The following is a 57301-nucleotide window of genomic DNA, read 5'->3' as shown; positions in this document are numbered from 1 at the left end:
GGTTGCCGGTGGCGTCGTAGGCGTAGCTGGTCGCGTACGGCGCGGCGCCGCCGATCAGGTCCGAGCGCGGGGCGCGCGCGGCGCAGTTGTCGGTGGCCGTCCACGCCGCGGTGAGCCGGCGCAGGTGGTCGTAGGTGAAGCACTGGGTGTCCACGGCCTGGCCGCCGGGAGAGTCGGCGATGCGGGTGACGTTGCCGACGGCGTCGTAGGTGTAGTTCATGTCCAGGTCGGACCTGGTGCCGTTGTCCCGGTCCAGTTGCGACCTGATCAGCCTGCGGGTGCCCTCCTCGTGGGTGAAAGTCAGCCACGCCTTGCGGGTGCCGGTGCTGAGCTCGTACTGGAGCGTCTCGCCGAGCTTGCTGTAGCGGGCGTCGGTGACGTACGTGGACAGACCTTCGACCGAGCTGGGCTGGCGCATCGCGTCGTAGCCGTAGGTCACGCTCTCCTCGGGCAGGCCGCCCGCCGCGGGGAACGTGATGGACTGCACCTGGTCGTCGGCGGTGTAGCGGGTGTTGAACAGGTACGTCCCGGCGAGCTTGCCCTCCCGCGCGGGGATCGTGACGCTCTGCCGCAGCGTGCGGTACTCCCGGTCGATGGCCTCGATCTTGGCGGAGTACGCCTGGCCGTCGATGTACCGGATCGTCTCGGCCAAGTGTCCCTTGGCCAGGACGTCGTGGCGCCACTCGGCCAGCAGGGTCCCGGTGGCCGAGCCCTCACGGGTCGAGGTCTTGCGGCCGAGCGCGTCGTAGGAGTGCACCAGGGTACGGCCACGCGCGTCGGTCGTGGAGACCTCCTCGTCGAGCTCGTTGAAGACGCGGGTGGTGACGCCCTTGTCCGGGTCCTCGGTCTTGTACTCGCGGCCCCGCAGGTCGTAGTGGTGCCGCCAGACGTTGCCCATGGAGTCGGTCACCGAGGTGACGCGGCCCTCCCGGTCGTAGACGTACTTGGTGGCCTCGTAGTCGCCGGCCGGGGTCGCGCCCTTGTACTGGCGCAGCTCCGTGATGCGGCCCTCGGAGTCCGACAGGACGGTGGTGGCGGTCCCGCCGGGTGGCGGGGTGACGTGCGCCCGGTCGGCCGTGCGCCGGGTGGAGGTCTTCCACTTCACCTCGCCCTTGACCCGGAAGCTCTGCTCGACCAGCTCGCCGGTCCCGTCGTAGCCGGAGACGACCTGGCCGGCGACGTCGTCGTCGGTGACGCCGAAGAGGTTCGTCCCGGCGTCGCCGGTGGCGTAGTAGCCCTCGTTGGACTTGGCCACCTGGCCGAGCGAGTTGTAGAAGGTGTCGGTGAGCACCCGGCCGCCGCCGGGGGCGGGCTCCTGGGTCTGCCGCTCGCGCATCAGCCCGTCGTAGAGCTCGTGGCTGACGAGATACTCCCCGTCGTCCCCGAGCGTCTTGGTGGTGACGATGTTCGGGCCGTCGGTGCGGAGCTGGTAGGCGTACTCGGTGCTGGGCGACTGGCCCGCCGCCTTGCTCCGGTCGTTCTGCCAGACCTTGACCAGCCGGCCGAGCGCGTCGTGCTCCAGGTCCGTACGGCGGCCGTTCTCGTCCACCTCCGCGACCGGCTCGCCCCACGCGGGCTCGACGTAGGTGACGTCGGCGTGGCCGAGCGGGTTGGTGGTGCGGATCTCGGTGGCCTGGGCGCCGGACGCCGGCACGTACGTGGTGGTGTTCGACCCGCCGCCCGCGTCGCTCTCCGCCGTCTCGCGACCATAGGCGTCGTAGGAGCGCGTGATGTCGAGGCCGTACTTGGGGGTGGACCCGTCGTAGGAGGTCAGGCGCTCCTCGCGGGTCACGTCGCCGTACGCCGGTGACTGCCCGAACGTACGGTTGTCGAAGTGGTAACGGACGTCCGACAGGACGTCGGCGGGCCGCCGGGGCTCGGCCGAGCACGGCTGGCCCACCTTCTCCACCCGGCTGGTGAAGTCGAGCATCCACAGGGCCGAGTCGCGGGCGTAGGTGTAGCGGGTGCAGGTGTCGTCACCCGCGTCGGCCAGGTCGCCCAGCTCGTTCACCTGGGTGAGGAAGCCGTACTGGTCGTAGGACCGCTCCTCGGCGGTGCGCCGCCAGGTGCCGTCCTCCTTCAGGTCCCGGGTGGTCATCTTCGCCGACTGCACGAGGTGCGCGGTCTTGGTCACGCCCTCGAAGGTGAACTCGCCTGTCTTGCGCGCCCAGTGCTCCTCGGCGGTGGCCGACAGGATCTTGCCGCCGTCCCCGTCGTGCACGACCGTCTCCAGGTCGGCCCCGGCCAGGTGGTCGAGGTCGTCGCGCGCGTTGCCCTCGGTGTCGGTGACCTTGACGGCCTTGCGGGTCCCGTCGGCCAGCCGGTCGCCGTTCATGCCCCGGTAGAACCGGTGCTCGGTCATCGTGCGCGGCGCGTCCCGGCCGTCACCCTGCCGCACCCGTACGCGGCCGTAGCCGCGCCAGTCCGACCAGGTGCGCTCCTTGGGCTTGACCAGGATGTGCTCGGCGTACCGCCAGGCGCCCCCGTCCAGATATTCGTAGTCCGTGACCACCCACGGGGAGCGCGCGGTCCTGTCGATCTCCACGGTCTGCGCGACCACGTACTTGTGGAACCAGTCCAGGACCTCCATCTCGTCCTGCGGCGCCCACCGCTGCGGGAAGCAGCGCTTGGTGTTGCGGTCGGCGGCCGGCAGGCTTCCCGGCAGGCACTCCACGGGCGCGTAGTTCACCCGGGTCTCCCCGCCGGACTCGCTGTAGACCGACTGGACCCGCCACTTGTACAGCGGGGCGCGTCCCTCGTCGGAGTCGACCCGGTTCTTCAGCTGGACGCCGGCGAAGGTCACCTCGGGCAGCGTGACGGTGCCGCCGACATGTCCGGAGTGCCGGATCGAGGCCAGCCACAGCGCCGGGCTCAGCCCGTCGCCGGTGGCCGGGAAGGTGTGGGTCAGCGTCCAGGAGTCCACGTCCTGGTACGCCGAGCCGGACCGGACCTGCGTGGTCACCTTCGCCAGCCGCTTGCGGGTCCAGAACGTGGGCGACAGCCGGTCCTTGCACGTCTCGCCCGCGTTGCAGTTGCGGTCGAAGGGCACGTCCGGCCAGTTGCCCGCGGTGTCCTTGGTGAGCTGGCCCGGCTCGCAGGTGACGGCGCCGCTCGGCACGCACCGCTCGGCCACGGTGAAGACGACCCGCGCGGCCGGCGCGACGGTGAACAGCTCGCCGGAGCGGTAGCCGTAGTCGATGCGGCTCAGCTGGCCGCCCCGGACGTACGGGGTCTCCAGCTCGGGCTTCTCGTTGCGGCCGTAGTGGTTGGTCTCGGTGGTGTACCAGTAGGTGGTGGCGTTGCCGTGCCGGTCCACGGTGTAGTCGAGGTTCCACCGCCACGCCTGCTGGCACCAGGCGTCGGCGGGCGTGGTCTTGTGGCACGGTTCGCCGGACTCGTTCCCGAACACCGGCACCGTCCAGGCCGACTTCGTCTCGGGCTTGTCCGAGGTCCAGCCCGGCAGCCGGTTCAGGCCGAAGTGGTACTGGGTGCCGTCGGTCGTGGTGAGCCGCCAGTGCTCGCCGTCGTTGTCACCGTTGGCGGCGCCGGTGAGCAGCTCGATCTTGGTGCCGTCGTCGCGGGTGGGCCGCCACGCCTTCGTCGCGGCGTCCTTGACCAGCTCCACGGCCGAGCCGTTGAGCATGAGCGTGGCGTTGTCGTGGTCCCAGCACAGGTCGCCGGTCTTGCGCCCGTCGGCCATGCAGGACTTGTAACGGCGTTCGATGTATCCGCCCGGCGTCAGGTCGAAGCCTTCGCCCGCCCACGACACCTGGTTGTTGGTGGCCGAGGTGCGCCCGTCCACGCTCTGGGCGGAGTAGTTCAGGCTGAGCACCGGCTCCTCGCCGCCGATGGACGGCGGCGCCCGCATCGGGTGGTTCCAGGTGAAGTCACCCGACTGGAGGCCGACGCTCCAGGTCGCCGACGGCGACAGGGACGTGGCCGAGTAGTCGCCGGAGGCGCCCGCGGCGGCGGCGGTCAGCGCGTACAGCGAGGCTCCGGACGCCGCCACGTCCACCTCGGCCGTCAGGGTGCCGGCCTTGTGGTCGTTGTCGCCGGGGACCGGCTCGGGCGCGGGACAGGTCGTCGCCGCGCTGCCGGTCGTCGCCGCACTGCCCGTCGTCGCCGCACTGCCGGTCAGCGCGCAGTCCGGCAGCTTGACGAGCCGCAGCCGGGAGGCGTAGTCACCGCCGAACGCGTGCCGGAAGCCCGAATAGTCCAGCTCGATCCGGGCCGGGCCGCCGCGGGTCGCGCCCTGCCCCCGGGACAGGCGCAGCGCCACGCCCTGCACGTCCGGGGTGCGTGACCGGTCGAGCACCTCGACCTTGACGCGCTCGGGCGCCGCCCTGGCCGTTCTGGCGTTCGTACTCGCCGGGGCGGCCAGCCCCACCGGCAGGGAGCCGACGGTGGTACGGGCCTGGTCGCCCGGTGCCAGCTCGGCCGTGCCGGGCTCCGGCCAGGACACCGCCGGCGCCGCCTTGAGCGCCCCCACGGCCGCGGCGTCCTTGCCCTTGGGCAGGACCGGGACCGGGCGGCCGGGGACCGGCTCCTCCTGCTGCACCTCCGGTCTTTCCCGGGGCGCGGCCTCGGCCGGCATGGCGTACACGAGCGGCACCAGGACCATGATGACCATGGCGGCGCAACTGCGGACGAACCAGCGAAGCTTGCGTGGGTACCAGTCGAAGATCAGAAATGTCGAACGTTCTTGCTCCGAAAACTCCTCGGATTCGTACATCCTCACCGTCCAGAAGGCAGAGTGCGGCCGAGATGGGCGGAGCCGGGTCGCGGCTCCGCCCGGTGAAGAAGGGCTATTCGGCGGCGAGCCTGGCGACGTCCGTGTCGCTCAGCGCACCCTGGTAGGTGCGTACGTCGTCGACGATCCCGGGCCAGTGCCCGGCGAACACCCCGTCGGTCATCGCGCGGCCGAGCTGGAGCGGCCCGGCGGAGTTCCAGGCGCTCGAGTGGTCGACCTCGGTGCTGGACACCAGCTGGCCGCCCACGTAGACGCGCAGCTTCCTGGCGAGCGCGTCGTACACGCCCGCGACGTGGGTCCATTCCATGGCGAACGGCGCCGCGTCCGAGCGGGTACGTGTCACCGGCGCGCCGTCGGCGTCGGCGTTCGCCATGCCGAAGGTCCAGCGTGGGCCCTCCGCCGCGTAGCCGAGGGTGAACCCGCTGGCCCGGGTGCCACTCTGGGACACCGCCGCCGCGTCGGCCGCCGGCAGCGAGTCGAGCTGGACCCACGCGGTGACGGTGAAACTGTCGTCGGTGCGTGCCGCCGGTCTCGCCGCCACGGCGTGGCCGGTGGTGCCGTCGAGCGCGAGACCGCCCTCCAGCCAGCCGCCGGTCCACGACGTGCCGGGGCCGAGGGTGAGCGGGCCGGTACGGGCGGCGGCGTCGGCGGCGGTCGTGCCGCTCTCCTCGTCCAGTGTCCAGTGGCCGGTGAGCGTGGCGGCGTGGTTGACCAGCTTCACCACCTCGTCAGAGGCCAGGGCCCGGTCGTGGACGCGAACCTCGTCCACCTCGCCGGGCCACGGGTCGGCCTCCCTGCTCTGATAGCGGCCCTGCCCGAACTGCACGGCCGTCGCCGGTCCCGCCCCGCCGTGGTAGGCGACGGGGCCGGCGGCGAGTCGTCCGTTGACGTACAGGTACATCGAGCGGGTCGCGGAGTCGTACACGCCCGTCAGGTGGGCCCACTGCCCCGCGACCGGGACGACCGCGGCGTTCTCCGCCCAGACGGTCTGCGGCGCGGCGCCCGGATGGTTCATCATGAACGCCCACGACTTCACGCTGCCCCGATACCCGAGCCAGAAGCCGCTGTTGACCTCCCCGTTCTGGCTGACGGCGGCCGCGTTGCCGGTGGGCAGCGACGACAGCCGCACCCAGGCCGAGACCGAGACGTTCTCCTCGGTGGGCGCGACGCCGCCGGTGGTCGCGGCGTACTGGCCGGCACCGGTGAAGCGCAGCGCCCTGCCCGCCCTGCCCTCGCTCCAGGCGGCCCCGCTGATCGCGGCCGGGCGGCTGCCCGCCGCGTCACCGGCCGTCGCACCGGAGCCCTCGTCGAGCCGCCAGTAGCCGGCCGGGCCGGTGCCGGCCCGCACGTTGAACACGTAGCTGCGGATCGGGCCCTGCTTGCCGGCGGCGTCCTTGCTGCGCACCGACAGCACGTTCGGGCCCTCCTCCAGCGGCGTGAGCCGGATCGTCGCCGAGCCGCCCGCCGCGCCGGCGCGCACCTCGGTGGCGGGGTTGGTGTTGAGCCCGTACAGGAACGAGGTCACGTCCGGCACGCCGTTCGCGCCGAAGGTGAAGGTTCCGGCACGGCCGAGGCCGTCGCCCCAGGCGTTCTCCGGGTACTGCGCGGAGGTGACGGCGGGCGGCTGGCCCGGTGCCGTCGTGTCCACGCCGATCTCGCACCAGGGGCTCCAGCCACTGGTCGCCCGGCCGTCCTCGCCGCGCACCCGCCACCGGATCACCGAATTGTCGGCGTAGACCCCGGCGGGCACGGCGACGTTGAAGGCGTTGCCCGAGGAGGCGGCCGGGGTGAGGAACTCGCCCTTCTTCGTCCCGGCGGCGTCGTACCACTCGAAGCGGCCCATCACCGAGTTGTCGCCGTCCTTGAGCTTGGCCCACAGCCTCGGGGTGGCGGTGCCGACCAGCGGCCGGGCGGTGCCGGACACGCAGGCGCCGCCCGGGTCCGACCAGGCGTCGGCGGCCACGGGGGCGGTCGGGATGGTGTTGTACTCGACGACGAGCGTGGGGTTGTTGCGGAACTTCTTCCACGCGTAGGTGTCGGTCTCGCTGGTGGCGCGCAGGCCGAGCGTGATGCTGGACCAGTTCTTGGACGCGGCCTGGACCGCCGCGGCGGTCGCGTCGAACTCCACGCCGCCCGCCGGGCACGAGGTGCTCCAGCCCTTGGCGACCGTCTGGGTGTTCAGCTTCGTGGTCCACGACGGCTGGTTGTTCCACGTCGTGGACTTGCTGATCCCGCCGGTCAGCCAGACCTCCACCGCCCTCTTGGTGCAGGACCAGGACCAGGTCTCGTACGTACGGAAGGTGGCCTTGATGATCTGCTTGCCGTGGATGGCGGTGCCGGTGTTCATCTGGAAGAACGACCGGTTGGTCTGGCCCGTCTCGTTCTCGTGCCCGACCCTGGCCACGTCGCTGGAGTTGAGGTAGTTGGTGGTCGGGTACTTCTTCCAGACCGACGTCCACGCGCCACGCGCCGCCGAGACCGCCGGGTCCAGGAAGACCGGATACCGGGTGGCCGGGTCGGCCAGCATGCCGCGGTCGGGCGTGAGGGTCAGCGTGCCGCCGGCCAGGTCCAGGCCCATCGCCTCGTGCCGGGAGCCGGGGTTCGGCCCCTCGCCGGGCTGGTTGGCCGCGGCCATCCGCCTGCCCTGCTGGTCGGCCGGGGAGTCCCACATCAGCGGGGTCGGCGCGGCGAACACCTCCGCGCCTGAGGCGTCCACGGCCCGCATGCCGCCGCCCTGGCCCTGGCGTACCGACAGGCCCTCGGCCTTCACCCCGAAGCGCAGCCGGTCGAGGGCGCCGCTCAGCGCGACCTGCCTGCTCTTGACGACCAGTACGTGGGAGAACCCGTCCACGTCGGCCGTCACCTGCAGATCGACGTCGGGGAGCACGTCGGCGTAGGTGGCGGTGGCGCCGTCCAGTACGGGCTCCGGCAGCGTGGCCGGCCAGGTCAGCGCCAGCGACTTGGCGCCCCTGGCGACCTCGGCCATCGGGGCGTCCCCTCCGCCGGAGAAGCGCAGGTCCACGGCGGTCGCCCCGGGGGCGACGGAACCGTCGGGCAGGCGGCGCAGGGTGGTGTCGACCGGGGTCCACCGGCCGTCCTTGCGTACTCGGATCGGGCGGGCGTGCTGCTCCATGACGAAGCCGCCCGCGGGTTCGGCGTAGACGGTGCGCGTCTCGGTACGCAGGGAACCCACCTCGACGCGGTCCCCACTCTGCCGGGCCGCCGCCAGGGCGCCCTGCTCGGTGGCGGTGTCCGGCGGTTCCTGCCGGTGCTCGGCGGTGGCAACGGGCGTACGCGCGGACGCCGGTTGAACCATCACGCCGGGCAGAAGAAAGGCAGCCGCCGTGGCGGCTGCCGTGAGATAGGTGACGGGCGAGTTACGGCGACATAAGCGGACGCCTCGGGGACGTCGCGCCGCAGTTGTGGTCCTGACCCGGGCCATCGTGCCTCCGGTGACGCTCCAGTAGCCGGGGGAATTGAGCGCCAGTCTGAACGGGCCCGCCGCGGTGATCAATCTTTTGCTCACACTAATGAGCAGAACCCTCTCCAACCACTCCGCATGTTACATTGTTACCATGGTAACAGTGGAACGCACGCAGACCGGCCTGCGGATCGAGAAGAACGTGCTCAAGGTGCTCAAGGGACTGGCCGAATACCTCGACGTCTCGCTCGGTGACCTGGTGGAGGGCATCGCGCTGCACGCCTTCGACGGCAAGGCCCCGTTCACCCCCGCGACCCTGGACAAGGTCGAGCAGCTCAAGGCCGTGTACGGCCTGACCCTGACGTCCGCCGACGCACACCGGCTGACCGAGCGATGAGCGGCGCGCAGTACACGCTCACCGGGCGACTGCCGGTCGCGCTGCCGCCCGAAGAGGCGCTCGGACTGTTCACCCCGCGCGGCGAGGAGCAGTGGGTGACAGGGTGGCAGCCTCGTTTCCCGATGGACACCGGCGACGACTCCGCCCCCGGCACGGTCTTCGAGACCGACTCGCACGGCGAGCTGACCATCTGGGTCGTGGTCGGGCGGGAGCCCGGCCGACGGATCTCGTACGCGAGGACGACGCCCGGCTCCCGGGCCGGGACCGTCACCGTCGAGGTGAGCGGTGACGGTCAGGGCGGCAGCACGGTGCTGGTGACCTACGAGCTGACCGCGCTCACCCCGGAGGGCGAAGGGCCGCTACGCGAGTTCGCCGGGCACTATCCTGGCTTCCTGCGGTCGTGGGAGACCGAGATCTCTCGCCATCTCGGATCCCGATCGCCGCACTCCTCCTGAACGTCAGCGCTTGAGCGGCCACACCAGCATCCGCTCCTCCGGCCCCGGCGCGATGACGTGGCGGTCGTCCGCCGCGAAGGCCCTCGAGTACACCTTCTCGGCGGGCTTGGTGAGCGGGGTGCGCGCCGTCAGGTCCCACAGGCGCGTGTGCCCGGTGTCGTCGAGTCGTACCGACACCAACGCGAGAGTCCGGCCCCGCACCGTGGCGATGGGACCGACCCAGGCGCTGTAGAGACCACCGGCCGCGCTGCCGGCGTCGATGGGCGGCACGAGGTCCGCCCCGGTGAGGGGGTCGAGGACGCGGATCATGGCGCTGTCCTCACGGGTGGCGAACAGGGCGGGCCGGCAGCCGAACAGGCCCACCCTGCCGACGTGGAAACCGCCGGTACGCCGTTCCCCGGGCAACGGCGCGACGGCGAGCGAGGAGACGCGCTGCTTGGTGGCGACGTCCCAGACCTGCACCTTGCCCGAGGGCCTGGTCGCGACCGCGACCGCCTGGCCGCCGACCGACGACAGGGACGTCTCCACGTTCGAGGACATCGGTCTGGGGCCGAGGTCCAGCGTGTCGATGAGCCGGCGGCCGGCGAGATCCGTGGTGTGGATGATGAGCCGGCCGCCCGACTGCGTGGCGGTCAGGATCAGCGGCCTGCCGTCCCGCCGCACCGCGACGAGCGACCCCAGCGGGGCCTCGTCTCCCGGTTGCCGGGGAACGGCGACGCGGGCGAGTTGGGTGAAGTCGCGCAGGTTCCAGACCGTCAACCGGTCCGGCCGGTCCGCCACCACCGCGACCGGGATGCCGTCGACCTCCGTCACCGTGACATATCCGGCGTACTCCCTGGCCGCCCCCGCCGCCGGGCCGCCGAACGGCGCGCCGACCGGGCGACCGGTGGCGGCGTCCCAGGCGCGCAGCGTGCCGTCGTCCTCGGCCGTCACCGCCAGGGATCTGCCGTTCACGTCGGCGAGGGCGGCGGTTTCGACGCCGTTGACCGGCCCCGACGGCGAGGGCGGGCCGATCTGCCGGTGGGTGCGCAGGTCCCACAACCGCACCGTGTTGTCCTCGCTGCCGCTGAGCAGGACCGGCGCCCCCTTCAGCCGCCCGGTGGCCAGCGCGGTCACCGTCCCGCCGTGGCCGGCCAGCGTCGCCAGCCTGCCGCCGTTGCCGGGATCCCAGAGGGTCACCGCGCTGGGGACCGCCCTGGTGAGCACGTGGCCGTCGTGGTTCTCCTCGCCGGCGGCCAGTACGGCCGGCTCGCCGGACAGGGCGGCTGAGGCGAACTCGTCAGGGTTGTCCGGCACGCCCCGGGATATCGTGACGGAGCGGGGTTTCTGGGAGTTGAGGTCCCACTGCAGGATCCCCTGGTAGGTCCGTACGAGCAGGACGGGGACGCCGCCTATGTCGGTGATCCGCATCCAGTCGGCGGAGGCGTACTCGTCGTTGATGAAGAACTCGCGGCCGATCCTGCGGCGGGTCGTCAGGTCCCAGATCCGGAAGGGCGCCTCCTCGCCTTCGTAGGCGACCAGGATCGGCCGGCCGTTCATCCGCCCGACGGCCATGGCCCGCACGCCCGTGGTGACAAGGGTGCCGATCAGGGCACGCGTACCGGGATTCCAGATGCGTACCGTCCTGCCGTCGCTGACGAACAGCGCCTGGACACCGCGGTAGTCGCCCAGCGCGTAGACCGAGTCCTTCGGGAAATGCAGCACGATCCTGCGCGCGGCGAGGTCCCACAGCCGCCCGCCGGAGTCTCCCGTGGTGAGCACGCCCGCGCGTTGGCCCAGGGGCACATAGGTGGCGGCGGTCCCGGGCAACGGCTTGGCGGCGGGCGCGAAGCCCGGCAGCGACCAGAACCGGACCGTGCCCTCCACTCCCGCGGAGATCGCGACCGGGCGGCCCTCCAGCAGGCCGAAGTCGACCGTCGTGACGTCGCTGTGCCCGCCGCTGTCCAGGGCGTACGAGGTGGACACCCGCAGGGGTGTGGGCGTGCTTTTCGTGGTCGAGCAACCGTCCGGGGCCGCCCACGCGGGCGTGGTCGTGGGCGGGGTCGTGGGCGGGGTAGTGGGCGCCACCGGTTTCGGCGCCGGGGTGGCGGAGCAACCGAGGAGCGGCGCGCACAGCAGCAGCACCGCCGCCCAGCGCCCGATCGATGCCATCCGCCGGCCACCTCCCTGTCCGATGACCGGGCGGGACGAACCCGGCCGACCGGAGTTCGAAACGTTCGAGCTTGAGCGCAACGATAACGCCCGCGTCGCCCATGCGCCGCCGATCGGCCACGCGCCCACGGCCTACCTGGTGTCACCGCTGATCACGGTGGGCATGATCAGCACCGACATCGCGGCCCGGGGTGCCGTCGGAGGGGGAGACAGATGAGCAAGAACGCTGGCCTGATCACCTTTGCCAGCGATTGGTCCGTCGGCGAGACGATCGACCGGCTCCAGGCGGCCGTCACCGCCGCGGGCCTCCAGGTCTTCGCGCGGATAGATCACGCAGGTGGAGCCGCCCAAGCCGGAATGCCGCTTCGGCCGACCGAGCTGCTGATCTTCGGCAACCCCCAGGGTGGCACCCCCTTGATGCAGGACCGGCAGACCAGCGGCATCGACCTCCCCCTGAAGGCTCTCGCCTGGCAGGACGAGGACGGCAACGTGTGGCTGACCTACAACGATGCCGCCTGGCTCGCCGACCGCCACCAACTGGGAGCAAAGAGCGAAACCGCCATCACGGCCATCGAAGCGGGCCTCGCGGCGGTGGTTCGCCAGGCGACAGGACCGGACGCCGGCGCATAGCTTGCCGCGATCACCGTGGCACTGCCCTGGTCGCGGACCCGCGGGGCTTCAGCGGCCGACGGCGGGCGTGAGGCCGACCAGCTTGGCCAGGAACCGATCGACCTGTTCCTCCAACGGCGGCCACGGCAGGTCGGGCTGGTTGACCCGCATCGACACGGCCCCGTGCACCGCCGCCCGCAGATCCAGTGAGACCACCGCGGCGTCGTCGGCCGGGGCCAGCCCGGCGTCGATGCACCGCTGCACCGCCGCGGTGGTGCGCTCCGCCAGCTCCTGCTTGAACGACATGGCCACCCGCTGGTTGAGCGTGCTCTCGTGGAGCACCTTGTACAGGCCGGGATGGCGTTGCACCCACCTGCCCAGCAGCAGGACGCGGGCACGCAGCTTCTCCGCAGGATCGGCGGCGCCGGTCTCGGCCTGATCGACGGCCTCCACGAGCTCGCGATGGAACCTCTCCAGGGCGGCCAGTACGAGCGCGTCCCTGTCGGCGAAGTGAATGTACACCGAGGTCGCCGCGACGCCGACCTCCCGGGCCACCGCTCGCATGGACAGGGCCTGGTCGTCGCCGTGTTCGTCCAGCAACCGCAGGGCGGCGCCGACGATGTCCTCGCGCAGCCGCTCGCCCTGGCCGCGCGGGTTGCGGTCCCGCCTGCCCCCGGGAGAGCCGGCCGAGGCGGAGGTGGTCTGGTCCATGGCGGCCCATTGTAGGCGAGCGATCGTTGCACTACAGTCGTAGCGCTACAGCCGTACACATATGGAGGATTTCCATGAAGACCCAGGTGAAGGCACTGGACCCGGTGTTCGCCGAGATGAGCGCCGCCACCGACCGCCTGCTCTGGGACGAGATTCCGGAGCTGACCACGCGCGAGAAGGTCCTGCTGTGCCTCACCGCCGACGTCTGCCAGCAGACGCTCGGTCTGCCCTTCCAGCAGCACGTGACCATGGCGGCCGACTGCGGTTTGTCGGCCGACGACCTGCGGGAGCTGCTCCGCTTCGTCGCCTACGACAGCGGCTACCCCGCCGCCCTGGCGGCGCTCGCCCGCCTGACCGACCTGGAACGGGAGCACGCCCTGCCCGCCCCCACCGGCCAGGGCCACGAGGTCGACGCGGGCGGCACGGGCAGCCCGATGCCCGAGCCGATGCGGCAGGCCGTGGCCGCCCTCGACGCGCCGTTCGGCACGTACATGGACCTGCAATCACGCATGCGCGCCGGCATGCGGCTGCTGTCGGTCCGTGAACGCGCGTTCATCACGATGACCGTAGACGTGCTCTTCCAGACCCTTCAGGAGAGCTTCCGCGCCCATCTGACGCGCGCCCTCGGTGCCGGCGCCACACCGGAGGAGGCCCGTGCCGTCGTACGGTTCTCCGCGCAGTTCGGGATGACGAAGGCCTGGCGCGCCATGCACGTGCTCGACGCCCTGCTCACCGAACTCGGCACACCACCGGCGTGATCGCTCGACACGGCCTGGTCCGCGTGCGAGCGCCATAGCGGACACGTGAGAGGAGGGTGAGGCGGGCCTCACCCTCCAGTCGGTCAGAAGGCGAACTGCTCCCACGATCCCGCGCTGCCCGTCCGCCGCGCCCGAAGCATTCCGGAATTGGAGCCGGTGTAGTCGAGCTCGGTGGTCACATATGCGTTGGCGGCGACGGACTTTATCTGGCAGGCCGAACTGCAGCCGATGTAGAACCGTTCCCAGGGTCCCACGCTGGTTGCCCGCGCCCGAAGCATGCCATAGCTGGAGCCGGTGTAGCCCACCTCGGCGGACACATATCGATCGGCGGCCACCGAATAAATATAGTCGAACTGGCTGTCCCAGCAGATCGTGAGCTGTTCCCACGCGCCGGGGGAAATCGCGCGAGCGCGGAGCATGTTCTTCGAGCTGCCGGCGTAGCCGATCTCGACGGAGACTATGCGGCCGGCGGCCATGGACGTGAGATATCCCGAGTAACAGCTGGCGGCCATGGTCGTTGCGCCGTCACCGGAGGCCTTGCGAGCGGCGTCGCGCTGTTTGACGTACTCATGGAGGTTGATTCTCCCGCTGGCATCCGACGTCGAAGGCGGGGTGGGCGCCGTGTCGGCGACGGCCGCCGGCCCGGCGGTCAGGACGGTGGCCCCCATCGCCAACGCCATGCCGTACTTCTTGAGGGAATCCCTCAGACTCATGCTTACTCTTTTCTGCGATGACCAGCTCCCGTCAGGCGGCGGGAATTGGCAATCAATTCGGGGACCGATTGTTCTGGCACCGGAGCAGAACGTCATAGTGAATGCGTGCCAGTGCCCTGACGATTCGCGCCAGCGCTGTCCTGGGCACTTGTCCGGCGTACTCCGCGCCCGGACCGCACCTCGCGGTCCCGCCCTTCCACCCCAACCCGCCTCAGTGCCGCTTGGTGTCTCGGAGGAGCGCCATGACCAGGAAGGCGATGCCGGCCATCAGGACGGCGCTCACCACCGCGGTCAGGTGGAATCCCTGGACGAAGGCCGCGCGAGCGCTCTGCAGCAGACCGTACGACCCCGGCAGGCTCTCCGACACGGTCACCGCCGCGGAGAGGCTGTCGCGGGCGGCTTCCGGCACGGCCTGCGAGGACATCTCGTGCCGGTAGACCGCGGTGATGACGCTGCCGAGTACGGCGATGCCGAGCGCCCCGCCGAGCTGCGGCGCCGTCGAGGAGATCGCGGCGGCGGCTCCGGACCGCTCGGGCGGCGCGGAGCCGACGACCAGGTCGGTCGCCAGCGCCATCATCGGTCCGAGTCCAGCGGAGACGACGACCGCACCGGACACGAGCACGGCGAGCCCATCGGATCCATCGGTTCTGGTGAGGACGAGGTAGCCGGCGGCCGACAGCACCAAGCCCGCGCCGATCACTCCGGCGGCGCCGACCTTGTGCACGATCCTCGGCGCCAGAGTGGATCCGACGATCACGCCGATGGCCGACGGGGCCGTCCACAGACCCGCCTCCAGCGGTGACAGGCCGTGCACCAGCTGGAGGTACTGCGCGAGGGCGTAGTTGGACCCCCACAGGACGAAGATGCCCAGCGCCAGCGTGGCGGCCGCCACGCTGAACGCCCGGTTGGCGAACAGCCGGAGGTCGACGAGGGGCACGGCGAGGCGGCGCTGCCGTTGCAGGAACACGACGGCCACCAGAACCCCGGCCAGCACCGCGGCGACCGGTGCCGCCCCGAGGCCGTGGGCCGCGATCTCCTTGAGCCCGTAGATCATCGGCAGCACGGCTCCCAGGGACAAACCCGCGCTGACGACGTCGAGCCGGCCGGCCCCGGCGTCGCGATGCTCGGGCAGCAGCAACGGCACCACCACCAGTAACAGCGCCATGACCGGCACGGCCACCAGGAATGCCGATCCCCACCAGAACCGCTCCAGCAGCCAGCCGCCGACCAGCGGCCCGATCGCGGTGCCTCCGGAGACGCCGGCGACGATGATCCCGATGGCCACCGCCCGCTGCCGGGGGTGGGTGAACATCGACGTGGTCAGGGACAGCGTGGCCGGCATCAGGGTCGAGCCGGCGACGCCCATGAGCGCCCGGGCGATGATCAGGGTGGTCGCCGTGGGCGCGTAGGCCGCCAGGATCGAGGCCACGCCGTACGCCGCCGACCCGATGAGCAGCAGCCTGCGACGCCCGATCCGATCGCCCCAGGCGCCCATGGTGATGAGCGACCCTGCCAGCAGGAAGGCGTAGACGTCCACGATCCACAGCAGCTGGGTGCTGCTCGCGGACAGGTCCGCCGCGATGGCGGGCAGGGCGAGGTTCGTGACGGTCAGTTCCAGAGAGGCGAGCACGGCCGGTAACACCAGGACGGCCAGGCCGATCCATTCCCGTCTGCCGGCGGTCACTTCAGAGAGCTCGGTCATGGATCCCAGCGTGAAACCTCGACCATAGCCGAGGTCAAGTCCTAGCATCCGATCATGACCATCGCCAAGGAACTCACGGTCGGCCAGCTCTCGTCCCGGTCAGGTGTCGCGGTGACGGCGCTGCACTTCTACGAGGAGAAGGGCCTGATCCACAGCCGCAGGACCCCTGGCAACCAGCGCCGTTACCCCCGCGACACCCTTCGCCGGGTCGCCTTCATCCGGGTGGCGGTGCGGGTCGGCATCCCGCTCCGTATAGTCGCCGAAGCCCTGGCGACCCTGCCTGAGGGGCGTACGCCGACTCGCGAGGACTGGGCCCGGCTGTCCGCGGGGTGGCGCGCCGAGCTCGACCTCCGCATCGAGCAGCTGGTACGGCTCCGCGATGACCTGTCCGACTGCATCGGCTGCGGCTGCCTGTCCATCGACCGCTGCGTCCTGCGCAACCCTGACGACCGCCTCGGCAAGGAGGGCACCGGCCCACGCCGCCTGCTGGTCACCGAGAACAAGCCGCCTGCGAACGCCTGATGATCCGCCGTGTGCACACGCTCGGTCGCGACCCCCGAGGCACCCGCCCAGCGACCTACTGGGTCTCCGGCTGATCGGCGACCCTGAGCGCCGAGTCCGTCACCACCCTGAGATACGGGATCACCAGGCAGACGCACACCACGGCGAAGACCCCGAAGGCGAACCGGTAGCCGACGGACTGGGCCAGGACGCCGGCGATCAGCGCAGCCACCGGCGTCAGGCCCCATCCGACCAGCCGGCTCGCCGCGTTGAAGCGGCCGAGCAAGTGGTCGGGGACCGACGACTGGATGATGACCCGGGAGTTGACCGTCCACATCGTTCCCCCCACGCCGGCCACGAACGCCGCTGCCGCGATGGGCACGGCGCTGCTCGAAGCGGCGGGCATGGCGGCGGGGACGGCCACCAGCAGGAACGAGCCGATGATGTCGGCGAACATGGACCAGCGCCGGCCGAGAAGCCGGTTGATCGGCCCGGTCAGTATCGCGCCGACCACGCCGCCGGCGCCCAGTGCGGTCATCAGCAGGCCGAACTGGCGCTCGCTGAGCCCGAGCGGGCCCGACACCGCGTACGCCGGGATGATCGCCAGCCACGCGCTCCAGCACCCGGCCATCACCGCGATGAGGAGCGCCATCGTACGCAGCAGCCTGGTACGCCACAGGAACCGCAGGCCGTCCTTGATCTCGACGCTGACCGACCGGCGTTCCTGTCCCGAGTTGACCGAGAAGTTGCCGACCAGCAGCAGGAGCAGCACCGCGCCGAGCACGTAGACGACGCCGGTCGCGCCGAGCGCGAAGGCGAAGCCGGCGGCGACCAGGAAGCCGCCGAGCGGGGCGCCGAGGAAGCCGTTGCAGAGGTATTCCATCGCGGTGACCCGAGCGGTGACCGTCTGCCAGCGGGAGCGCGGCACCGCGGACGGCACGATCGAGGCGGCCGAGGTCAGGGCGGTCACCTCGGCGACGCCGAGCCCGAAGGCGATCACGTAGATCAGGGGCAGGTTGACCACGTCGGTGAGCACGGCGCCTAACAGGACGGCCATCGCCGCGATCCGGGTGATCTCTGCGCAGATCATCAGGGTGCGGCGGTTGAGGCGGTCGACAAAGACGCCGATGTGCAGCGCGGTGGTCAGCCACGGCAGCGTGATCAGCACCGCCACGGCGGCGACCAGGGCCGGGGAGTCGGTCAACCGGACGGCGAGCAGCGGCAGGGCGATCTTGGTGACCGCGTCGGCGAGGTTCGTGAAGATCGTGAACGCTATCAGGATCCACTCGTTCCGCCGCGGCATCATCGCGCCGTTCCCGACCGCCCCAGACAGCGCCCCGGACAGGGCTGCGGGCGGCGCGGTGGGCGGCGCGGTGGGGGGCGGTGGGCGGCGCGGTGGGCGGCGCGGTGGGCGGCGCGGTGGGCGGCGCGGTGGGCGGCGCGGTGGGCGGCGCGGTGGTGGTCGTGCCCTGGTCAGGGCCGAGGTTCTCTTCCTCCGGCACCGCCCTGCCCGCGCCCGCTCTCGACGATGGTTGCGACATCGACCCTCCGGCACTAACCAGTACACAGCGCTAACCGGTTAGTAGGCTCCAGCAGTAAGCTTGCCCGTGTCAAGTCGGCCCAGGAGGTGGTGATGAGCAGCGGTACGCATCCCCTGCCGTCCGAGCTGGCCCCTGTCCTGTCCTTCGTCAATTCGGTGGACATCGAGCTCGGCACGGACGAGTGGGCCGCCGGTCCGCCGGCTCTCGGGGCATGGCTGGAGCTCAACGGACTGCTGGATGCCGGCGTACAGGTGACGTCGGCCGAGTTCGACCTGGCGCGCGATCTTCGCGCCGGCATCCGCGCGATGGCCCTCGCCAACAACGGCGTCCCGGCGGAGCCCGCCGTCCTCGACGACCTCCGGACGGCGCTCCGAGCCTTTCCGCTCACCCTCCGGCCCGACACCACCGGCGGGGGCGCGCTCGCCGGCACCGCCGAGGGTCCGGTCATGGCGGCGCTGGGGGTCGTCGTGGCGGGTTATGCCACGGGCCTGCTCACCAGCGCTTGGTCCCGCATACGGCAGTGCCCGGCCGGCGACTGCGCCTGGGTCTTCTGGGATTCCTCGGCCAAGGGCACGAGGCGCTGGTGCAAGATGCAGGTCTGCGGCAACCGCGCCAAGGTACGCGCCTTCGCCGAGCGCCGGCGCGCCACAGAATCCACAGGCGGTTAACCCTCACGCGCAGGTGTCTCCACCGATCGCACGTTCAGTCGGGGAGGGTGTCGGTCCATCGCGCCTCGATGGTCACCGGCTTGCTCACCCCGAAGGCCACCCCCCCGTCGGCGCTGACGAAGAAGTTGGTGTTCCGCACCCGAGAGGTCGCCGGATCGACGACCAACCGCAGGGGTGAGCGCTCTGGGGTCTCGGCGTGGGGGTCGGGGATGAGCAGCCCCTGCCCGCCGTCGACTGCGCCGAGACTCTCGACTCCGGGATAGGTGGCCAGCGCGCGGAAGGCCGCGGCTCGGACCGCAGGCGGGGCGGGAAGTTCCGAGACCAGGGAGACCAGGCCGTACAGGACCGAACGAGCACGTCCGGCGGCGTCCAGCGCACCGGCGGAAGTCCTGACGTCGTCGTGCCTCAGCCGGTCGCTGATCCAGTCCTGCAGCGCGGCAGGTTCGGCGGGCAGTTCGTGGAGTTGCTCGAAACCGACCTCCAGGCCGCCCAGCCGAAACGGGACGGGCGGACCGCCCAGCTCGACGACCTCGCCGGCCGTCTTCGTTCCCCTCATCCAGCGGCGACCGTCGCGAGCGGTCCAGCTTTCGCCTCCGGCACTGTCGCCCGAGCTGATTTTGACGAACCAGTAGGTGCCCGGGCCTTCCCGTTGGAGCTCCGCGGTGGCGGCGGCGGCAAGCAGAACCTGATCGGCCGTCAACTGAACCGACGCCGACGGCGGGCCGTTCGGAACGGCGGTGGGCGCGGCCGTACTGGAGATGACCACGGCTGCGGCGGCAGCGGCGGCGGCCAGGCTCATGCCGGCTGCGAGCCGGCCTGTTCGACGTGAGCGCCGGGGGCGGCTTATCCGCTGCTGGAGCCGGCGCAGGCTGCGCCCGGCGGCCTGGGGGGAAGGTTCAGGGGCGGCCAGCAGTGTGGCGAGGGTCTGCAGGTCATCCATGGATGTCCTCCTGTTCGACAACCTTCTGGAGTTTGAGGCGGGCGCGGCTGAGCCGTGAGCCCACGGTGCCCGGGGAAATGCCGAGGGCCTCGCCCACCTCCTCGTAGCTGAGCTGGGCGAGGGCGATGAGCAGCAGTACGTCGCGTTCGCCGGGTGACAGTTCGGCCATGGCCTTGGCCAGGTGCGGCTGCATGCGCTGGGCTGTCACGGAGGTGACGACGCGGTTCTCGGGTCCTTCGGCGTCCGGTTCGGGCGTGAGCCGGCTCAGCGCCGCGTAGTGCCTGGCCTCCTTGCGGCGGTGCCGGGCTATCAGGTTGGTGGCGATGCCGAACAACCAGGGCCGCAGACCGCCGCGTCCCGGGTCGAACCGCTCACGCTGGTCGAAGGCCGTCAGGAAGGTTTCGGCGGCTATGTCCTCGGCCGACTGCGCATCCAGTCGTCCGGCGGCGTAGCGGTAGATGTCCCGGAAGTAGCGATTGTGCACGACCGTGAACAGTTCCGGCTCCGATCGCAGGCGGGCGTCAAGATCGGCATCGGTCCCTTCCGCGCTCGCGTTGGCGGTCACGTCGGTGTCTCTGTCATCGGCGGAGGTCTTCCTGGTCGGGGAATCGGCCGTCGACCGTACTTCGCCGCAGCCGCCGATCGTCTTCCCGGCAGGTCAGCGGCCCAGGCCCTGCCTCGCCGGACCTCCTTCGGCGGGGCTGAATGTATATCCGCAGGTTGGGAAGCGTCCGGTTAGGTACGGACAGCAATCGGCCGATCACAGGAGTCCGGGGGTGAGACGGTGGAGTTGACCAGGAGGCAGTTCGCGCGCCTGACCGTGGGCACTGGGGTCGCCGTCACCGGCTTGGGCCGCGCCGCCCCACTCGACAGGGCGAGGACCCTGGCCAGGTGGGTGGACGCGGTGCCGCGCCTGCCGGTGCCGCAGCCGCGGCGGTCGGTGTATTCCGGGGCGGACTACTACGAGCTGACGATGCTGCAGTCCCCCTGGCGCTTCCACCGTGACCTGCCGGCGGGGCAGGCCTGGGGATTGTGGGCGGCTGCGGAGGACGGGCCGGTCGGCCTGGGCTATCTGGGGCCGACGCTGGTGGCCCGGCGGGACCGCCCGGTGGTGGTCCGCTACCGCAACCATCTTCCCGCCACACACCTGCTGCAGTCGGCGGTCGACGTCACCTTGTGGCGCAACGTCCCCGGAGACCCACCCGACCCGCCAGGCGGCCGGATGCCACAGAACTTCCCCACAGGCAGGAACGTGTGGGCCGTCCCCCACCTGCACGGCGCCTTCAACCCTCCGCAGTCGGACGGCTATCCCGAGGCGTGGTTCACGCCGGACGGCCTGCACGGCCCCGCCTACGCCAGCCTCCAGGGCGCCCGCCCCAACGAGGCCGTCTACGCCTACACCAGCCGCCAACCGGCCACCATGCTCTGGTATCACGACCACGCGATGGCCATCACCAGGCTGAACATCTACGCCGGGCTGGCCGGCCTCTACCTCATCCGCGACTCGTTCGAAGACGGCCTGCCGCTGCCGTCCGGCGACTTCGAGGTGCCGTTGATCCTTCAGGATCGCAACCTCACCTCCGGCGGCGCCCTGTCCTACCCCGACAAAGGGCCCACTCCCTACCACCCCAAGTGGAACCCGAACTTCTTCGGCGCCGTCCCCGTGGTCAACGGCAAGGCCTACCCCTACCTGGCCGTCGAACCACGACGCTACCGGCTGCGCCTCCTCAACGGCTCCAACCAGCGCTTCTTCCACCTGTGGTTCCAGGACGGCGGCACCCGGAGGCCGTTCTGGCTGATCGGCACCGACGGCGGCCTCCGCTCCGCGCCACTCCGGCTGACCAGCGTCCTGCTCGGCCCGGCGATGCGGGTGGATCTACTCCTCGATCTCACGGGCGCGCCGCAGGGCACGCGGATCACGATGATGAACGACGCCGCCACCCCCTTCCCACAGGGCGGCATGAACGTCCCCATGCCCGAGATCATGCAGCTCCAGGTACGCAAGGCTCTGTCCGGCCGCGACCTGAGCGTGTCGCCGGACCGCCTGTCCCTGCGGCCGATCGAACCGCTGCGACCCACCTCCGGCCTGCCCCGACGGCAGTTCGTCATCACCGCCAACCGCGACGCCCATCACAAGTCCACTCACCTGGCCATCAATCAACGGCTCTTCGACGACCCCGTCGAGGACTTCCCCAAAGTCGGCACCACTGAGATCTGGGAGTACATCAACACCTCCGGCGACGGCCATCCCATGCACGTGCACCTTGTCCAGTTCCAGCTCCTGAACCGGCAGCGCTTCGACGCGCCCGCCTACCTGAAGGCCTATCAGGCGTGGATAGCCCGGGGCCGCGTGCCCGCGACCAAACCCGCGCTCACCCGCTATCTCAACGGCCCGGTGACACCCCCGGCAGCGGAGGAGGAAGGCTGGAAGGACACCATCGTCACCCCTCCCGGCATGGTCACCCGGATCGTCCTGCGCTTCGACGTACCCCCGCCCATCGACGGCATCCCCGGCACGCGCACGTCATTCCCCGCCACCTACATCCAGCACTGCCACATGCTGGAACACGAGGACAACGAGATCATGCGCCCCTGGCAGATCATCTCGTAGCCCCGGTGACCTCGCCGGCCCGTCGGCGTCCTGGATGGCCTGGATCAGTGCGATGGTGGCGGGTGGATCGGGTGGATCGCCTTAGGTGACGGCGTAGAGCCGGCGGGTGAAGCCGGTGATCTCGGTGGTGTGGACGTCGGGTCGGCGGGGGGCTCGCAGCGCGAGTCCGGGCAGGGTGGTGACGCCTTCGCCGGCGGCGACGAGGGCTTGCATGAGGCCCGCTAGGAGGCGGCGGGTTGATGGTCGGTGAGGCGGTCGAGGGCGGCGGCGGTGGCCGCTTCGGAGGCGAGGTAGACGACCAGCCGCAGCTCGTCGGGGTCGGGCAGCTCCAGGCTCTCGTACGCCAGCCGCAGCTCCCCCGCCTCCGGGTGCGCCCACCGCTCGACGCCGGTGCGCGCGGGCAGTGCGGCCGAGCCCTCGAACCGGTCGCGGAAAAGGACGCCAGCGGTGATCATCAGCTCCTCGGCGAGCAGCGCCGCGTGCGGGTCGCCCAGCGCGGCCGCGGCCCGCAACGCGGCAGCCCGCTCGTCGGCGACCGTGTCCCAGTCCGGGTGGGCGTCGTGCGCCCGCGGGTCGGTGAAGACGTAACGGACCAGGTTGGGCGGCTCGGCCTCCAGCAGCCCGGTCGGGCCGGCGAGCCGCGCGAACCCGGCCGTCCACGCGAGCAGGTCGCCGGGCCGGTTGGCGACCACCGCCGGCGTGGGCTCCAGCCGGTCGAGCAGCGCCTGCACGGTCGGGCGCACCGCCCGCGCCCGCGTCGTGGCGGCCCCGTCGCACACACCGCCGCCGCTGGTCTTCGCCAGCCGGTGCAGGTGAATCCGCTCGTCGCGGGACAGACCCAACGTCTCCGCGAGCGCGGCGAGCACCTGGGCGGACGGGCTGCGGTCGCGCCCCTGCTCCAGCCGGGTGAGGTAGTCCACGCTGACGCCGGCGAGCGTGGCCAGCTCGGCCCGGCGCAGCCCGGGCGTGCGGCGCCGGGTCCCGTTCGGGAGCCCGACCGCGGCCGGCGGGACCGCCTCCCGGTGCGCGCGTAGAAACGCGCCCAGCTCTGTCGTCCCCATCAACCGCGATTGTACTCACCGAGCCTGGCCCTGCCAGGGCTAGGGAAACCGCAGCCTGGTCCCGACCCGCCCGGCTCCGGGACGCTTGCAGGCATGAGCCCTTCACCGCCGGCACCAACCTGGCGGCGAGCGGAAGCTCACACCTCGACCGAGACAGAACCCAAGGAGGAACCCATGATCCAGATCGCGATCATTCTGGGCAGTACCCGCCCCGGGCGCCGCGTGGAGGACGTGGCCCGGTGGGTCGCCGAGACCGCCGGCCGGCACTCCGCCGTCAAGGCCGGGGAGGCCGTCCTCGAACTCGTCGACATAGCCGACTACGACCTGCCGTTGCTGGATGAGCCCGCGCCCGCGATTTTCGGTTCCTACCAGAACGCACACACCAAGCGGTGGGCGGCCACGATCGACAGGTTCGACGCTTTCGTGTTCGTCACCCCGGAGTACAACAGCGCCATCCCCGGCGCGCTGAAAAACGCCATCGACTACCTGTACGCGGAATGGAACGACAAGGCGGCCGGAATCGTCAGCTACGGGGTCTTCGGCGGCACCCGCGCCGCCGAACAACTACGGCAGACCATGGGCGAGCTCAAAATCGCCGACGTACACGCCCACGTCGCGATCAACCCGTACCACGACTTCGACTTCACCGACTCCGAGGCCGGCGTCTGTGTCCCCGGCGAACGCCAAGAAACCGCACTGAACACCATGCTGGACGAGGTCCTCGCCTGGTCCCAGGCCCTGCGAGTGCTGCGGGAGCCCGCCGCGAGCGCCGGTTCCCGGCCCGGGCCGGCCTGATGCGCCCGCATCCCCTATGCGCCGACTGTCTCCACACGAGAAGAGACCGAGGATGAAGGTCAAGATATACAGCGATATCGCGTGCCCGTGGTGCCGTCTCGGCACGCACCAGTTTCACCGCGCCGTGGCCGCGGCCGGTGCGGAACCGGACCTCGAACTCGTCCACAGTCCGTACCAGCTCATTCCCGACGCGCCGGAAGAGCCCCGGCGGCTGATGGACGCGGTGGCCGAGATGTTCGGTCCTGAACAGGCTGAGGCGATGCTCACGGGGATGACCCGGCTCGGTGCCGAGGAAGGGATCGAGTACCGATTCGACCGTGCCATCGCGGTCAACACCTTCACCGCCCACCGGCTGCTGTGGCTCGCCCTGCGCGAGCACGGCGCCAAGGTGCAGGCCGCGCTGGCGACCGCCCTCTTCGACGCCTACTTCCGCGATGGCGTGAACGTCGCCGACCACACGCGACTCGCCGAGTTGGCCGAGCGGGCCGGCTTGGACGGCGGCCGAGTGCGGGACTTTCTCGCCTCCGGGGAGGGGGGCGCCGAAGTACGTGAGCAAGTGGCCGCCGCACGGCGGGAGGGCGTCACCACCGTACCGAGATTCGTCTTCGAGAACGGCGCGCTGATCGTCGGCGCGACCAGCACCGAGGCCCTCGTCGACGCACTCCGGCAAGCTGGCGGCCGATAAGGCACCCCGAGACCGCGCCCCGATCAGCGCGGTGACATCGAGCTCGGCCGGGCGAAGTGGCATAAAGTTATCAATAGGCATCAAACGATAGACAAATCACATAATTATTTCAGAGTATCCAATAGGCCCATAACGGAGAGCCAGAACCATTAGGCACGGCCGCCATGGACAGTCACTAATAACCTTGATAAGCTGCTTTCCCCGCAGCAGCACTGGCGTGGGATGAGATCAAGCCAAGGTAGGTCGCGACCATGCGCGAAGTGCTCATCTTGATCACTAACCGACCGGCGACTCCACCTTCTACCCCAGTCGCCGAATCGTGAAAAAACAGCGGGCACGGGCGGCGCTCGCAGCGACTGGAGCACTTGCCGCAGTCATCTTGGGCGTCACGACGAATGCCGTCTCAGAAAAACTTCCGTCAGAATTGACCGAAAATTCCCCGCTGGTTTGGGTGCTCTTCGCGGCTGCGGCCACGGCATGCCTGGGCATCGCCATATGGCAGTTCGGAGCACCGCTGGACGATGGTCCCACCGGTTACAAGGCGAGCGCCCGCCGTATCCATCGCCAGTTGATGATCCAGCGCCAGCGCATCATCTGGATCGATGGTGCTCTGGCGCACTCACTCGAGACGATATCCAAGATCGAGCTCGGGATCGAGAACAAGCCGGATGCGGTCCAAAGGCCCTGGACATTCGTCCTGCGCGAAGGGGGAAGCTTTCCGCAGAAGATCGACGTGCAGAAGTCGATCAGTGAAATCTTCGACCAGACGGGCGGCTCACTGCTCATCCTGGGCCACCCAGGCTCCGGAAAGACGACACTTCTCCTCGAACTCACCAAGGAGCTCCTCGATCGCGCCGAATCCGACAGCGAGCTGCCGATTCCCGTCGTCTTCAACCTGTCGACCTGGGGGCGTTCGCAGAAGGCTTTCGAGCAGTGGCTTGAGGACGAACTCCTGCGGCGTTACACCGTGCCGCGCAAGGTCGCTCGCGAATGGCTGAGCAACGACCTGATCTTACCGCTGCTGGACGGCCTGGACGAGGTCAGAATCGACAGGCGCGCCCAGTGCGTGAGCGTCATAAACCGGTTCACGGACAGTCGGGGGCTCTCCCAGATCGCCGTCTGCTCGCGCCTCGTCGACTACGACGAAATCGGTTCACGACTCAAGCTGAACTCCGCAGTCGCGATCCTCCCCATTCCGCCCGACCGCATCGGGGCCTACCTCGAATCCGCCGGGGATCAGCTGGAGGCACTGCGCGGAGCCGTCGAAGAAGATCACCAGCTTCGTGAACTCCTCACAACCCCGCTCATGCTGGTGGTCGCCACGCTCGCCTATCAGCACGGCTCTACCGCGGCGCTGCGGACGCGAATGGCCGGCGGCGACAGGCGCACCCATCTCATCGAGAGCTATATCCAACGTGCGCTGGACCGCCCATCCTCCTACGGCGAGTACGCATCGAAAGACGTCCTGCGCTGGCTCGGGGTCCTGGCCCATCAAATGCTCAAACACGATCAGACCGTGTACCACGTTGAGTGGATGCAACCGACATGGCTGACCGGTAAACCGCTCAGGGCGCTGGCCAATTGGACCTTTCCGGTCCTCCTCGCCTCCGCCGTCTTTCTGATCACCGGTTACACGATCGACTACGTCAACGAACTCGGCGCGCAGCTGTTCAAGAAGTCCAATGAGGTGGCCATCGGGGGAATTTCCTCCGGCTGGCTGACGGGACTGGCGATCGGACTCCTGGTCCTGATTTTCGGGCTCGATCACCAGATCAGACCGGCCGAGACCATCGCGTGGTCGACACAGGCCCTCAGAGCCAACGCACGACGTCAACTGCGCTCCGGCCTGATCACGGGAACCATCATCGCTTCCGCGGTCGGCGCCATCATGCAGGTGTGGGGGCTCCCGACCCTCATATTCTTCTTCGTGATGTTCGAACTGATCTGCGTGACCTTCTATCTTTTCGTGGGCGGTGTGTCACCGGCCCTGCGGGATCTGCATACCATTCCCAACGAGGGAATCAGACGTTCGCTCAGAAACGCGCTCCTGGTCGGGCTGCCCGGCGGAGTGCTGGTCGGCATCGTCACCGGATATGCGTTCGGTTCGGTCATGACGCTTCAGTTCGGTCTGATCGACGGTGCCGTCGCGGGCGGGTCGGTATTCCTGCTGACGGCCCTGCACGCGGGCGGGCGGGCGTGGTTTCATCACATGGCCCTGCGCCTGGCGCTGAGGCTGAGCGACCAGATCCCGCTTCGGTGGGTTCGCTTCCTGCAATACGCGACCGGAAACTACCTGCTGCAGCGCATCGGAGGCGGCTACATCTTCGTGCATCGGGTTTTCCTTGAGTACTTCGCACAGATGCATTCCTCGGCGGACACAGGAACGCCGGCGCCTGAAGGGCGCGAGAAAGCCATCGATGGGTCAGGCCAATAGTCAAGGGCGGGATACCAATGGCTGGGGACCAAATTTCCAGGCGATTACCCGAAACAAGCACACTGCAACAGATCTGCGACCGGATGGCCTCGGACGGCTACTGCCTGGTGCCGGGATCGGGGACGCGCGTACTGCTGGGCGCGGCATATGAGCCGTCGTTGGCCGACTGGAACAAGTTCACTTCCAGTTGGTTTTCCATGCCGATAGACGAGCACATGGCCGACCATGGCCGCTATCGGCGCCGCCGGCACGCCACGTTGAGCATGAGCCCCGGGAGCGTGACACCGAAACGGGAGGCGCACCGCCCCCATTACCAGAGCCTGGACTACAACGTCCTCAACGGTGGAGTCGAGCGGCTTTTCGAGCCGATCGAGATCGAGGTCATGACGGGCGATGTCATGTCGAACCTCCTCATCCTCTGTGGACGCATCGTCGCGGAGTTGGAACCCGACCGCCAATGGCACATCGAAGTCCACCAATTTCGCATCGAAGTGGATGATTCCGGTCGCGGCCTCCCCACACCCGAGGGAAGGCACCGTGATGGGGTAGATTTTGCCATAATGGTCATGGTCAATCTCTCGCACGCAGCCGGCGGCACCACTACCATTAGCGACGCCCAAGGGAACGTGCTGGACACCTTCCGTTTGGCGGACCCGTTGGACATGGCGATCGTCGACGACCGGCGCGTGTTTCATGGAGTTCATCCCATCGAACGCGACGGGTCAGGAATGCCGGCCTATCGGGACGTGTTGGTTGTCACTTTCGTACGAGTTTCTCCATGACTGACTTCAACCGGAGCGAGATGCTTACGATCGGCGCGGAAGAGGAGCTTTTCGTTGTCGACCACAAGACGAAGGCACCGGTGTCCAACGGCCTGGCCGGTTTCAGCACGTTGCTGAACGGCCGATCCACCGGTGAGATCGGTGGTTATGACACGGAGTTCCAGGCCGCCATCGTGGAGACTCGCACGGGGATATGCGGCTCACTGGGCGACCTGCACTCGGAGCTTGTCGCGCTTCGCCGTGCCCTGGCCGATGCGGCCGATGCCGAAGGGAGGTCCGTCGTGTGCGCGGGCACCCTTCCCATCGGTGATTGGCGTGCGGTGGATGTCGTCCCCAAACCGCGCTACCACCAGATCGCGGATCATTACCACGACGTGGTCAGGCGCCGATTCACCTGCGGTTACCACGTTCACGTCGGCGTCGACGATCGAGACCGCGCGGTGCATGTCCTGAACCGGGTGGCTCCCTGGTTGCCGACGCTCCTGGCCGTCTCCGCCAGCTCCCCCTTCTTCGCCTCGCGGTCCACCGGCTACGCGAGCTACCGGCACACGTTGTGGGGAGGCTTCCCCGTCGCGGGCCCCGCACCTCGTTTCGAGTCGTACAGCCAATATCAGCAGTACGCCGACATGCTCATCGCCACCGGAACCATCCTGGATGCCGGGCACATTTACTGGGACGCCCGCCTGGGAACCCGTTTCGAGACCGTCGAGTTCCGGATCATGGACGCCTGTCCGAGCGTTGACGATGCGGTGCTCGTGGCCGCCCTGTGCCGAGCCCTGGTGCTGACCGTCCTCCGCGAGATCGAACAGGGCAAACCCGAAGTGCGCATGGATCAACCGTTCCTCCGGGCGGCGACATGGCATGCGGCGCGCTGGGGCCTCGACAAGGACCTCATCGACGTCGGCGCGAAGGAGGCGGTGCCGGCTTCGACGATGGTCGAGCGCTTCCTCCAGTACATTCGCGGCGCTCTTGAGGACCTGAAGGATTTTGACGCGGTGAGCGACCTGATGCGGCAGGTAAGCCGATCCGGGAACTCCGCCGTGCGACAGCGAGCGATCCTGCTGCGCGGTGGAAGCCTGCGTGACGTCACCGAGCAGTTGGTCTCCCTGACGGATTCCGGCAACGTCGCCGTGCCCTGAGCAGACCAAACGGCCCCTGCCCTCCGAAGGGCGGGGCCGTTCACCTGCTCGGGCGACGCCCGCTTGCTAGTCCCACGGCGTGTCGGCGTAGTCCCACGGCGTGTTCCCGCCGAGGTCCCACGGCGTGTCCTCGTTCAGGTCCCATGGGGTGTCGCCCGACGTGGGGTGCTCCGAAGGGGCATCGGCCAAGGCGCTGACGGCGCCGGCGAAGAGCATGGCGACCGCTACGGTGGCTACGGTGATCAGTCTCTTGGTCTGCACGATGACACCCCTTCTGGCTGGCCCGGTTGCCGCGATGTGAGAAATGTGCGGCCCCTGTCCTTCACCGGCCCATCTCACGGCTGACCCCTGCTCAGGCCGCCGTGATAGCGCAGTGATAGGGCCGCAATAGGTCGGTGTCAGCCGAGCCCGGATCGTGGATGTCGACAGGGTCGCTACGCACCAGAGGGAGACGCGTGATGACGCTTGCGGCGAGCGGTCGAGTGAACGGGCGGGCCGGGCAGCAGCCGCGCATGGAGACGAGTTCCCCCGACGGGGCGACGACGCGATTCGGCTTCCTGGGAGCGGTGACGTTGTGGCAGGGCGCCCAGGAGATCCAGCTCTCCACCAAGAGGTCGAGGACGGTGATGGCCCGGCTCCTGCTCTCCCCCGGCCGCCTGGTGAGCGTGGAGGCCCTGGTAGACGGCCTGTACGGGGAATATCCCACCAAGAGCGCCCGCAACCAGGTGCAGCGCGGGATCTGGGAGCTGCGCAAGCAGGGCGTGCTGATCCTGGAGCGGGACGGCTCATACCGGCTGGAGGCGTCCGCGGAGGCCATCGACGCCTGGCGGTTCAAGAACCTGACGGAGGCGGCCGGCACCACGGTCCGGCCGGGAGAGAAGGTCCGGCTGCTGCGGGACGCGCTGCGGATCTGGCGCGGCCCGGCCCTGGCGGGGCTGGACAGCGACGTCTTCAGGATGGCGGCCGAGGAGTGGGAGGAGCGCCGGCTGACGGCGGTCCAGGACAGGATCGGGGCCGACCTGGCGCTGGGCCGCCACGACGAGCTGATTCCCGAGCTCCGCCGCCTGACCGGCGAGCACCCGCTGCGGGAGCGCTTCTCCTGGCAGCTCATGGTGGCCTGTTACCAGGCCGGCCGGGCGGGTGAGGCCATCGCCGCCTACACCGCGCTCCGCGCGGAACTGGCCGACCAGCTGGGCATCGATCCCTCTCCCGAGCTGCGCCGGCTCTACGAGCAGATCCTCCGCCAGGAACCCGTACTCGACGCGGAGGAGCCGGCTCCCCGGCAACTCCCGCCCCGCCCGGTGCGGATCATCGGCCGTGAGCCCGAGCTGGAGCGGATCCAGACCGCGTTCGACCGGGGCGGCCGTGCCGTCGCCATCACCGGGGCGCCCGGCTCCGGCAAGTCCACGCTGGCGCTGGAGGTCGCCCACCGCTGGGCGGAGTCGTTCCCCGACGGGCAGCTCTACAGCGCCGAGCCGGAGGGCGCGCTGCCCAGCATGCTGCGGGCGCTGTGCGGCGGTGACGTGCCGGCCCGGCAGGACGAGTGCAGCGGCCGGCTGCGGACCCTGCTGGCGACCCGGCGCGTGCTCATCGTGCTGGAGAACGTGACCAGCGCCGCGCAGGTCCGCGCGGTCCTTCCGGCCGGCCGTAACTGCGCGCTCATCGCGACCAGCCGCTCGTCGCTGGCCTCCTTACGCGAGGCCGTCCAGGTGACCCTGGACGAGCTGGCGGTCGCGGACGCGTGGGCGCTGCTCGCCGGCGGCGTCGGCGCGCACCGCCTGGAGGCCGAGCCGGAGGCCACCCGCCGGGTGATCGAGATGTGCGACGGCCTGCCCCTGGCGCTGGACATCGCCGCCGCCCGGCTGGCGGCCAAGCCGCACTGGAGCATGAGCACCCTGGCGGCCCGCCTGGAGGATCGCGACCGGCTGCTGTCCGAGTTGCGGCATGACGACCTGGACATCCGCTCCGCCCTCGACGGCGGCTACCGTGCGCTGGCCCCGGAAGGCCGGGCGCTGCTACGCAAGCTCGGCTACTTCGCCGCCCGGGAGATCTCGGCCTGGGAGGCCTCCCAGCTGGAGGCGGTGACACCGGCCGAGGCCGAGGCGCGGATCGAGGCCCTCATCGACGCGCGGCTGCTCACCGTCTCCGGCGTCGGAGCGGGCGGCACGTTCACTTACCGCTGTCCCGCCATGGTGCTGGCCCACGCGCGCGAGCGGGCGCTGGCCGAGGATCCGGTCGCCGAGCTCGACGCCGCCGTCGGCCGCGTGCTCGCCGGAGTGGGCGGCGGCAGCCGGATCTGACCGCGCGCGGCCGATCATCCGGGTAGAGTCCCGGATGGTGCGCAGGCCTTTCGGTGAGTCGCGGACAGCGGATGTCCTCGTCATCCTCCTGGCATGGTTGTCGTCCACGCCCGGAGCGCCCGGAGCGAGCGGGCCGGCCCTCGCCGCCCAGCTCCTCATCAGCGGGCTGGCCGCCGGCGCCCTGTTCTGGCGCCGGCAGCGGCCCGTCCTGGTCGTCGCCTTCGGCTCCGCCTGCACCCTCGTGCTGCTGCTCGTCACGCCGCATCCGGTGTTCCCCGGCGGGCTGGCATTCGCCCTGTACGCCGTGGGCAGGCACACCCGGCCCCGCGTCTCCTGGACCACGGCGGCGATCGTCGGCCTGTGTTACGGCGGCACCCTCGTGGGCCTGCACGCCGCGGGCTTTCCGGTGCTCGCCCAGGACGGGGACGGGCCGCTGGCCACCGCGTTCCTCGTCGCCGGTGTCATGCTGCTCCCGATCCTGCTGCTGGTCGCGCTGGGCAACCTGCTGCGGCTGCGCCACGAGCTGAAGCAGCGCGACCGGGCCGAGTCGGCGGCGGCGGCCGTACGGGTGGAGCGGGCGCGGATCGCCCGGGAGTTGCACGACGTGGTGGCCCACCACATCACCACGATGAACGTGCTGCTCGGCGCCGCCCGTACGGTCCTGCGCCAGGACCCGGGGCAGGCCGAGGAGGCGATCGCCACGGCCGAGCAGAACGGCCGCGACGCCATAGCCGAGCTGCGGCAACTGCTGCACGTGCTGCGCGCGGAGCAGGCGCGCGCCGCCGAGCCCCGCACCACCGGCGTCGCCCACCTGCCCGACCTGGTGGAGCGGGCTCGCGAGGCCGGCCAGCGCATCGTCATGGAGGTGACCGGGGAGCCCTTCCCCCTGCCGACGACCGTGGACCACGCGGTCTACCGGATCGTCCAGGAGGCGCTGACCAACAGCCGCAAGCACGCTTCGGGCGCCACTGCCACCGTCACCCTGCGCTACCTTCCCGGCATGGTGGACGTGCGGGTCGCTGACGACGGTCCGGAAGTGCGGCGGGCGCCGGGCACGGAGGGCTTCGGCCTGCGCGGCATAGCCGAGCGGGTCGCGCTGTGCGGCGGGGAACTCCAGGTGGGGGCCGTCCCCCAGGGAGGTTTCCGGGTCCACGCGAGCATCCCGGCCGATCAGGGCGCTGATCGTCGATGACCAGGCGCTGGTCCGCGCCGGTCTCGCCGCGATCCTGGCCTGCGAGACGGGGACCAGGGTCCCAGACGCGCCGCTCCTAGGACCTGGCTCCCACCGCGGGATTCGTCCGGACGAAGGAACAAACCGCCGCTTCCGTCCGCGATCCTGAAGACGCCGGCGGAGAATTCGGCCGGGAAATGACCGGGAAGCGCGCGGGAAACGACGCCTGTCAGAGTTTGGGTTGTCAGCAAGACGGACGGAACGAAAAACCTCCGGCCGACGAAAAAACAAACTCACGCGACAAGCGTCAAAAAAGGAGTACGTCATGATCGAGCAGACCTACGAGGCTCCCGCGCTGGTCGAGGTCGGGGACTTCGCCGAGCTCACCCAGATGACCTGCTGCGGCAAGTGGGCCGACAGCATCTGGGGCTACTTCTTCGACTAAGTCGGCACCTGAATTCGGGCTGACCTCTCGATCGTCGGCGGCGGCCGGGCGGCGCTTTTGGCGCCGGCCGCCGCCGGCGGGCGATTTCCGTTACACAAGCGCGAAACATCCAGCGAAGGAGGCCAGGATGGAATTCGTCGTGCTCCCCGACAACCCTGAGTCGGAGCGGATCAGAGACATCCTGCCCTCCGCGCTCGGCGCCAAGGTCCTGACCCACCGCTCCGGCCGGCCCTGGCTGGTGGGCCACTGGCCCGAGTCCGACATCGTGCGGGCCGAATCAGCACACGCCCGGGTCGCCGTCCTGGGCACCACGGACATCACGGAGGCGGCCCTGGCCGCACGGCTTCGCCATGTTCGCTCCGTACGTGACCTCGACACCCTGGCCGGCTCGATCCCGGGCTCGTTCCACCTGATCGGCTCCGTGTACGGCCGGGTACGGGCGCAGGGCAGCATCTCGACCGCCCGGCAGATCTTCTACGGCACCGTCATGGGCGTCACCGTCGCCGCGGAACGCCCGCAGACCCTGGCCGGACTGACCGGTTCAGGCATCGACGAGGAACGCCTGGCTCTGCACCTGCTCAACCCGTTCGGGTCCCCGTGGCCCCTGAACGAGACGACCCTGTGGAAGGGCGTGCGGGCACTCAGGCCAGGGCACTACCTGGAGATCTCCGCCGATGGCGGCGACCGGCTCGTGAGCTGGTGGGCGCCGCCGGAGCCGGAGACCTCGCTGGCAGGCGGCGCGATCCTGGTCCGTGACGCCCTGGAGGCCGCGGTCGCGGCCAGAAGCAGCAGAGCCCAGGTGATCAGCGCGGACTTCTCCGGCGGCATGGACTCCACCAGTCTGAGCTTCCTGGCCGCGGGGAAGAGCGCCGACCTGGTGACCGTCCACTATGAGGGCTCGGGCACTCTGAACGACGACAAGCTCTGGGCCGACCGCTGCCGGAGCGAGCTCCCTGACGCCCGGCATCTCACCGTGGAGCGCGGCACGGGCCCCGCTCTTTACTCACCGTTGTCCACCGCGCGGCTCGACCTGGAAGGCCCGGCCCCCCTGGCCCGTCCTCGTGCCCGCATCGAGCATGTGCTCCGGTTGGCGGCCGGCGCAGGTGCCACTCGCCATCTGCAGGGCACCGGCGGCGACGAGTTGTTCTTCGCCACCACCACGTGCCTGCACTCCCTTTCCCGCCAGAATCCGCGACGGTCCCTCCGGCACATCAGGGCCGCCGCGTCACGATATCGCTGGAACCTGGCCACCACGGTGCGCCAGTTCTCGCCCATCAAGCCCTACCCCCGCTGGCTGGCGCAGAACGCCGAACGGCTGACCGGCCAGCGGGTCTGGGGATACGAGACCGGATGGGAGGTGGGCCTCCGCATGCCGCCCTGGGCGACGGAGGAGGCCGTACGCACGGCGCGCAAGCTCATCCGCGAGGCGGCGGCCGAGCAACCCCAGCCGTTCGCCACCCTGCCGGCCCAGCACGAGATGATCCGCGCCATCCAGGCCAACGGCTGGATCGTACGCGGGCTCTCCCGGATCGCGGAGCAGTTCGGCGTGCTGCTGGAGGCTCCCTACACCGACGACCGCGTGCTCGAATCCGCGCTGTCCATCCGCTTCGAGGACCGGATCTCGACCTCTCACATGAAACCGGTGCTCGCCGCGGCGATGCGGGGCATCGTTCCGCACGTACTCGACCGCCAGACCAAGGCCGACGGAAGCACCGACTTCTACGAGGGCCTGCGCAGGCACCGGCAGGAGCTGTGGGGCCTGATCGAGGACTCCCACCTGGCCCGGCTCGGGCTCATCGACCCGCAGGCGATCCGCCCGCTGCTCTTCGGGGAGCACGCGGACGCCCGACCTTTCATGCCGTTCGACGCCACGCTCGGCGTCGAGCTGTGGCTCCGATCAACGTCAGCACGCGAAGGAGTACTGTGATGGCCTGGCGCCTGCCCGCGCACGTGACGTTCACCAAAACCGACACCGGGGCCGTCCTTCTGGACAACCGCCGCGGCCGATACTGGCAGACCAACGACACCGCGGCGATCGTGCTCGACCGCATCCTGCGCCACGAGAGCGTCGAGTCGGCGGTGGCCGACCTGTGCGTCCGCTACCCGGACTCGGCCGAGCAGATCACGGCCGACGTCCAGGACATGCTCACCAAGCTCGCCGCCGCGAAGCTGGTGATCGCATGAGCCCGAAGATGGTGGCGCTGCAGCAGGCCGGCGCTCCGCCCTGGCGGTTGCGCCCCGTCGTCCTGCTGACCATCGCCCTGGCCTGGCCGCTGGCCCGCCTCTCCCCCCACCGGCTGAGCGCGGTGCTGCGGTTCCTGAGCAGGGGCGCCCGACCGGCGACGGCCGCGCAGGCCGAACGCGCGCGGGACGCGATCCTGGGCCTGAGCCTGCGGCACGGCGGCCCCCGCTGCCTCGAACGTTCCATCGCGATCGCCCTGATGTGCCGGCTCGGCGGCGGCTGGCCGGACTGGTGCACCGGGGTGAGCACCCATCCCTTCGAAGCCCACGCCTGGGTGGAGGCGGATGGCCACGCGATCGGGGAGAACCCCGACGAGATCGCCCACTTCTTCATCACCATGAAAGTGTCGGTCAGCCCATGAACACGCCACCGTCGTCCACGCGACCGCCCGCCGCGGTGCGCCTGACGCAGGTCTCCCACGTGTACGGCGCGAGGGAGACCGCCGTCACCGCGCTCAAGGACGTGACCTGGGAGTTCACCCCCGGCACCTTCACCGCGGTGATGGGACCGTCAGGATCGGGCAAGACGACCTTCCTGCAGTGCGCGGCCGGGTTGCTCGAACCGACCTCCGGCTCGGTGTCCCTCGGCCCCCACCAGCTCAACGGCATGTCCGAGAAGAAGCTCGCGATCCTGCGCCGGGAGCTGGTCGGCTTCGTCTTCCAGTCGTTCAACCTCATTCCGGCGCTCACCGCCGCCGAGAACATCGCGCTGCCCCTCCGGCTGGCCCGCCGCGGCGTCGACCGGGCCTGGACGAACGAGCTCGCCAAGCGCGCGGGCATCGCCGACCGCCTGGACCACCGCCCCCACGAGCTGTCCGGCGGACAGCAGCAGCGGGTGGCCATCTGCCGGGCGCTGATCACCAGGCCCCAGGTGCTCTGCGCGGACGAGCCGACCGGCGCCCTGGACAAGGCGGCGAGCCGGGCGGTGCTCTCGGTGCTGCGCGAGGCCGTCGACGACCTGGGGCAGACCGTGATCATGGTGACCCACGACCCGATCGCCGCGGCCACGGCCGACCAGGTGCTCTTCCTGGTGGACGGCCGGATCACCGACGTGATGGACGCGCCCGACCCCGAGCGGGTGGCCGCCACCGTCACCCGTCTGGCGGGTGAGGACTGATGTCGGCCATCGCCTGGAAGACCCTGCTGCGCCGGCCGGGCGCGCTGCTCGGCGCGTTCCTGATGATCGTCATCGGGGCGAGCCTGATCAGCGCGTTCTCCCTCATCCGGCACTCCGCGGTGAACGCGGAGCCGCCGGTCGAACGATATAGGGCCGTCCCGGTCGCCGCGGGCGGCACCGAGGGCCTGTTCACCCCGGACGCGGTCGATCGTGTCCGGGGTCTCTCGGCGGTCCAGGAGGTGGTGCCGGAGCTGACGTTCACCGCGATCGTGCTGGACGCCGGCGGGCAGCCGGTGCTGCCGCTCACGCGGATCGCGCAGTTCGGCCATGGCTGGTCGAGCGCGAAGCTGACCCCGTTCGCGCTGAGCGCGGGGCGGGCGCCCGCCGGTGACGGCGAAGTCGTGCTGGACCGCGAACTGGCGGCGGCGGCCGGGGTCTCCCCCGGCGACTCGCTCGGTTTGCTGGTGGCCGGGGCGAAGCGGACGTACCGGTTGGCCGGGATCGCGGAGCCGGCCGGCTCCGCCGGTCCCCTGGCTTACCAGCGCACGCTCTTCTTCGCCGACGAGCACGCCGCCGAGCTGGCCGGACGCGGCGCCGGGCGGGTGGACGGACTCGGCGTCTTCGTCAGAGCCGGTGCCGACCCCGCGGCCGTCGCCGCCGCGATCCGCCCGCTGCTGAGCGCGACGATCCAGGGCGACGCTCCCGGGCCCGCCGGCCTGCCGACCTTGCAGGTCCTCACGGGCGCCGACCGGGGCGTGCTGGAGGGCAGCCTGCCCGACGATCGTGCGACCGGCCAGACCATGGGCATGCTGACCGCGATCGTCGCGTTGATGGCCGTCACCGTGATCAGCGGCGCGTTGATCACTTCGGTGCGCCGCCGGTCCAGGCAGCTCGCCCTGCTCAGAGCCGTCGGCGGCACCCCTGGTCAGATCAGGGTGCTCTGCTGCGCCGAGGCACTGCTGCTGTCTCTGCTGGGCGGGCTGGCCGGCAGCCTGGTCGGGCTGGGGCTGGCCGAGCTGCTCGTCGCCGCCCTGCGCTCCAGGGAGGTATTCAACCCGGCCTTCCGGGTCGTCCACAGCGTGGAGCCGCTGGTGCTGGCGCTGGCGATCACTCTCGTGGCCGGCCAGGTGGCCGCCTGGCTGACGGCCCGGTCCGCGCTGAGGATCAGGCCCGCGGAAGCGCTGACGAATGCCTCGGCGGTGACCGAGGACACCAGGAGGAGCACGTTCAAGATCGTCTTTGGCGTGCTGGCGCTGGCCGGTGCGGGCGTCATCCAGGTCCTCGGCATGTCCGGCCTGATGCCCCCCGCCCTGCGCGGGGTCTACGGCGTGCTGGCGAGCGGCCTGGTCATGATCGGCATCGGGCTCGTCGGTTCGTGGATCGTCTACGGGATGGCCCGGCTCGGCCGCGTGCCCGTGGCCAGGCTCTCCCCCGTCGGCGGCTATCTCGCCGCCGCCAACGTGCGCTTCAAGCACCGCCGGTACGCCGGTGTCGTGGCACCGCTCGCCGTCGGCGTGGCGCTCGCCGGGTGGGCGCTGAGCAGCCTGCCGCTCTACACCCTCAGCATGACCGAGGAGGCGGCGGATCGGGTCGACGCGGACTTCATCCTCAGGACGCCACTGGTCCGCGAGACGTACGTGGGGCTCAGCGAGGACGTCCGTAAGGCGGCCGCGAACCTCCCCGGCGTCACCACGACCGCCGGCCTGTGGGAGGCCTGGGCCCAGGCGACCCCGTCCCGCCCCGGTCAGGACGGGTCCCTCCAGGACACCGCCACGTACGCGACCATCGTCACCGGCGCGGCCGGCGACCTGCTCGACCTCCAGGTGCGGCAGGGCGCGCTGTCCGACGAGGGAGTGGCCGTGGGCGCCGCCTACGCGCGCCAGCGCGGCATCTCGCTCGGCGAGCGGGTCCAGGTGCGCGTCTCCGGCGCCGCCGAACCCATCGAGCTGCCGGTCGTGGCCGTCTTCGCCCTGGACAAGGGCGGCCAGGAAGGTTTGGTGCTTCCCGGTGCGGCGCTGGCCGGCCACGTGGCCGCGCCCCTGTACGACCGCATCCTGGTACGCGCCGAGTCCGCCGGCGACCCCGCACTCTCCCAGCGGCTCGATGCTCTTGCCGGGCAGAGCGGTCTGGTCAAGGTCGAGACGCCGGCCGAGTTCCGCCGGGAGTACGCGGCCGAGCGGTCCGCCGCCACGTCCAACATCGGCATCCTCGCCGTGGTCCTGGTCGGCGGATTCCTGCTGCTGGCCGCGGTCATCGCGCTGGTGCTGAGCGCCGCCGACCGCGCCGGGGAGTTCCACTCCTTCCGCCAGATCAACGCCGCCCCACGGCAGATCAGCCTGATGGTCGTCTGGGAGATGGTCCTGACGGTCGTCCCTGCCTGGGTGCTGGGCGTGGCGGCAACCGGGTGGATGGCCCTGCTCATGGCCGGCGGGAACGTCGAGGAGACGCTCAGGGCGCTGCCGACCGGCACCATGGCCGTCTTCGGAGCGGCCGCGCTGATCACCGCCGTCGCCGGCTGCCTGCTGACCTCGCGTACGGCGATGAGAAGCCTGAACCGTTTCGAGGTGACCTGATGAACGCACTCGGCCTCTCGGCCTGGCGGCTGCTGGCCGACCAGAGCCGCCCGCACTGGCGGCTGATCGCGGCCGGCGGCGCCCTGAACCTGCTGGGCACCGCCGCCGCGCTGGCCCAGCCGCTGATCGCCAAACAGGTCATCGACTCCATCGGCTCCGGACAGGTCTCGGCGGGGCCGGTGCTGGCGCTGGCCGGCCTCCTGCTGTTCAGCGCGCTCGCCGCCGGATGCGGCACCTACCTGCTGGAACGGGTGGCGGCGGCGGTCGTGCGGCTGGCCCGTGGCAGGCTCATCACCAGGATCATGCGGTTACGCGTGGACGCGGTGGACCGCCCGGGCGACCTGATCTCCCGGGTGACCTCCGACACCACCCTGCTGAGCAGCGCCGCCTCGCAGGCCATCGTGGAACCGCTGGGCGCCGCGCTCATGCTCGTCGGCGGAATCGTGCTGATGGCCGTCCTCGACCTGTCGCTGCTCGGCATCACCGTGGGCATCCTCGCCGCCATCCTCGCGGTGACCGGCCTGGCGATGCCGCGGATCGCCCGTGCCCAGACGGGCGTGCAGCGGTCGGTCGGCGAGATCACCGAAGCGCTGGAGCGAGCGCTGGGGGCCTTCCGCACCGTCAAGGCCAGCGGGATGGAGAACGCCGAGATCGACCGGCTTGAGACGGCCACGCGGAAGGCATGGGAGCACTCCACCGGCGCGGCGAAGTGGTCCGCGCTCGCACGGGTCTCCTCCGGGCTCGCCATCCAGGTGGCGTTCCTGGTGGTGCTCGGAGCCGGCGCCGCCCGGGTGGCCTCCGGCGATCTGGCCGTGTCGTCGCTGGTGGCGTTCCTGCTCTATCTGTTCAACGTGGGGCAGCCGATCGCGACGCTCGTGCGCAGCGCCACGGAGATGCAGCTGGGCCTGACCGCCGTCCATCGCATGCGCGAGGTGGCCGAGCTGCCGGTCGAGCCGGAGGAGCAGCCAGGGCCGGCCGCAGAAGAGCCGCTCTATCCACAGGCCACCGCCGCCTTCCACCAGGTGTCCTTCGGCTACGGCGACAGACCGGTGCTCCGCGAGGTCTCCTTCACCGCCGCGGCCGGCGAGGTCACGGCGATCGTGGGCGAGTCAGGGACCGGCAAGACCACCCTGTTCTCCCTGCTGGAACGCTTCTACGAGCCGTCGTCGGGGCTCATCACGCTCGACGGCGGCGACGTGCGCCAGTGGCCGCTGGCCGAGCTGCGCCGCCAGATCGGGTACGTCGAGCAGGACGCCCCCGTCCTGTCGGGCACCCTCCGGGAGAACCTGTGCTACGCCGCGCCGTCGGTCTCGGCCGAGGAGCTGGCGGAGGTGCTGGCCAGGACCAGGCTCACCGAGTTCGTCGAGAGCCTGCCCGACGGCCTCGACACGTGGATCGGCCACCGGGGCACGACGCTCTCGGGCGGCCAGCGGCAGCGCATCGCCATCGCGCGGGCCCTGCTGCGCCGGCCGCGGATCCTGCTGATGGACGAGGCGACCTCGCAGCTCGACGCCGCCAATGAGCTCGCGCTGCGGCAGACGATGGCGGCCCTGACGCGGACGACCACCGTCATCATGATCGCCCACCGGCTCTCCACCGTGGTGGACGCCCACCACATCGTGGTCCTGGAGGGCGGCCGGGTACGCACCGGCGGGACGCACCAGGACCTGCTCGCGAAGGACGGCTTCTACCGGGAGCTCGTGGGCAGCCAGCTCGTCGCCAGCTGACGCGGATGAGGGATCGCGAATGAGGGATACCGTGAACGAATCGACGCCCGCGTCGCCGTGGTCCGCACGCCGGATCTCCGTGCGACTCTACGGAAGCCGCTACGACGAGGTCCCGTTCTCCGGGCTGATGGCGCGCTTCGCCGACCGTTACGAGGCGCTGCTCAGGTCCGCGGCGGAAACCGGCCAGGACCTGCTCACGCGGCAGGCCTGGGACTCCCTGGTGGAGAACCTGATCGGGGACCTGGTCGCGATCAGCCACCGGACACTGATCTTGGAACTCCACCGGGCGCGTTCGGGCGGCCTGCTCCAAGGGGACACGCCCGAGGAGAGGTACCGGGACTACAGTGACCGCCTGCTGGGCGACCCGGCGTACCTGGCCTCGCTCTTCCGTACGTACCCTCTGCTCGAACAGGCGCTGGAGCGCTGCGCCGGCAACTGGATGACGACCTGCCTGGAACTGCTCTCCCGGCTCCGAGCCGACCTCCCGCTGCTGCGGCGGCACGGGTTCCTCACCGGAGGCGCCGAGGCGGTCAGCTCGCTGCGCACCGGCCTCGGCGACCCGCACAACGGCGGCCGCTCGGTCACCGAGGTGACCTTCACCGGCGGGGACCGGGTCGTCTACAAGCCGCGGGCGCTCGATGCCGAGGAGCTGTACGGCCAGGCCGTCACGCTGCTCAACGAGCTCAACGGCGAGCCGGACCTGAGGGCGATGCGGGTGATCAACCGGGCCGCGTACGGCTGGTGCGAGTTCGTGGGCCACCGGCCCGCCGCCGGCCAGGAGGGCATCGGCCGCTTCTACCGCCGGATCGGCTCCTGCGTCGCGTTGCTGACCTGCCTGACGGCCTCGGACATCCACATGGAGAACCTCAGGGCCGACGGCGAGCACCCCGTACCGGTCGATCTGGAGACGATCCTGCAGCCCCCGGCCCCGCCCGGCGCGGGCTCCGAGCTCGCCGCGGACCTGGCGTTCGAGCTGCTCTCGACGAGCGTCCTGGCGACCGCGATGGTGCCGGGACGCCAGCTCAGCATGGAGACCAGCGCCATCGGCGGCGGCCTGGCGACCGCGCCGCGGCGCAAACCCGCACTGGTCGAGCCCTTCACCGACGCGATGCGGACGGAGCTGGTGCCCGCCGCCCTGGAACAGGCCGCCAATCTGCCCTTCCTGGAGCACGGCCGGGTCCGGCCGGCCGACCACGTCGCCGACGTCGTCAGTGGTTTCCTGGACGCCTACGACACCATCGCGGCCCACAAACCCGCCTTCCGCGAGCTGATCCGCCGCTTCCGCGATGCCGAGATCCGCTACCTGGTCAGGCCCACCCGAATCTACGGCCTGCTGCTGGGCGAGCTGCACCATCCGCGCCGGCTGGGCGCCGACGACCACGCCTCCGACCAGCTCCTGACCGCCCTCGCCACCTCCCCCGAGCTCGCCTCGGTGGCCGCGGCCGAGCGGAGCCAGCTACTGGCGGGTGACATCCCGCGCTTCTCCGCCGCCGCGTCCTCGACCACGCTCCGCTTCCAGGGCGCCGGCGAGATCCCCGGCTTCTTCGGTGAGTCGGGGCGGCAGCGGGCCGAGCACCGGCTGGACCGGTTCGGCCCCCAGGACCGCGCCGTTCAGGCGGAGATCCTGACCGCCGCGCTGAGCACCCTGCCGGACTGTCCCGCCACCGAGCCGCCACGGCGCCCGCCCGACCCGGGCACGAGCCTGCGTGACAGCACCCGGCAGGCCATCGACGCCCTGGCCGACGACGCGGTACTGGGCCGCGCGGACTGCACCTGGATCGGGCTGGCCGGGAACAGCGTGCGAGGCGAACCGATCACCTACGGGCCGCTGCCGACCCGGCTGTACGACGGGCTGTCCGGGATGGCCCTCCTGTTCGCCTGCGCGGCCCGGGTGTACGCCGACGACCGCTATCTCGACCTGGCAATCCGCAGCATCCACCCGGTCGTCACCGGCCTGCGCGGCACCGGTCAACGGCAGGTCGGCGCCTATTCCGGCACCGCCGGCGACCTCTACGTCCTGGGCCACCTCGCCGTCGTGACGGCCGACGAGGGCTATGTCGAGGCCATCGAGCGATGCCTGCCGTCCTTCGTCCGGGACCTCGGCACCCGCCAGGATCCGGGGCTGGTCTCGGGCCTGGCCGGCGCGGCCGTCGTGGCGAGCGACCTCTACGAACGGTACGGCCTCGACGATCTGGCGGCGGCGGTCGCCCTGTGCGCCGAGCGGCTGGTAAGCGGGTCGCCGTGGGAGGGCGTAGGCGACGGTTTCGCCCACGGTACGGCGGGAATCGGCTGGGCACTGCTCCGCGCGGGCCGGGTGCTGGACGACGCCGAGCTGAGAGACGTCGGCCTCCGGGCGCTGGCCGGCGACGATCCACGGGATCCCGCGCCCCCTGACGGCGGCACCCGGGCCTGGTGCCAGGGCGCCGCGGGCACCGGGATCGCGCGCCTGCTCGCCCACCGGCCGGACTTCGACCAGGAGGTGGCCAGGGCCGTCGCGGCGGTCGCGCAAGGGCGGGAACCCGTCGTCCACGGCCTGTGCCACGGGGATCTCGGCCGGTTGGAGTTCCTCCGGCTGGCCGCCGACCGCCTGCCGGGACTCGGGCGGGAGCCGTACCTGCGGATGCGGCTGGATCTGCTGACGAGCGGGGCCATCGGCTCGCACGCGTACGGCAGCCGCTTCCCCGGGCTGCTCGTCGGCCGGGCCGGAGCCTGTCTGACCCTGCTGCGGCTGGTGGCGCCCGGCGCTGTGCCTTCCGTGCTCTGGCTTGAAGGACCTACCCGAAGGGAACATCATGGAAGTCACCGACAGCCGGTTGCGGCGCCGTGAGCTGTTCGACACGGACGCCGACGGCTACCGGTTATCGCGGCCCGGCTACCCGGTAGAGGTGTACGAGCTGCTCGAACAGACCAGAGCCCTGAGACCGGGCGCCTCGGTGCTGGAGATCGGCGCCGGGAGCGGACAGGCGACCCGGGAACTGCTGGCCCGCGGGGCGAGTGTCTGCGCCGTGGAGCTGGGCGCCAACTTCGCGGCCCGGCTGCGCGCCGAGTTCAGCGGCCGGCCGCTCACCGTGATCGAGGGTGACTTCGACTCGCTCACGCGGCTGCACGGGGAGTTCGACCTCGCCGTGTGCGCGTCGAGCCTGCACTGGCTGGACCGGGAGACGGCGCTGGCGAGAATCGCCCGGCTGCTCCGCCCGGCCGGCCGGCTCGCCGCGTGGTGGACGGTCTACGGGGACCCGGCGCAGCCCACTCCGGTCCGCCTGGCCCTCAACCAGGTGCTGCGGCGGCACCGTCCGGCCGGGGCGCTGGCGGTGCCCGGGCCGTTCGACCACGAGTCCTGGATCGGCGCGCTGCGCCGGGCCGGCTTCGGCGGCATCCAGGCGAAGGTGCTGCGCTGGTCGATCACCATGCCGCCCCGGCAACTCACCCGCCTCTACACGACCTTCGCCGCGGTCCGCGAACTCCCCGAACCTGACCGGGCGGCCCTGCTGGACGACATCGAACGGGCGGCGGCAGCGCTCGGCGACGAGGTGACGGAGCAGTGCGTCACGGTCCTGTACCTGGCCCAGCGACCCATGAGGGGAACGACTCCATGACGTTCGACGAACAGTCAACCCCGGCGACCCGCAGCGCCTACCTGGCCGCCGCGGCGATCGACCACGCGCGCCTCAGTTACGCCTACCTCAACGACGGTAACCTGGACGCCTACGCCTCGCTCTTCGAGCACGACGCCGTCTGGTACCGCCCGGACACGACCGTCCGGGGACGTGAGGAGCTGGTCCGCTTCCAGGAGAAGCGGGCCGGCCGCTTCTCGGTGACCGAGGTGATCTCCGAGGGATCCGGGGAGCACGTCGTCGTCCTCGGCCGTACGACGGAGCCCGCGTTCGGCGCGCAGGTGGGCGTCGCCGAGGTGTTCACGGTGTCCGGTCGCGGCCTGTTCACCTCGCTGCGCACCTTCTACTTCGTTCTCCCGCCTTCTGAGGTCATTCCCGGGCGATGAGCTCCGTGATGATCTCGTCGGCTCGCCTCGCCCACTGCTCCGCCTCCTGCTCCAGGAACATGGCCCGCGCCTTCTCGGCCAGTTCCCGTGCCTGACGGACGTCGCCCTTGGCCGCCAGCACCGGGGCCAGGTCCAGCCGTACCTGCGAAGCGCCGAGCTCGTCCATGACGCTCTCGCGGATCTCCACCGCGCGGCGCAGCGCCTGCTCGCTCAGGTCGTGCTTGCGGCGCCGGCCGTACACGATGCCGAGGCTCTGCAGTGCGTAGCTCTCGCCGAACAGGTCGCCGTTGTCCCGCACCATGGTCAGCACCTCGCTCGCCACCTGCTCGGCCCGCTCGAAGTTGGCACTCATCAGGTACGCCCTGCCGAGCTTGTGCATCACCTGGGCCTGCACCCGGCGGCTCCCCGTCCGCCTGGCGATGCCCAGCGCCTGGTCCAGCCGCGCCTCGGCCTCGCCGTAGCGTTGTGCGTCGAGGTCGAGCTGGGAGAGCATGGCCAGCACGTGCGCCTCCCCCACCAGGTCCCCGACCTGGCGGAAGTCGGTGAGCGCCTGCCGATACAGGTGCTCGGCCGCCCCCGCCGCGCCCTGCCGGTAGTTGATCATGGCCAGGTTACGCGAGGTCAGCGCCGTGCCGCGGAGCTCCCCGAGCTGCTGGAACTGCTCGCGCGCCAGCTCCAGCAGCGGCTGGGCGAGAGCCGAGCGGCGCTGGTTGAGGTGCATCGAGCCGAGCGAGCACATGAGCGCCGCCATGCCCCGCTTGTTGTCGGCCAGCCGGGTGACGCGAAGAGCGTTTTCGTGGGTGGCCTGCCAGTCCTCGAAATAGTTGCGGGACTCGAACAGCGTGACCAGAGTGACGGCCAGGTCCCAGCACACCTCGTCCATGCCGCGGGCGCCGGCCTGCGCCACCGCCGCGCACAGGTTGACCCGCTCACGCTCCAGCCAGTCGAGCGGGCTCACCAGCAGCCGGTCCCGCTGGGCGGCGGGCAGCTCCCACCGGGGCGCGGACCCGTGCAACAGCGTGTAGTCGCCACCGTAGAGCCGGCGGTGCGCCTCCTCGGCGAGGTGCAGCCAGCACCCCAGCAGGCGTTCGAGCGCGGCCTGCTTGGCCCGGTCGTCCTGGTGCTCGTCCAGCCGCTCCCGCGCGAAGATGCGGATGAGCCCGTGGAACTTGTAGCGCGGGTCGCCCTCCGGATCGATGCCCGCCACGTCGAGCATGCGGGTGTCGACGAGCTCTTCCAGCCAGTCCATGGCGCGATGCGCGTCACCGTCCAGCAGCGCCGCGGCCACCCAGGTGGGGATGGTCTCGACGTCGGCCTGGCCGAGCAGGCTCAGCAGCCAGCGGGTCCGCTGGCTCATCCCGTCGTACGTCATCGACAGGCTCTTCCTGACCACCATCTCGCCGTGGGCCAGCTCGTCCAGCCGGTGCCGCTCGTCGGCCAGCCGGCCCGCCATCGAGGCCAGGGACCAGTGGGGCCGGGCGGTCAGCCGGGCCGCCACGATCCGCAGGGCCAGCGGCAACCCGCCGACCGCCCGGGTCAGGGCGACGGCGGCATGCAGTTCGGCCGCCATACGGCCCGGCCCGATGATCTTGCCGATGAGCTCCAGGGACCTGGTCTGGTCCAGTACGTCCACCTCAAGCTGCAGCGCGCCGGGCAGGCCGGTCAGGCGGGTCCGGCTGGTGACGATGACGGCGCAACCGCCGCCGGCGGGCAGCAGCGGCATGACCTGCGTCTCGCTGACCACGTCCTCCAGGATCACCAGCATGCGCTTGTCCGCCAGCAGGCTGCGATACATGGCGGCCCGCTCCTCCACCCCGCTCGGCACGGTGGGGCCGGGGATCCCGAGCGAGCGCAGGAAGGTGCCCAGCACCTCCGCCACGGGCACGTTCTGCGGCTGGCTGCCCCGCAGGTCCCGGTAGAGCTGGCCGTCGGTGAAATGTCGGGCGAGGCGGTGCGCGACGTGCACGGCCAGGCAGCTCTTCCCCGAACCGGGCCGGCCGCTGATCGCCACGATCGGCGCGGTGGCGCCGCCGCCGCCGCGCAAGAAGTCCTCGGCCGCCTCCACCTGGTCGTTCTGTCCGGTGAAATCCTGGATGTCGGCTGGAAGTTGGCGCGGGGTGACGACCAGGAGCGTAGCGGGCTGGCCCGGGTCGAGCTTGATCGAGCCCTTCGGCGAGCTGTCGAGCAGCAACGTGTGGTCGCCCTGCAGGATGGCGGTCTCGAGTTGGCGCAGCTCCTCACCCGGCTCCAGGCCCAGCTCGGCCACGAGGTGCTCGCGTCCCACGCGATAGACCTCCAGCGCCTCCGCCTGCCGCCCCGATCTGTGCAGGGCGAGCATGAGCTGGCCGCGCAGCCGCTCACGCAGCGGCGAGCGCTCGACCAGGTCGGTGAGCTCGCCGATCAGCTCGTGGTGCCGGCCCAGTCCCAGCTCGATGTCGAAGCAGGTCTCCTGGGCGGCCAGCCGGGCCTCGTCCAGCCGCCGTGCCTTGCTCTCCAGGACCCGGCTCACGATGCCGCTGAGCGCCGGGCCACGCCACAAGGTGAGCGCCTGCCGCAGCTTCGCCGCCGCCTCGACGGGATTGCGCTGCGTGAGAGACTTCGCGTCCTGTACGAGCTGCTCGAAGGAGTGGAAATCCGAATCCTCGGGCGCCAGTCGCAACTCGTAACCGGGCGACCGCGAAAGGATTTCTGCCGCCAACCGGAGGTCGATCAGTTGCCGCCGCAGCGCCGAGATGCAGATGTGCACCTGGCTGCGGGCACTGCTCGGTGGATCCTCGCCCCAGACGGCGTCAATGAGATGCTCGGTGCTGACGATGTGGTTGGCCTCCAGCACCAACGCACCGAGGATGATCGCCTGCCTGCCCGACGGGACGGGAATCGGCGTTTCGCCGTTGCGCAACTCGACGGGGCCAAGAATACGGAACGGGACCACCTGATCTCGACCTCCGCTTCCCCCGAATCTCCATGCCGCCCGTCCGCTGAGATCGCGGCTCGACCGGCCCTGTGCCGACGGTGAGCGACCCGCCAGGGCAGGGGACATGCGCGCGAGGCCCCGCTGTTCGAGGAGGCGGCCCCTGCCCGGCACGCGATGGCCGGCGCCCCCGGCCATCCCACCATCAGGACGAGCGCTCCCGACCCGTCACCAAGACCCCTCTCCATCGCCGCCGGGTCAGAGGTCGTCACTTTGACCGACCTGACCCGCGCAGACACCCCCTGGCCTGGACAGACCCCGCAATGCGACCCTCTCGGAATTGCCGACGTCCAAGGTCCGGCGAATTCCCGGAAGCATTTGTGCAGGCGTCGGCATGTAGCCGAACAAGCCTGGTTGATCCTTTTAATGATTGCGCCGAAGCTATATCACACGCTGCGGGCTGTCAAGCACTCCTCTGTTGCGGCGCGGATTCGCGCATGCGGTTATCGATTTTGCATTTTCCGCCATTGCGATAAGTGATCGCCCGGCTACGGCGTTAGCGGTCCGGCGGCTATCGTCCCTGCCCGGCGCCCTCGTACACCAGGGCCGATCCCCACTTACACATGCGGCGGCGGAGAACTCCCCCACGCGCTCGCGGAATTCGTCGTTGACCCGGTTGGCGATAATTGCCGAGAAAACTCACGACCTCCGGCAAATTCGCCACGATGCCGTGGCGCCGGCTCACTGACCCTTGCCGTGCAGGACCTTGACGACCTGACCGCGGGCCTGCCCGAGGCTGGCGCCCAGCCACTCGGCACCCGCTGGGCTGGGACACCGGTACGTCGGCACCAAGCGCCTTTCCTGCCGGGCCAGTTCCGTTATGCGGCCGGGTTCGGTCCCCGTCGCACGCGAGCGCGCACCCTCCAGGCCAACGCGAAGCCCATCAGCCACCCCCTCGTTCAGACGGGTCAGACCCGACAGGAGGCGATCGGCGGTCACTCTGTCATGCCCCATCCCTCCGCCCGAACGACCGGCTATCAGTATGACCACACAGAAACAGCCGACCGCGACTCAGTAGCGAAACTTCCCGACGACCGGCGGTTAATACCGCGAGCCGGGCCGATGTCGCGATTGCGAACTGCGGGCGAACCGGCCGGCAATTCGTCCAGGCGAAATCCACCGAACGACCGATGCCCGTCCACAAGCTGTGGACAAACCTCGGCGCCACCATTCCGAATACCCCGCCGCCCCGCGCAGAGTAGGACTCGGACTCAGCGGCGCCCGGTGTCCGGTGCCGGTTGATCGCAGCGCAGTCTGATCTCACCCGTCCCCGAACCGATGTCCCCCGCATCAGCCCGGCAACCGGGCGTATTGGAGTCCACGATGGTCAGCCGCCACTCGGCCGGATAGGCGGCTGTGCCGGCCAGCAGCTCGTCGGCGCGATCCTGTGTCATCCGGCCGGTCCCGGCGACCGACGCCGGCACCAGGGCGGTGCTCAGCTCGTTCACGCCGTCCCGGGTGACGGCCGTCTCGTCGAGCCGGCCCGGTGGAGCCGCGATCGTGGGTCCGCAGGGGCCCGAGGCCACGAGTTCGCCGTTGAGCCAGATCAGCGCATAGCCGGCGTCGGGGCAGCGAGCCGCGAATGTCACCTTCGTGACCGCCGTCGTGAACGTGGAGGTGTAGCGCTTACCACCCTCCTTGTACTGGTGGAAAAGAGGCAACTCCGGCTGGAAGCGTTCCGGCCCGGGCTGGGACGCGGCCTCGGTCCAGTGGTCCCGGGCCGGCTCCGGCCAGTCGATCATCACCACCGTCGCGAACGCGAGCGCCAGAGCCACTGCCGCGGCGGAGCCCGCCAGCCGACCGCGGCGTCTGCGCAATCCACGCACGCGGGCGTCCACGGCCGCGAGGCTCACGCCGCCAGGAGGTGCGTCCGCACTGTCATGTTCGAGTAGTTCGCGTAGTCTCTGTTCGATCATGGTCAGCTCTCCATCTCCGCCGCGACCCTCGCCGCCGAATCGAGCCGCAACTTGGCCAGCGCGCGGCTGGCCTGACTGCGTACGGTGGTCACCGAACAGCCCATAATCCCGGCGATCGTCTCGTCGGGCAGGTCCTCGAAGTACCGCAGCACGATCACGGCCCGCTGCTTGACGGGCAGCGTGGCCAAGGCGCCCCTGAGCGCCTCCCTGGTGTCAAGGTCGGCCGCCAGATCCCGTTCGTGCGGATGGTCCGGGAGTTCCCCGGTCGCCACTTCACCCCGCGAGCGCCGCCGCCACCAAGAGGCGTGCGTATTGGTAAGGATGCGGTAGACGTACGGGTCCGGGTTGGCCCCCACGCGCCGCCATGCCAGCCACGCCTTGGCCAGGGTCGTCTGCGTCAGGTCCTCGGCCGCCGCCCAGTCGCGGCACAGCAGATAGGCGGTTCTGAGCAGGCGTGCCGAGCGTTGCTCGACATAACGCTCGAAGTCGGCTCGGTCCCGCATCGAAGGTCCTAACTGTCCGGCGAATGCTCACTGATCACTACGCCGCAGCCCCTCCGAAACATTGCATCCCGTTCCTGCTTCATCCTGAACGCCAGGCCGTCCCGAGGGAGAGGCGGGCGTGCACTTCGTGTGATCCTCAAGCGAACAGATCTGAACCTGAACGAGCGGACGCCTCGGGAGCTGCGCCAGGACGCGCTCGCGGAACAAGAACGATGCCCTGCCGACATATGAGGTGCCATTCCGAGTCGGGGCTTCAGCCCAATTCGGAAAACTTCGGCGGCTTCGGAATCGTGATATCGACGTCCACGCCACACCTCTTGGCGATCCGGACCGCAGCCTTCGCGATGACGTGAGCGTAATTGCGCGCCTGTGGAGAGCCGAACCTCTCATCGAGGCGACTGCCCTCCACGGCAATCCGGTAGCCCTCCACCCCGGCCAACGCCTCCTCTAATGCTGGATGGACTTCGCCTACCGCGATGTCCTTGCCCTCCTGTAGGGCGGGCTGCCAGTCATGGACGGGAGCGTCAGGGTTGAGTCCGGCCGGCCCGGAATACTGCTCAACCTCGTAAAGGAAGGTCCGCAGGTTCGGGCGGGCACAGATGGAATTGTCGTCCCCGGCAGCCGAGGAGATCGGTGTCGGGCTGGTGGGCTGCGGTGAGGTGGCAGGCACGGGCGAGGATGGCCTCTCGGCACCGGAGCAGCCGGCCAAGGTAATGACGACAGTGACGGCGAGGAGAAATCGGCGCATGGGTTCTCCTGGACGGGGGACGGGGCCCGTCAATCCCCGCCTCTCGGGGTTGACCGCTGAGGCATTTCATCCTGCCCTGGTCATAGCGAGCCCGAAAGTCGGTGGCGGACGAAAAGGGGCTGTCAGCAAGACAGCGGTCGCTCAAGATCCGCTGCCTCGGCAAGGAGGCTCGCGCAGCCTTCCGTGCCGACCACCGGCCTTCAGGCGTTGTACCTCTTCCGCTCGCGATCAACATGCCCCATGCTGCTTACTTCGCCAGTTGTGGTCGATGAACGGTTGGGAGTGATGGCACGTGAAGAGGCGGAGTGGAGCCTTACTGCTGGTCCTGGCACTGGTGGCTGTCCCGACGCTTACCACCACTGCCACCCCACCGGACTGCCCGCAGCCACTTGCAGACGCCCAGCACCCCGGGCTACCTGAGCCGCTGCCTGAGCCGCTGCCTGAGCCGCTGCCTGACCCGACGCCGTCCGCGACGGGGTACGGAGATTACATGGGCGACGTGAAGGCGGGAACTGTGGCGCCCATCGGCGTTGAGATCGTGGAGCCACCGGGCTGTCCCGAGATCAGCGGTCAATGAGTGGCCGGCCAACCCGCATAGCTACGCGAAATCCCTGTTCGGTGTGTCTCACGCAGATGTCGGCGATGGCCACCTACTGGCGGAGCTGATCGGCCATGAGCAGTTCCGGGATGACTATGCCGGAGGGGGAGTCGAGGCCGACGGGCTCCGCCATGGCCCCTACTGGCTGCGGAACGTGTGCCCGGCCGCATACGTGCGCCTGGACGAGATGAGCGCGAACGCCATTTTGCGCGACTGGGCGGCACAGTTCGGTCCTCTTCCTGCGGCTCTGTCCGCCCGGCTGGAGCACACGGTTCATCCGCTGGTGGCAGAGGCCACCGTGAGATACCAGCTCACGGATCTCGGTCAGGATGCCTTTCACGACTGGAGCGGGGTTCATATCGACTTTCACGAGCTGGTCTTCATCGACCGCCCCGCCAGGATCTTGTCGCTCCTGGTTGCCGCTGACGACTGAACGCGTGTTCCGGATGGCTGGTGGGTCGCACTCTGCCGGGTTTTCGGGGCGCGTTCCTTGGTGGCCGCCGTACGGCGTGGAAGCGGTGGCTCAGGCCTGTCGGGGGGAGCGGATCAGCAGGGTGGCCAGTGCTTCGTCCGGGCCGACGGTGCTGTAGATGTGTGGGATGTCGGCCTGCCAGGAGATGTGCTCGCCTGGCCCTGCCAGCAGGGGGGCGTCAGCCGGGCCGGCGCGCAGCACGCCCGCGTAGACCGTGACGTGTTCGGTCACGCCGGGGGCGTGAGGTGGCGAATGTTGCACGATGCCGGGGCGGACGCGCATGCGCAGCAACTCGAACGTCGCGGTCGGCTCCTCGAACACCTCCAGCAGCGTGGCCGTTACAGCGGCGCCCGGCACGCGGACGGCCTCTGTGGGCGGTGCGCCGGGCTCCAGAACCAGAGCCGTCAACGGCACACCCAAGGCTCCTGCCACCGCGTAGAGCGTCTCGAGCGTCGGGTTGCGGGTGCCCAGTTCCAGGCCGGACAGGGTGGCCTTGCCGATGCCGGCGCTGCGGGCCAGCGCCGACAGGGAGATGCCGCGGGCCTCCCGCAATCGCCGCAGCCGGCTCCCGATATCCGTGTCACGGCCGTTCACCCGGCAATCCTTGCATTTCGCCGCCGGGCTTGTCCCGTGGTGGCCACGTGGCTATGGTTCGTTCCGTAAACGGAACGATTGAGAGTTTGGCGACACTGAGGAGTGGGCATGCGGGCGCAGGCCGTCATGGCGGGGCTGGTCAGCGCGGTGGTCGGCTACGCCAGTTCGTTCACCGTCGTGCTCGCCGGGCTGCGTGCCGTCGGCGCGACGCCGGGGCAGGCCGCGTCCGGGCTGCTCGCCCTCTGCTGCGGTATCGGAGCGGTGGCGCTCTTCCTCGGGCTGCGGTACCGCATGCCGATCAGCATCGCCTGGTCCACCCCGGGCGCGGCGCTGCTGGTGGCCACCGGCCCGGTGCCCGGCGGCTTCCCGGCCGCGGTCGGCGCGTTCATCGTCTGCGCCGGGCTCATCGTCCTGGCCGGCCTGTCGCCCTGGCCGGCCCGGGCGATCGCCGCCATCCCCCGTCCGATCGCCGGTGCCATGCTGGCGGGCGTCATCCTCAGCCTGTGCACCGCACCGGTCCGCGCCATCGTCGACATCCCGCTGCTGGCCGTGCCCGTCGTCCTGACCTGGGCGGTGTTACAGCGGTACCTGCGGCAGTGGGCCGTTCCGGGCGCGCTCGCCGTGGCGGTCATCGCCATCGCGCTGCACGGGCCCGGCACCGGCCTGTCCGGCGCGGCGCTGCGGCCCGCGATCGAGCTGACCACCCCGACGCTGAACCCGTCCGTAGTGGTGAGCATCGCCATCCCGCTGTTCCTCGTCACCATGGCCGCGCAGAACGTCCCCGGCATGGCGGTCATGGCGACCTACGGATACGTTCCGCCTCTGCGCCCGGTCCTTGTCGCCATCGGCCTGGCGAGCGCGGCGGCGGCGGCGTTCGGCGGTCACGCCGTCAACCTGGCCGCGATCACGGCGGCGCTGACCGCCGGCCCGGACACCCACCCCGACCCCGGCCGCCGGTGGATCGCGACGGTGGCCCTCGGCGCCGGCCAGCTGACGCTCGGCCTCGGCGCCGGCCTGGCCATGGCTCTGGTACTGCTTTCCCCACCCGTGCTGGTCACCGCGGTGGCCGGCCTCGCGTTGCTGCCGGCGCTCGGCTCGTCGCTGGCCGGCGCGGTGACCGAGCCCGAGGGACGGGAGAGCGCGGTGGTCACTTTCGTGGTCACCGCTTCGGGAATGACGATCCTGGGCATCGGCGCGGCGTTCTGGGGCCTGGTCGCAGGCGCCCTGACCGCCCTCCTGCTACACAAGCGACCCCCGTTGGAACAGCAATCATCATCCACCGCGGAAGCCAAGGCGGAACGTCCCGAGCGCCGAATGGCGGGTATGTCGGCCGACCGTTCGTCGTAGTGGAAGTGGTGTCGCCCTCCACCGGTTCAACAGCGGCCGATAACCCTGCCCCGGGTAGGGCCCCTTTGTAGGTACGAGGTGACGCGCTGCCTGGTGGCATCGAAGCGCCGCAGCCCGGCGACGGCACGCCGGCGAACTGATCCCCAGCAATCCCGCTCGCCTGACCACGCTGCCTTCGCCCACCCCTTCCACAGTGCGGCCCTGGCCTGTGGACGAAGCTCAGCAATTCTCAAGGCGGCCAAGCCACTGCCGTACTACCTGCCGCTGGTCATGCTCCCGGTCTGCGGGCTCCGGCGCGGTGAGGTGCTCGGGATCGGGTGACAAGACGTGGACCTCGCCGAGAACACGACCCGTATCGCGTGGCAGATCCTGGGACTGAACAAATGCCGTTGCCGACAAAGGCCCGTCCGAGTGATCGGATCAACGCAGGTCAGAGGGCTCCGTTGGACTATACGAACTGGCGTCCGAGTTGTCCGATAAGGAAGCGGTCCCAGGTTCAAGTCCTGGTAGCCCCACCCAGCTAAGAGCACGGCAACGAGTGATCCTGCTTGCGCGACCACCGTCCCATTCGGCACCACCGGGGGTCACCAGATGGGTACGGTCCTATGTCCGGGAGTCGGTCATGACCACATCCTGCGCAAGGCGTATCTACGGTGAAGAAGTGACACAGCTTTGGGGGAATGCCGATCGCCTGCGCAACGTCGGCTCGGCTTTCATCGATGGCGGATTGGCTATGGCCTCTGCTGGCCTTCTGCTGGTCACCTTGCTTACTCCTTCTCTTCCGAGGCCGCTCGGACGATAGGTGGGGTTCTGGCCGTCGGCGGCTTCCTACTGCTGCAAGAAGACCGGTTAGACGGGCGGTCCCTCCACGAGCAGTGGAAGTGGGCACGGTACGAGCGACGACGACGCTATTACCGTCGGGCACCCCTAACCAATGCTCTCGACGAACCGCGCGAGACAAAGTTGGCCTTCCACGCCGGAACGCTTCTCCTTGTACTTGCGGCCCTGGTCATCGGTGCTATCTGGGGATCCAACACGCGCGCATCGTCTTCGCCCATCCCGACAGCCACAGTAACCATTACCGTAACACCCGCGCCTGCCTCGACAAGGTCGGTGGCAGCACTTCCCGCCTCACCCCCCGCCGCCTCAAGTGCCTCGCAAGAGGCAGCCAAACCTACCGAGTGGATCAGCGCGACCGCCGCAGCATTGGGGGCACTTGCCGGAGTATTGGGAGCCATCGGCGGCATCATGGCAGCACGAGGATCACTCCTCGCCGGTCGAACGGCTATGGCCACGATCCAAAACGCACAGAAGTCTCCGCCGAAGCCCTGAGTTCGAAGACCTCATCATTTCCTGAAGGAGCGTCCAGTCCGGGGGCCACGGAAGGTGGAACGTAGCTGTACATTACTGCCGCACGAACGGGTTGGTGACCGAGCTCAGCAGGCGGTTGAGGTCGTAGGTGAAGGTGGTCCTCTTGCCGAGGACCTCCTGCTTCCACACGTTGCTGTTGGCGTCGTGGGAGTAGGTCTCGGTCTCCGCCGCCGACCGGGGCCTGGCCGAAGGCATAGAGGACCGGGACGGTCAGGGAGGTGGCTGCGTTTGCGCGACAGTCCTGCGGGCGTCGGAGGTGAACGTGGCATCCAACGCAGCAAAGTCGAGAACCAGGACTAGGCGCTGTGAGTATGCCGCAACGGCACTCAGCAGGGCCGATGAAGCTCACCATTCTCAATGGGAGCTCATTCTTGTCTTTTGCGTATAGCGCTGGTTATTTGACGCATCTCGGATATGGGCATCAGCCGCTTTCGTTTAGTCGCCCATTCTTCAACAACATCAAGACTCTGAACTAGTAGGCCATGCAAGAAATTGAACGCATCCTCCAGGGGCCCCTCGGGAACAGCCCCCTCAATAACCAGAATGCCACGCTTCCTGCTGAATTTTCCAGTTCGCAATCCCGAGAAGTCCGGCGATATAAACTCGCCGCCGATCATATAGACCAAATTCACAAGGAAGGGGGCGTGCCTCTCCCCCTGAAGTTCTTGTAGTTGAATCGTGATATCCCTCATGGCGACTTCCACTTCCCTGTCGACATCTGGACCACCCACCATTGAGCCAGCCATAATGACACGGTGCTCAAGAATTCGCTGCATGATTCAGACCTCACAGTTAGAGAGGAGCCCCCAAGGACCGATTGCCGTTATAGCACGCCCAGAGTGACAGCGATTTCTATTTCGCTCTACCCTGGGCGCCAAATTACATACCAGTCGCTACTGCGATAGCGTTTTATGAGCTGGCTTCATGCCTAGAAGCGCCCCAGAATTTCTTTAGGTGACGACAACCTGCCATTCCAGTAGCCTAACCTGATCCCTACCCATGGGCGTTGCTTAGAGCGTGTTTGAGAAGGACTAATTCGCTGGACGGGCAGGTACGAACCGCTGCTGGCGAATGGCAGCCCCACGGGTGAGGCGGTGTGCCATGGTACCGATCGTGGCCTAGCGGATCATGACCTTGGCGCTGGCTGGTGATGTTCGTAGCCGCAGCAGGCGGCGGGCGTTAGGCAACGTGCGGAGATCAATCAGTAAAGCGCACACTCCCAAGGCTCAAGGCCTGGCTCTCCGGGAGGGAGTTCTCCAGTGCAGTACAGGTAGAGCCACGTAGCTGCCCGGCGCTCGGCGTACTTCTCATTGATCGGCAGTCCCTGATCGTCAAGTTCGAGGACGTTGACGAAGACGGCAAAGCAGATCTCCATCTGGGAGGGCGAGTCCTTCAACTCGTCCCAGTAGTCGATCCCATCAAGCACGGGATGACCGACCGAGCCGCGGGCGACCCATCCCGCGAAACGACGGATTGCCACTGATGCGCCATGACTGAGCTGGGAAGACATGCGCGGAACCTAATCCCTAAGATCGTGTTGGAAACGAGGCTAACCCGCTGGGCGGGCAGGTACGAACCGCTGCTGGCGAGTGGCAGCAGCTCCGCGGGTGAGGCGGCGTGCCATGCTGCTGATGGCGGCCCAGCGGATCATGGCCTCGGAGGTGGCAGGCTGGTGTTCGTAGTCGCGAGCCAGACGGCGGTAGCTGGTCAACCAGACCAGCGAGCGTTCCACCACCCAGCGGCGGGCGATTACGGCGAACCCGATCTGGCCAGGCGCTTTACGCACGATGTGCAGCGTGCTGGCCAACACGCGCCGCGTCCACTCCACCAAGGCCCCGGCAAAGCCGGCATCAGCGAGGACGAACCGGACCGGAGTGAACAGATACACGCTGAGCAGCGTCGTCTTGGCGCCGTCGCGATCCTGGACCGAGGCGGCCATCACGCACACCACCAGCAGCAACCCCAACGTGTCGGTCACGATGAACCGCTTGCGCCCGTTGATCTTCTTGCCGTTATGCCGGTCCAGGCATAACAGCAATTATCTGGGGTTGGATGTTATGCCGGGCTGGGTGGATCAGTGCTGGCTGCGGGTGGTGCGACCGGGTGAATTGACCTCATAACGCCGGAGGTTCACCGTCTCCTTCATCGAGGGGCTGTCGATGGAGGTGAAGACATGGTCAGGGCTGCGACGGACGGCCGCTACCCGGTCAGGGTGTCGGGGCCGTTGGCGGGGCTGGTGCACGAGTTTCGGCTGGAGCTGATCGGTCAGGGGTTCACGCCGCGGACCGCTCAGGGCCACGCGTATGTGCTGGCGCATCTGAGCCGCTGGCTGGAGCAGGAGGGGGCGGCTCCCGCTGAGCTGGGTGCCGAGCGGATCGCCGCG

Annotated in this window: 49 protein-coding genes (1 of these 49 cut by a window edge); 28 read left to right on the top strand and 21 right to left on the bottom strand. The window is 69.8% G+C overall.

The features are described 5' to 3' along the window. On the bottom strand, positions 1-4732 hold the 5' portion of the coding sequence (locus BLS95_RS59405) for an RHS repeat domain-containing protein (protein WP_090946238.1). The gene continues 1496 nt to the left of window position 1, outside the view; 4732 of the gene's 6228 nt are visible here — the first part of the coding sequence; its start codon is at positions 4730-4732; its stop codon lies beyond the left edge, outside the window. A 73-nt stretch (positions 4733-4805) separates the two neighbouring features. Beyond that, positions 4806-8066 carry a LamG-like jellyroll fold domain-containing protein gene (locus tag BLS95_RS47585; protein WP_090946237.1) on the bottom strand — a complete coding sequence of 1087 codons (3261 nt, stop codon included), beginning with the start codon at positions 8064-8066 and terminating at the stop codon, positions 4806-4808. Positions 8067-8334: 268 nt separating this feature from the next. Here BLS95_RS47585 and BLS95_RS47580 point away from each other — a divergent pair, with 268 nt between their 5' ends. Together BLS95_RS47580 and BLS95_RS47575 are read left to right on the top strand one after the other, a co-directional pair. Then, positions 8335-8568 (top strand): hypothetical protein, encoded by a 234-nt coding sequence (locus BLS95_RS47580; protein ID WP_218136344.1) that lies wholly within the window; start codon positions 8335-8337, stop codon positions 8566-8568. Further along, positions 8565-9023 carry an SRPBCC family protein gene (locus BLS95_RS47575; protein WP_090946235.1) on the top strand — a complete coding sequence of 153 codons (459 nt, stop codon included), beginning with the start codon at positions 8565-8567 and terminating at the stop codon, positions 9021-9023. The genes BLS95_RS47580 and BLS95_RS47575 overlap by 4 nt, the downstream gene beginning before the upstream one ends. A gap of 3 nt (positions 9024-9026) precedes the next feature. Here the strand turns inward: BLS95_RS47575 and BLS95_RS47570 are convergent, their stop codons facing one another. Continuing rightward, complete coding sequence (locus BLS95_RS47570; RefSeq protein ID WP_176993781.1) at positions 9027-11174, bottom strand: WD40 repeat domain-containing protein; 2148 nt, start codon at positions 11172-11174, stop codon at positions 9027-9029. A 22-nt stretch (positions 11175-11196) separates the two neighbouring features. Here BLS95_RS47570 and BLS95_RS56405 point away from each other — a divergent pair, with 22 nt between their 5' ends. Both BLS95_RS56405 and BLS95_RS47560 read left to right on the top strand, forming a co-directional pair. Then, positions 11197-11391 (top strand): hypothetical protein, encoded by a 195-nt coding sequence (locus BLS95_RS56405; RefSeq protein WP_176993780.1) that lies wholly within the window; start codon positions 11197-11199, stop codon positions 11389-11391. Further along, on the top strand, positions 11388-11804 hold the full coding sequence (locus tag BLS95_RS47560) for a DUF302 domain-containing protein (RefSeq protein WP_090946232.1): 417 nt from the start codon (positions 11388-11390) through the stop codon (positions 11802-11804). The genes BLS95_RS56405 and BLS95_RS47560 overlap by 4 nt, the downstream gene beginning before the upstream one ends. Positions 11805-11852: 48 nt before the next feature. On the opposite strand, the gene BLS95_RS47555 is transcribed toward BLS95_RS47560, so the two are convergent. Next, a complete protein-coding gene (locus tag BLS95_RS47555; protein WP_090946231.1) occupies positions 11853-12494 on the bottom strand; it encodes a TetR/AcrR family transcriptional regulator in 642 nt (213 codons plus the stop codon). Between the two features lie 74 nt (positions 12495-12568). Here BLS95_RS47555 and BLS95_RS47550 point away from each other — a divergent pair, with 74 nt between their 5' ends. Beyond that, on the top strand, positions 12569-13252 hold the full coding sequence (locus tag BLS95_RS47550) for a carboxymuconolactone decarboxylase family protein (RefSeq protein ID WP_090946230.1): 684 nt from the start codon (positions 12569-12571) through the stop codon (positions 13250-13252). Positions 13253-13335: 83 nt separating this feature from the next. Here the strand turns inward: BLS95_RS47550 and BLS95_RS47545 are convergent, their stop codons facing one another. Continuing rightward, entirely contained in the window at positions 13336-13965 is a 630-nt protein-coding gene (locus tag BLS95_RS47545) for a fascin domain-containing protein (protein WP_090946229.1), read from the bottom strand. Between the two features lie 211 nt (positions 13966-14176). Continuing rightward, entirely contained in the window at positions 14177-15667 is a 1491-nt protein-coding gene (locus tag BLS95_RS47540) for an MFS transporter (protein ID WP_090946228.1), read from the bottom strand. A gap of 54 nt (positions 15668-15721) precedes the next feature. Between BLS95_RS47540 and soxR the strand changes: the two genes are divergently transcribed. Next, positions 15722-16189 (top strand): redox-sensitive transcriptional activator SoxR, encoded by a 468-nt coding sequence (gene soxR / locus BLS95_RS47535; protein ID WP_090946227.1) that lies wholly within the window; start codon positions 15722-15724, stop codon positions 16187-16189. Between the two features lie 55 nt (positions 16190-16244). On the opposite strand, the gene BLS95_RS47530 is transcribed toward soxR, so the two are convergent. Continuing rightward, positions 16245-17474 carry an MFS transporter gene (locus BLS95_RS47530; RefSeq protein ID WP_090946226.1) on the bottom strand — a complete coding sequence of 410 codons (1230 nt, stop codon included), beginning with the start codon at positions 17472-17474 and terminating at the stop codon, positions 16245-16247. A gap of 327 nt (positions 17475-17801) precedes the next feature. Here BLS95_RS47530 and BLS95_RS47520 point away from each other — a divergent pair, with 327 nt between their 5' ends. Continuing rightward, a complete protein-coding gene (locus tag BLS95_RS47520; protein ID WP_090946225.1) occupies positions 17802-18377 on the top strand; it encodes a CGNR zinc finger domain-containing protein in 576 nt (191 codons plus the stop codon). A gap of 34 nt (positions 18378-18411) precedes the next feature. Here BLS95_RS47520 and BLS95_RS47515 read toward each other — a convergent pair whose 3' ends face one another. Together BLS95_RS47515 and BLS95_RS47510 are read right to left on the bottom strand one after the other, a co-directional pair. Next, entirely contained in the window at positions 18412-19317 is a 906-nt protein-coding gene (locus tag BLS95_RS47515; protein WP_090946224.1) for a CU044_5270 family protein, read from the bottom strand. Further along, positions 19310-19882 (bottom strand): RNA polymerase sigma factor, encoded by a 573-nt coding sequence (locus BLS95_RS47510; protein WP_090946223.1) that lies wholly within the window; start codon positions 19880-19882, stop codon positions 19310-19312. The genes BLS95_RS47515 and BLS95_RS47510 overlap by 8 nt, the downstream gene beginning before the upstream one ends. Before the next feature lie 219 nt (positions 19883-20101). On the opposite strand from BLS95_RS47510, the gene BLS95_RS47505 reads away from it, so the two are divergent. Then, a complete protein-coding gene (locus BLS95_RS47505; protein WP_218136343.1) occupies positions 20102-21928 on the top strand; it encodes a multicopper oxidase family protein in 1827 nt (608 codons plus the stop codon). Positions 21929-22009: 81 nt separating this feature from the next. On the opposite strand, the gene BLS95_RS59400 is transcribed toward BLS95_RS47505, so the two are convergent. Both BLS95_RS59400 and BLS95_RS47500 read right to left on the bottom strand, forming a co-directional pair. Beyond that, positions 22010-22141: a type 2 periplasmic-binding domain-containing protein gene (locus BLS95_RS59400; RefSeq protein WP_281250126.1), complete on the bottom strand. Its 132-nt coding sequence runs from the start codon at positions 22139-22141 to the stop codon at positions 22010-22012. An 8-nt stretch (positions 22142-22149) separates the two neighbouring features. Beyond that, the gene (locus BLS95_RS47500) at positions 22150-22989 is read right to left on the bottom strand and encodes a helix-turn-helix transcriptional regulator (protein ID WP_090946222.1); all 840 of its coding nucleotides are present in this window, start codon (positions 22987-22989) and stop codon (positions 22150-22152) included. Between the two features lie 174 nt (positions 22990-23163). Here BLS95_RS47500 and BLS95_RS47495 point away from each other — a divergent pair, with 174 nt between their 5' ends. The 5 genes from BLS95_RS47495 to BLS95_RS47475 all read left to right on the top strand — a co-directional run bounded on the left by BLS95_RS47495 (position 23164) and on the right by BLS95_RS47475 (position 28824). After that, positions 23164-23784 (top strand): NADPH-dependent FMN reductase, encoded by a 621-nt coding sequence (locus BLS95_RS47495; RefSeq protein ID WP_090946221.1) that lies wholly within the window; start codon positions 23164-23166, stop codon positions 23782-23784. A 52-nt stretch (positions 23785-23836) separates the two neighbouring features. Next, a complete protein-coding gene (locus BLS95_RS47490) occupies positions 23837-24469 on the top strand; it encodes a DsbA family oxidoreductase (protein WP_176993779.1) in 633 nt (210 codons plus the stop codon). Positions 24470-24788: 319 nt separating this feature from the next. Then, positions 24789-26903 (top strand): NACHT domain-containing protein, encoded by a 2115-nt coding sequence (locus BLS95_RS47485; protein WP_143044207.1) that lies wholly within the window; start codon positions 24789-24791, stop codon positions 26901-26903. Positions 26904-26986: 83 nt separating this feature from the next. After that, complete coding sequence (locus BLS95_RS47480) at positions 26987-27685, top strand: 2OG-Fe dioxygenase family protein (RefSeq protein WP_218136342.1); 699 nt, start codon at positions 26987-26989, stop codon at positions 27683-27685. Next, positions 27682-28824 (top strand): carboxylate-amine ligase, encoded by a 1143-nt coding sequence (locus BLS95_RS47475; RefSeq protein WP_090946217.1) that lies wholly within the window; start codon positions 27682-27684, stop codon positions 28822-28824. Before BLS95_RS47480 ends, BLS95_RS47475 begins: the two co-directional genes overlap by 4 nt. A gap of 66 nt (positions 28825-28890) precedes the next feature. Here BLS95_RS47475 and BLS95_RS47470 read toward each other — a convergent pair whose 3' ends face one another. Next, entirely contained in the window at positions 28891-29085 is a 195-nt protein-coding gene (locus BLS95_RS47470; protein WP_090946216.1) for a hypothetical protein, read from the bottom strand. 197 nt (positions 29086-29282) lie between these two features. Here BLS95_RS47470 and BLS95_RS47465 point away from each other — a divergent pair, with 197 nt between their 5' ends. From BLS95_RS47465 to BLS95_RS47415, 12 genes are all read left to right on the top strand, one after another. Then, positions 29283-31124: an AfsR/SARP family transcriptional regulator gene (locus tag BLS95_RS47465; RefSeq protein ID WP_176993778.1), complete on the top strand. Its 1842-nt coding sequence runs from the start codon at positions 29283-29285 to the stop codon at positions 31122-31124. A 34-nt stretch (positions 31125-31158) separates the two neighbouring features. Continuing rightward, positions 31159-32316 carry a sensor histidine kinase gene (locus tag BLS95_RS47460; protein WP_483869882.1) on the top strand — a complete coding sequence of 386 codons (1158 nt, stop codon included), beginning with the start codon at positions 31159-31161 and terminating at the stop codon, positions 32314-32316. 304 nt (positions 32317-32620) lie between these two features. Further along, entirely contained in the window at positions 32621-32740 is a 120-nt protein-coding gene (locus BLS95_RS55055) for a lasso RiPP family leader peptide-containing protein (protein WP_143044206.1), read from the top strand. Positions 32741-32867: 127 nt separating this feature from the next. Further along, positions 32868-34667 carry an asparagine synthase-related protein gene (locus BLS95_RS47455; protein ID WP_090946213.1) on the top strand — a complete coding sequence of 600 codons (1800 nt, stop codon included), beginning with the start codon at positions 32868-32870 and terminating at the stop codon, positions 34665-34667. After that, positions 34667-34924: a lasso peptide biosynthesis PqqD family chaperone gene (locus tag BLS95_RS47450; protein WP_090946212.1), complete on the top strand. Its 258-nt coding sequence runs from the start codon at positions 34667-34669 to the stop codon at positions 34922-34924. Before BLS95_RS47455 ends, BLS95_RS47450 begins: the two co-directional genes overlap by 1 nt. Then, positions 34921-35343, top strand: coding sequence for a lasso peptide biosynthesis B2 protein (locus BLS95_RS47445; RefSeq protein WP_245765721.1), 423 nt, complete (start codon positions 34921-34923; stop codon positions 35341-35343). The genes BLS95_RS47450 and BLS95_RS47445 overlap by 4 nt, the downstream gene beginning before the upstream one ends. Continuing rightward, positions 35340-36098, top strand: a complete 759-nt coding sequence (locus BLS95_RS47440) for an ABC transporter ATP-binding protein (RefSeq protein WP_090946210.1) — start codon at positions 35340-35342, stop codon at positions 36096-36098. Before BLS95_RS47445 ends, BLS95_RS47440 begins: the two co-directional genes overlap by 4 nt. After that, entirely contained in the window at positions 36098-38671 is a 2574-nt protein-coding gene (locus BLS95_RS47435) for an ABC transporter permease (RefSeq protein WP_090946209.1), read from the top strand. Before BLS95_RS47440 ends, BLS95_RS47435 begins: the two co-directional genes overlap by 1 nt. After that, positions 38671-40398 (top strand): ABC transporter ATP-binding protein, encoded by a 1728-nt coding sequence (locus BLS95_RS47430; protein ID WP_090946208.1) that lies wholly within the window; start codon positions 38671-38673, stop codon positions 40396-40398. Before BLS95_RS47435 ends, BLS95_RS47430 begins: the two co-directional genes overlap by 1 nt. 31 nt (positions 40399-40429) lie before the next feature. Then, complete coding sequence (gene lanM, locus BLS95_RS47425; protein ID WP_176993777.1) at positions 40430-43225, top strand: type 2 lanthipeptide synthetase LanM; 2796 nt, start codon at positions 40430-40432, stop codon at positions 43223-43225. Further along, positions 43191-43994, top strand: a complete 804-nt coding sequence (locus tag BLS95_RS47420) for a class I SAM-dependent methyltransferase (protein ID WP_090946206.1) — start codon at positions 43191-43193, stop codon at positions 43992-43994. Before lanM ends, BLS95_RS47420 begins: the two co-directional genes overlap by 35 nt. After that, positions 43991-44398, top strand: coding sequence for a nuclear transport factor 2 family protein (locus tag BLS95_RS47415; RefSeq protein WP_090946205.1), 408 nt, complete (start codon positions 43991-43993; stop codon positions 44396-44398). The genes BLS95_RS47420 and BLS95_RS47415 overlap by 4 nt, the downstream gene beginning before the upstream one ends. On the opposite strand, the gene BLS95_RS47410 is transcribed toward BLS95_RS47415, so the two are convergent. From BLS95_RS47410 to BLS95_RS47390, 4 genes are all read right to left on the bottom strand, one after another. Beyond that, entirely contained in the window at positions 44382-47330 is a 2949-nt protein-coding gene (locus tag BLS95_RS47410; RefSeq protein ID WP_245765720.1) for an AfsR/SARP family transcriptional regulator, read from the bottom strand. The genes BLS95_RS47415 and BLS95_RS47410 overlap by 17 nt on opposite strands. A gap of 1250 nt (positions 47331-48580) precedes the next feature. Continuing rightward, the gene (locus tag BLS95_RS47400; RefSeq protein ID WP_143044205.1) at positions 48581-49285 is read right to left on the bottom strand and encodes a hypothetical protein; all 705 of its coding nucleotides are present in this window, start codon (positions 49283-49285) and stop codon (positions 48581-48583) included. 2 nt (positions 49286-49287) lie between these two features. After that, positions 49288-49788, bottom strand: coding sequence for a SigE family RNA polymerase sigma factor (locus tag BLS95_RS47395; RefSeq protein ID WP_090946202.1), 501 nt, complete (start codon positions 49786-49788; stop codon positions 49288-49290). 253 nt (positions 49789-50041) lie between these two features. Then, on the bottom strand, positions 50042-50536 hold the full coding sequence (locus tag BLS95_RS47390) for a hypothetical protein (protein WP_090946201.1): 495 nt from the start codon (positions 50534-50536) through the stop codon (positions 50042-50044). 620 nt (positions 50537-51156) lie between these two features. On the opposite strand from BLS95_RS47390, the gene BLS95_RS47385 reads away from it, so the two are divergent. Then, positions 51157-51567: a hypothetical protein gene (locus BLS95_RS47385; RefSeq protein WP_090946200.1), complete on the top strand. Its 411-nt coding sequence runs from the start codon at positions 51157-51159 to the stop codon at positions 51565-51567. A gap of 90 nt (positions 51568-51657) precedes the next feature. Here BLS95_RS47385 and BLS95_RS47380 read toward each other — a convergent pair whose 3' ends face one another. Further along, positions 51658-52200 carry a helix-turn-helix domain-containing protein gene (locus BLS95_RS47380; RefSeq protein WP_090946199.1) on the bottom strand — a complete coding sequence of 181 codons (543 nt, stop codon included), beginning with the start codon at positions 52198-52200 and terminating at the stop codon, positions 51658-51660. A gap of 108 nt (positions 52201-52308) precedes the next feature. Between BLS95_RS47380 and BLS95_RS47375 the strand changes: the two genes are divergently transcribed. Then, positions 52309-53547, top strand: coding sequence for a benzoate/H(+) symporter BenE family transporter (locus BLS95_RS47375; RefSeq protein WP_245765719.1), 1239 nt, complete (start codon positions 52309-52311; stop codon positions 53545-53547). A gap of 1404 nt (positions 53548-54951) precedes the next feature. Here BLS95_RS47375 and BLS95_RS56400 read toward each other — a convergent pair. The 4 genes from BLS95_RS56400 to BLS95_RS47365 form a co-directional block, all read right to left on the bottom strand. Next, the gene (locus BLS95_RS56400; RefSeq protein ID WP_176993776.1) at positions 54952-55113 is read right to left on the bottom strand and encodes a hypothetical protein; all 162 of its coding nucleotides are present in this window, start codon (positions 55111-55113) and stop codon (positions 54952-54954) included. A 170-nt stretch (positions 55114-55283) separates the two neighbouring features. After that, positions 55284-55694 (bottom strand): hypothetical protein, encoded by a 411-nt coding sequence (locus BLS95_RS55050; RefSeq protein WP_143044204.1) that lies wholly within the window; start codon positions 55692-55694, stop codon positions 55284-55286. Between the two features lie 425 nt (positions 55695-56119). After that, positions 56120-56428, bottom strand: coding sequence for a DUF7677 family protein (locus BLS95_RS47370; protein WP_090946197.1), 309 nt, complete (start codon positions 56426-56428; stop codon positions 56120-56122). A gap of 39 nt (positions 56429-56467) precedes the next feature. Continuing rightward, positions 56468-56956, bottom strand: coding sequence for a transposase (locus BLS95_RS47365; protein WP_090946196.1), 489 nt, complete (start codon positions 56954-56956; stop codon positions 56468-56470). Between the two features lie 135 nt (positions 56957-57091). Between BLS95_RS47365 and BLS95_RS47360 the strand changes: the two genes are divergently transcribed. Beyond that, positions 57092-57301 (top strand): hypothetical protein (locus tag BLS95_RS47360; RefSeq protein WP_218136341.1); only part of this gene is annotated, 210 nt, incomplete at its 3' end.

This window comes from Nonomuraea jiangxiensis (genome assembly GCF_900099965.1).
In the GTDB taxonomy this organism is placed as follows: domain Bacteria; phylum Actinomycetota; class Actinomycetes; order Streptosporangiales; family Streptosporangiaceae; genus Nonomuraea; species Nonomuraea jiangxiensis.
Note: the sequence above shows the minus strand (reverse complement) of the source record. Positions and strands in the feature narration are given on the sequence as shown.

Excerpts from the sequence above, each read along its gene's own strand:
- BLS95_RS47450 (WP_090946212.1), top strand. The coding sequence starts at position 34,667 with ATGGCCTGGCGCCTGCCCGCGCACGTGACGTTCACCAAAACCGACACC.
- BLS95_RS47430 (WP_090946208.1), top strand. The coding sequence starts at position 38,671 with ATGAACGCACTCGGCCTCTCGGCCTGGCGGCTGCTGGCCGACCAGAGC.
- BLS95_RS47520 (WP_090946225.1), top strand. The coding sequence starts at position 17,802 with ATGAGCAGCGGTACGCATCCCCTGCCGTCCGAGCTGGCCCCTGTCCTG.
- BLS95_RS47570 (WP_176993781.1), bottom strand. The coding sequence starts at position 11,174 with ATGGCATCGATCGGGCGCTGGGCGGCGGTGCTGCTGCTGTGCGCGCCG.
- BLS95_RS47545 (WP_090946229.1), bottom strand. The coding sequence starts at position 13,965 with ATGAGTCTGAGGGATTCCCTCAAGAAGTACGGCATGGCGTTGGCGATG.
- BLS95_RS59400 (WP_281250126.1), bottom strand. The coding sequence starts at position 22,141 with ATGCAAGCCCTCGTCGCCGCCGGCGAAGGCGTCACCACCCTGCCCGGA.
- BLS95_RS56400 (WP_176993776.1), bottom strand. The coding sequence starts at position 55,113 with ATGCCTTCGGCCAGGCCCCGGTCGGCGGCGGAGACCGAGACCTACTCC.
- BLS95_RS47530 (WP_090946226.1), bottom strand. The coding sequence starts at position 17,474 with ATGATGCCGCGGCGGAACGAGTGGATCCTGATAGCGTTCACGATCTTC.
- BLS95_RS47550 (WP_090946230.1), top strand. The coding sequence starts at position 12,569 with ATGAAGACCCAGGTGAAGGCACTGGACCCGGTGTTCGCCGAGATGAGC.
- BLS95_RS47415 (WP_090946205.1), top strand. The coding sequence starts at position 43,991 with ATGACGTTCGACGAACAGTCAACCCCGGCGACCCGCAGCGCCTACCTG.
- BLS95_RS47420 (WP_090946206.1), top strand. The coding sequence starts at position 43,191 with ATGGAAGTCACCGACAGCCGGTTGCGGCGCCGTGAGCTGTTCGACACG.
- BLS95_RS47460 (WP_483869882.1), top strand. The coding sequence starts at position 31,159 with ATGGTGCGCAGGCCTTTCGGTGAGTCGCGGACAGCGGATGTCCTCGTC.
- BLS95_RS47555 (WP_090946231.1), bottom strand. The coding sequence starts at position 12,494 with ATGGACCAGACCACCTCCGCCTCGGCCGGCTCTCCCGGGGGCAGGCGG.
- BLS95_RS47465 (WP_176993778.1), top strand. The coding sequence starts at position 29,283 with ATGACGCTTGCGGCGAGCGGTCGAGTGAACGGGCGGGCCGGGCAGCAG.
- BLS95_RS47440 (WP_090946210.1), top strand. The coding sequence starts at position 35,340 with ATGAACACGCCACCGTCGTCCACGCGACCGCCCGCCGCGGTGCGCCTG.
- BLS95_RS47370 (WP_090946197.1), bottom strand. The coding sequence starts at position 56,428 with ATGTCTTCCCAGCTCAGTCATGGCGCATCAGTGGCAATCCGTCGTTTC.
- BLS95_RS47375 (WP_245765719.1), top strand. The coding sequence starts at position 52,309 with ATGCGGGCGCAGGCCGTCATGGCGGGGCTGGTCAGCGCGGTGGTCGGC.
- soxR (WP_090946227.1), top strand. The coding sequence starts at position 15,722 with ATGACCATCGCCAAGGAACTCACGGTCGGCCAGCTCTCGTCCCGGTCA.
- BLS95_RS47575 (WP_090946235.1), top strand. The coding sequence starts at position 8,565 with ATGAGCGGCGCGCAGTACACGCTCACCGGGCGACTGCCGGTCGCGCTG.
- BLS95_RS47480 (WP_218136342.1), top strand. The coding sequence starts at position 26,987 with ATGGCCTCGGACGGCTACTGCCTGGTGCCGGGATCGGGGACGCGCGTA.
- BLS95_RS47540 (WP_090946228.1), bottom strand. The coding sequence starts at position 15,667 with ATGACCGAGCTCTCTGAAGTGACCGCCGGCAGACGGGAATGGATCGGC.
- BLS95_RS47515 (WP_090946224.1), bottom strand. The coding sequence starts at position 19,317 with ATGGATGACCTGCAGACCCTCGCCACACTGCTGGCCGCCCCTGAACCT.
- BLS95_RS47395 (WP_090946202.1), bottom strand. The coding sequence starts at position 49,788 with ATGCGGGACCGAGCCGACTTCGAGCGTTATGTCGAGCAACGCTCGGCA.
- BLS95_RS47390 (WP_090946201.1), bottom strand. The coding sequence starts at position 50,536 with ATGCGCCGATTTCTCCTCGCCGTCACTGTCGTCATTACCTTGGCCGGC.
- BLS95_RS47455 (WP_090946213.1), top strand. The coding sequence starts at position 32,868 with ATGGAATTCGTCGTGCTCCCCGACAACCCTGAGTCGGAGCGGATCAGA.
- BLS95_RS47560 (WP_090946232.1), top strand. The coding sequence starts at position 11,388 with ATGAGCAAGAACGCTGGCCTGATCACCTTTGCCAGCGATTGGTCCGTC.
- BLS95_RS55055 (WP_143044206.1), top strand. The coding sequence starts at position 32,621 with ATGATCGAGCAGACCTACGAGGCTCCCGCGCTGGTCGAGGTCGGGGAC.
- BLS95_RS56405 (WP_176993780.1), top strand. The coding sequence starts at position 11,197 with ATGACCGGGCGGGACGAACCCGGCCGACCGGAGTTCGAAACGTTCGAG.
- BLS95_RS47500 (WP_090946222.1), bottom strand. The coding sequence starts at position 22,989 with ATGGGGACGACAGAGCTGGGCGCGTTTCTACGCGCGCACCGGGAGGCG.
- BLS95_RS47475 (WP_090946217.1), top strand. The coding sequence starts at position 27,682 with ATGACTGACTTCAACCGGAGCGAGATGCTTACGATCGGCGCGGAAGAG.
- BLS95_RS47400 (WP_143044205.1), bottom strand. The coding sequence starts at position 49,285 with ATGATCGAACAGAGACTACGCGAACTACTCGAACATGACAGTGCGGAC.
- BLS95_RS47445 (WP_245765721.1), top strand. The coding sequence starts at position 34,921 with ATGAGCCCGAAGATGGTGGCGCTGCAGCAGGCCGGCGCTCCGCCCTGG.
- BLS95_RS47585 (WP_090946237.1), bottom strand. The coding sequence starts at position 8,066 with ATGGTTCAACCGGCGTCCGCGCGTACGCCCGTTGCCACCGCCGAGCAC.
- BLS95_RS55050 (WP_143044204.1), bottom strand. The coding sequence starts at position 55,694 with ATGCAGCGAATTCTTGAGCACCGTGTCATTATGGCTGGCTCAATGGTG.
- BLS95_RS47435 (WP_090946209.1), top strand. The coding sequence starts at position 36,098 with ATGTCGGCCATCGCCTGGAAGACCCTGCTGCGCCGGCCGGGCGCGCTG.
- BLS95_RS47495 (WP_090946221.1), top strand. The coding sequence starts at position 23,164 with ATGATCCAGATCGCGATCATTCTGGGCAGTACCCGCCCCGGGCGCCGC.
- BLS95_RS47490 (WP_176993779.1), top strand. The coding sequence starts at position 23,837 with ATGAAGGTCAAGATATACAGCGATATCGCGTGCCCGTGGTGCCGTCTC.